The sequence below is a fragment of the Tenacibaculum dicentrarchi genome (genome assembly GCF_964036635.1).
GTDB classification, from domain to species: Bacteria; Bacteroidota; Bacteroidia; order Flavobacteriales; family Flavobacteriaceae; genus Polaribacter; species Polaribacter dicentrarchi.
In genome coordinates this window covers 1,465,343-1,523,013 of sequence record NZ_OZ038524.1, presented here as the reverse complement: position 1 = coordinate 1,523,013, position 57,671 = coordinate 1,465,343, and the positions used below count along the sequence as shown (strand labels likewise).

30 protein-coding genes (2 of these 30 running past the window's edge) are annotated in these 57,671 nt (G+C 29.8%); 21 read left to right on the top strand and 9 right to left on the bottom strand.

The window, feature by feature from the left end; genetic code table 11:
- Positions 1 to 361: the beginning of a hypothetical protein gene (locus ABNT14_RS06590; RefSeq protein WP_101901484.1), read on the bottom strand. It extends 893 nt beyond the left edge of the window; only the first 361 of its 1,254 coding nucleotides appear in the window; the start codon lies at positions 359 to 361; the stop codon falls past the left edge of the window.
- Positions 362 to 530: 169 nt separating this feature from the next.
- Entirely contained in the window at positions 531 to 1,763 is a 1,233-nt protein-coding gene (locus ABNT14_RS06585; RefSeq protein ID WP_101901485.1) for an alginate export family protein, read from the bottom strand.
- Between the two features lie 208 nt (positions 1,764 to 1,971).
- On the opposite strand from ABNT14_RS06585, the gene ABNT14_RS06580 reads away from it, so the two are divergent.
- The 6 genes from ABNT14_RS06580 (at position 1,972) to ABNT14_RS06555 (ending at position 8,765) form a co-directional block, all read left to right on the top strand.
- Positions 1,972 to 2,385 carry a response regulator gene (locus ABNT14_RS06580; protein WP_101901487.1) on the top strand — a complete coding sequence of 138 codons (414 nt, stop codon included), beginning with the start codon at positions 1,972 to 1,974 and terminating at the stop codon, positions 2,383 to 2,385.
- Between the two features lie 6 nt (positions 2,386 to 2,391).
- Entirely contained in the window at positions 2,392 to 2,931 is a 540-nt protein-coding gene (locus ABNT14_RS06575; protein ID WP_101901489.1) for a heme NO-binding domain-containing protein, read from the top strand.
- The gene (locus tag ABNT14_RS06570; RefSeq protein ID WP_101901491.1) at positions 2,931 to 5,021 is read left to right on the top strand and encodes a PAS domain-containing sensor histidine kinase; all 2,091 of its coding nucleotides are present in this window, start codon (positions 2,931 to 2,933) and stop codon (positions 5,019 to 5,021) included. The genes ABNT14_RS06575 and ABNT14_RS06570 overlap by 1 nt, the downstream gene beginning before the upstream one ends.
- Positions 5,022 to 5,023: 2 nt before the next feature.
- Positions 5,024 to 5,341, top strand: coding sequence for a histidine kinase (locus ABNT14_RS06565; RefSeq protein WP_101901712.1), 318 nt, complete (start codon positions 5,024 to 5,026; stop codon positions 5,339 to 5,341).
- A gap of 4 nt (positions 5,342 to 5,345) precedes the next feature.
- On the top strand, positions 5,346 to 6,050 hold the full coding sequence (locus ABNT14_RS06560; RefSeq protein ID WP_101901493.1) for a LytR/AlgR family response regulator transcription factor: 705 nt from the start codon (positions 5,346 to 5,348) through the stop codon (positions 6,048 to 6,050).
- 117 nt (positions 6,051 to 6,167) lie between these two features.
- A complete protein-coding gene (locus ABNT14_RS06555; protein WP_101901495.1) occupies positions 6,168 to 8,765 on the top strand; it encodes a DUF6923 family protein in 2,598 nt (865 codons plus the stop codon).
- Positions 8,766 to 8,819: 54 nt separating this feature from the next.
- Here the strand turns inward: ABNT14_RS06555 and ABNT14_RS06550 are convergent, their stop codons facing one another.
- On the bottom strand, positions 8,820 to 10,901 hold the full coding sequence (locus tag ABNT14_RS06550; protein ID WP_101901497.1) for a tetratricopeptide repeat protein: 2,082 nt from the start codon (positions 10,899 to 10,901) through the stop codon (positions 8,820 to 8,822).
- 141 nt (positions 10,902 to 11,042) lie between these two features.
- Between ABNT14_RS06550 and ABNT14_RS06545 the strand changes: the two genes are divergently transcribed.
- From ABNT14_RS06545 to ABNT14_RS06535, 3 genes are all read left to right on the top strand, one after another.
- The gene (locus ABNT14_RS06545; RefSeq protein ID WP_101901498.1) at positions 11,043 to 11,321 is read left to right on the top strand and encodes a hypothetical protein; all 279 of its coding nucleotides are present in this window, start codon (positions 11,043 to 11,045) and stop codon (positions 11,319 to 11,321) included.
- Positions 11,322 to 11,331: 10 nt separating this feature from the next.
- Positions 11,332 to 12,570 carry a sugar isomerase gene (locus tag ABNT14_RS06540; RefSeq protein WP_101901500.1) on the top strand — a complete coding sequence of 413 codons (1,239 nt, stop codon included), beginning with the start codon at positions 11,332 to 11,334 and terminating at the stop codon, positions 12,568 to 12,570.
- A 124-nt stretch (positions 12,571 to 12,694) separates the two neighbouring features.
- Positions 12,695 to 13,903 (top strand): glycosyltransferase, encoded by a 1,209-nt coding sequence (locus ABNT14_RS06535; RefSeq protein ID WP_101901502.1) that lies wholly within the window; start codon positions 12,695 to 12,697, stop codon positions 13,901 to 13,903.
- 1 nt (position 13,904) lies between these two features.
- Here the strand turns inward: ABNT14_RS06535 and ABNT14_RS06530 are convergent, their stop codons facing one another.
- Genes ABNT14_RS06530 through ABNT14_RS06520 form a run of 3 tightly spaced genes read right to left on the bottom strand, consistent with a single transcriptional unit; the run spans position 13,905 to position 19,728 of the window.
- A complete protein-coding gene (locus ABNT14_RS06530) occupies positions 13,905 to 15,422 on the bottom strand; it encodes a glycoside hydrolase family 2 TIM barrel-domain containing protein (RefSeq protein ID WP_101901714.1) in 1,518 nt (505 codons plus the stop codon).
- Between the two features lie 20 nt (positions 15,423 to 15,442).
- Positions 15,443 to 16,633 (bottom strand): hypothetical protein, encoded by a 1,191-nt coding sequence (locus tag ABNT14_RS06525; RefSeq protein ID WP_101901503.1) that lies wholly within the window; start codon positions 16,631 to 16,633, stop codon positions 15,443 to 15,445.
- Entirely contained in the window at positions 16,633 to 19,728 is a 3,096-nt protein-coding gene (locus ABNT14_RS06520) for a hypothetical protein (protein ID WP_101901505.1), read from the bottom strand. Before ABNT14_RS06520 ends, ABNT14_RS06525 begins: the two co-directional genes overlap by 1 nt.
- Positions 19,729 to 19,907: 179 nt before the next feature.
- Here ABNT14_RS06520 and ABNT14_RS06515 point away from each other — a divergent pair, with 179 nt between their 5' ends.
- Genes ABNT14_RS06515 through manA form a run of 3 tightly spaced genes read left to right on the top strand, consistent with a single transcriptional unit; the run spans position 19,908 to position 22,720 of the window.
- Positions 19,908 to 21,047: a response regulator gene (locus ABNT14_RS06515; protein ID WP_101901507.1), complete on the top strand. Its 1,140-nt coding sequence runs from the start codon at positions 19,908 to 19,910 to the stop codon at positions 21,045 to 21,047.
- Between the two features lie 30 nt (positions 21,048 to 21,077).
- Entirely contained in the window at positions 21,078 to 21,488 is a 411-nt protein-coding gene (locus ABNT14_RS06510; protein WP_101901509.1) for a hypothetical protein, read from the top strand.
- Between the two features lie 11 nt (positions 21,489 to 21,499).
- On the top strand, positions 21,500 to 22,720 hold the full coding sequence (gene manA / locus ABNT14_RS06505; protein ID WP_101901510.1) for a mannose-6-phosphate isomerase, class I: 1,221 nt from the start codon (positions 21,500 to 21,502) through the stop codon (positions 22,718 to 22,720).
- 5 nt (positions 22,721 to 22,725) lie between these two features.
- Here manA and coaD read toward each other — a convergent pair whose 3' ends face one another.
- The gene (gene coaD, locus ABNT14_RS06500; protein WP_101901512.1) at positions 22,726 to 23,178 is read right to left on the bottom strand and encodes a pantetheine-phosphate adenylyltransferase; all 453 of its coding nucleotides are present in this window, start codon (positions 23,176 to 23,178) and stop codon (positions 22,726 to 22,728) included.
- Between the two features lie 4 nt (positions 23,179 to 23,182).
- Positions 23,183 to 24,160, bottom strand: coding sequence for a D-alanine--D-alanine ligase (locus tag ABNT14_RS06495; protein WP_101901514.1), 978 nt, complete (start codon positions 24,158 to 24,160; stop codon positions 23,183 to 23,185).
- Between the two features lie 182 nt (positions 24,161 to 24,342).
- On the opposite strand from ABNT14_RS06495, the gene ABNT14_RS06490 reads away from it, so the two are divergent.
- Positions 24,343 to 24,924: a PASTA domain-containing protein gene (locus tag ABNT14_RS06490; protein WP_101901516.1), complete on the top strand. Its 582-nt coding sequence runs from the start codon at positions 24,343 to 24,345 to the stop codon at positions 24,922 to 24,924.
- A gap of 16 nt (positions 24,925 to 24,940) precedes the next feature.
- Positions 24,941 to 25,987, top strand: a complete 1,047-nt coding sequence (locus tag ABNT14_RS06485; protein WP_101901518.1) for an RluA family pseudouridine synthase — start codon at positions 24,941 to 24,943, stop codon at positions 25,985 to 25,987.
- A gap of 185 nt (positions 25,988 to 26,172) precedes the next feature.
- On the opposite strand, the gene cmk is transcribed toward ABNT14_RS06485, so the two are convergent.
- Positions 26,173 to 26,865 carry a (d)CMP kinase gene (cmk, locus tag ABNT14_RS06480; protein WP_101901520.1) on the bottom strand — a complete coding sequence of 231 codons (693 nt, stop codon included), beginning with the start codon at positions 26,863 to 26,865 and terminating at the stop codon, positions 26,173 to 26,175.
- 203 nt (positions 26,866 to 27,068) lie between these two features.
- On the opposite strand from cmk, the gene ABNT14_RS06475 reads away from it, so the two are divergent.
- The 7 genes from ABNT14_RS06475 to ABNT14_RS06445 form a co-directional block, all read left to right on the top strand.
- On the top strand, positions 27,069 to 29,246 hold the full coding sequence (locus ABNT14_RS06475) for a gliding motility-associated C-terminal domain-containing protein (protein WP_101901521.1): 2,178 nt from the start codon (positions 27,069 to 27,071) through the stop codon (positions 29,244 to 29,246).
- Positions 29,247 to 29,256: 10 nt separating this feature from the next.
- Complete coding sequence (locus ABNT14_RS06470; protein ID WP_101901523.1) at positions 29,257 to 31,113, top strand: PorP/SprF family type IX secretion system membrane protein; 1,857 nt, start codon at positions 29,257 to 29,259, stop codon at positions 31,111 to 31,113.
- A gap of 45 nt (positions 31,114 to 31,158) precedes the next feature.
- Positions 31,159 to 53,676: a T9SS type B sorting domain-containing protein gene (locus ABNT14_RS06465; protein ID WP_145993548.1), complete on the top strand. Its 22,518-nt coding sequence runs from the start codon at positions 31,159 to 31,161 to the stop codon at positions 53,674 to 53,676.
- 3 nt (positions 53,677 to 53,679) lie between these two features.
- Positions 53,680 to 54,627: a PorP/SprF family type IX secretion system membrane protein gene (locus ABNT14_RS06460; RefSeq protein ID WP_101901527.1), complete on the top strand. Its 948-nt coding sequence runs from the start codon at positions 53,680 to 53,682 to the stop codon at positions 54,625 to 54,627.
- Positions 54,628 to 54,692: 65 nt separating this feature from the next.
- Positions 54,693 to 55,676, top strand: a complete 984-nt coding sequence (gene rluF, locus ABNT14_RS06455; RefSeq protein ID WP_101901529.1) for a 23S rRNA pseudouridine(2604) synthase RluF — start codon at positions 54,693 to 54,695, stop codon at positions 55,674 to 55,676.
- Positions 55,677 to 55,769: 93 nt separating this feature from the next.
- The gene (gene tgt, locus ABNT14_RS06450; RefSeq protein ID WP_101901531.1) at positions 55,770 to 56,900 is read left to right on the top strand and encodes a tRNA guanosine(34) transglycosylase Tgt; all 1,131 of its coding nucleotides are present in this window, start codon (positions 55,770 to 55,772) and stop codon (positions 56,898 to 56,900) included.
- An 11-nt stretch (positions 56,901 to 56,911) separates the two neighbouring features.
- Positions 56,912 to 57,671, top strand: the 5' portion of a protein-coding gene (locus ABNT14_RS06445; RefSeq protein ID WP_101901533.1) for an LptF/LptG family permease. The gene runs 326 nt beyond the window's last position; 760 of the gene's 1,086 nt are visible here — the first part of the coding sequence; the start codon lies at positions 56,912 to 56,914; its stop codon lies beyond the right edge, outside the window.

Sequence of the window (57,671 nt, the reverse complement as noted above, 5' to 3'; positions counted from 1 at the left end):
AAGCTATTAAAAACAGGGTGGAAAATACAATCGAAAAAAATGCGTAGCCTGTAAATGGAAAGCTAATCAGCATGCCAATAATGGTTATTTGGGTTGCCCAAAATAATTGCTTGTAACTAGTGTGAAGTGTTTTTTTATCTAAATACAATTTAAAAATAAGCGTAGTTAAAGCAGTATAAACCCAACCTAGCAAAGCAACATGTGAATGTGCATGTACCATAAAACGATAATTTATTGGTAGGTCAATTACTGCAAAAACACGAAGTAAAACACCTAAAAAAGCAATTAAAATAAAATATCCTATGGCTACTTTACTGTGTTTTTGTAATAAATTAAAAGAAGTGTTTAACGAAGTTTTCATACAGATAAAAGTACGTAAAAAGTACGTAAAAATAGTTGAAAAATCATTTGAAAATAGAAGAGAATAAAAGGAGAATATTGTAAAATGAAGAATATCCGAAGAAAAAACAACGCATTTATTCGTTAAAATAAATACGTTGCTAAGTGTATTGAAAAAGGTTGTTTTTATATTATTTAGAGGTGAATAAAGTTGGTTTAATAGTAACCATTAACCAAGCCCAGTTATTAGTATTGTTGTCAGATGTTCCTTTTAAAACTTCCATTCCTTCTGAAGCAAACATTTGAGAATATCCTGCTTTAAAACCGATTTGTTTTGTGAATTTATATCCATAAACAAGGTCAATTTCTGTACCTAATTGCTTAGAAACATTTGCATTAATATCTGCTGCTGCTGAAAAATTATGAATAAATGCCGTTAAGCCTGATTTTTCATTTAATTTGAAATTAGCTTTAGCATAAATATCTAATAAACCAACATTATTTGCGTGGTTTCCTACGTAGAAATAATCCATAAATCCATTAAATTTATGATTTGTTCCATATAAAGGTGTAAAAGCATTGTTATCACCAGCATTAGAATCGTAATCATTACCACTTTGTAATTCAATTCCTAGCCCTAATTTTGTTTTGGTTGAAACTTTATAATTACCTTCTAAACCTACTAAATAAGCACTTAAATCTCTGTTCATTTTATCAGTACCAAATTGATAATATAAATTAGCAGCTACTTGTAAATTATTTTGTTTGCTTTTTAAATGCGTACCAACAGTTTGGCTATATTTTAATCCATTATTAGTATTTGAACCGTTATTTAAAAACAAGAAACTTGCTGATAAATTACTCCAATCTTTATGTAACCAAGCATATTGCATTGCTTTATAGGTTTTTGGAGTTGTTAAATTTGTTCCTGTTAAGTTTTCTTTTGATTGATTAAAAGCCAAACCTAAATCTAACTTAATTCCGTCTCTTTTATATTTAAAGATAGCTACATCATGGCTACGAGCTTGTTGTGCCCAACCTACGTTACCAAAAATTCTACTATCGTCATAAATAATTTCTTGACGACCTAATTTTAATGAGTAATTAGGGTCTAACAAGACTTCTGCCCAAGCTTGATGTAAGCTTAATCCGTTGGCATCGGTAGTGTTTAATTGAGGTACATCTCCCCAAACTCTAATATCTTGTACGCTTACATAAAAATTTAATTTTTCAATAGATTGTGAAAAATTTAAACGTGTTCTCTGCGAAGTAAATAAACCAGCATTTTGGTTATCTTTAATTAAAGTTTTAACACCATGTCGGTATTCTGAACGTGTACGAAGTTCAGCATCTACTTTTAACTGTCCGTAAGATATTGTTGTAATAAGAATTAATAATGTACTAAAAAGTTTACTTGTTTTCATAATTGTTTATTTCTACAGCAAAGTACAGTAGAAAATAGTTTATTAAAAATGATAAAAGTCATAGTATGTAAATAGTGTTTGTTAGTAAGAATTACAGTTTATCGACACTTATTGTTTACATAACGATATATTAAGTAAATTAAACTTGTTTAATATGAAATGTAAATCACTATTCTATAATTTAGAACTAAATTTTATTAAATATTAGATGAAAAAGATAATGAACGTTTTACTGATTGAAGATAATATTATTGAAATAATGAAAATGAAACGTACTGTTTCATTTTTAGAATTAGAACATAATATTACAGAAGCAAAAGATGCAGAAATAGCACTTAAAATTTTAGAAAAAAAAAGTGATTTACCTGATTTAATTTTACTAGATTTAAACATGCCAAAAATTAGTGGCATTGAATTTTTATCAATGATAAAAAATGACGCAGATTTAAAACATATACCAACGGTTATTTTAACAACTTCGGATAACCAAAAAGATTTAGAAGAGTGTTATAAAATAGGGGTTTCTGGATATATTTTAAAACCCTTAAAATATGAAGATTATGTCGCTAAAATTGATGTTGTTTTATCTTATTGGAGTATAAATGAATTGAAAAAGTATTAAAAAAATATGAAAGGAATCGTTTTTACAGAATTTTTAGATTTAGTAGAAGAAAAATTTGGGTTAGAGGTTGTCGATAAAATTATATCACAATCAACTTTAGCATCCCAAGGAATATATACAGCAATAGGAACGTATAGTTTTTCTGAAATGTTACAGTTATTACAACATTTAAGTAAACATAGTGGAATTTCTATAGATGATTTATTATTGATATACGCAGAACATTTTTTTAGCGTTATTGAAAATAGTTATCCAGGACTTTTAGCAACATACAAAGAACCTATCGAAATGTTGGCTTCTATTGAAAACCATATTCACGTAGAGGTACAAAAAATATATCCTGATGCCGAATTACCAACCTTTATTGTAGAAGAAAGAACAAAAAACTCCTTAGTTATGATTTATAAATCAAGTAGGGCAATGCACCATTTTGGACTAGGATTAATGAATAAAACATTTGAACATTTTAATACAAGTGCAACAATTTTTTTAGAAAAAATAAAAGAAGATGGTACGGAAGTTAAATTTATTATTCATAAAAATTAATGAGTAATCATCGAATAAATATATTAGAACGAGCTTTAAAAAGACAGAAAGAAGCAAGGAAAATAGCCGAAAAAATATTAGAAGATAAATCAAGAGAATTATATCTAATAACCGAAGAATTAAAAGCTACAAACATAAAACTAGAAGAGTCATTAACACAAAAATCATCGCAATTAAAAGGTGTTTTTGATAATATTAATGATTCTTATTTAATAATGAATTTATCGGGAGATGTTCTTAAAATGAACGATACCGCAATTGCTCTTTTTGGTTACGATATTTCGAAAGAAAAATTAAATGTAAAAAAATTAATATACCCTGAAGATGCTAACTATGCTTTTGAATCGTTTTATAAATTGTACCATACAGGTTCTTTTTCAAATTATATAGCTAGAGTTTTAACAAAAAAAAATGAAATTAAATGGGTTCAAATAAACGCAAGTTTAATTTACGATAAAAATAATAAAAAAATTGCAGCCCAAGGAATTATTAGAGATATAACAGCAACAAAACGAAGAGCAAAATTTATAGCCGAACAAAAAAAAGAATTAGATGTTATTGTTGAAAATTCTTCATTAGGAATTGCTCTGATACAGCAAGATAGTTTTCTGAAAACCAACAAAATGTTTCAAGAACTTTTAGGATATTCAGTCGATGAATTTTCTGAATTAACAATTAAAGACATTTTTTTTGAAGGAGATTATGCTTTTTCTAAAGAATATTTAGATAAAATGAATAGTGGTGTTATTGATAATTTTGTGTTAGATAAAAAATACAAAAGAAAAAATGGCTCTGTTTTATGGGTAAAAGCAAATGTAAATGCTGTAAGAGATTCGTTTGGAACTCTAAAATACCAAGTAGTACTTGTTGAAGATGTTACCTTAAAAAGAGAAAGAACATTGATTATTGATATGATTAATGACTTAGCTAAATCGATTTTAGGAAAAGATAATATATATGAAATAGCCTGGGAAGTAACTCAAAAAATAGCAACTTATTTAGATACGGAAGATTGTGTTATTTTTTTAGTAAATCATAAAAAGAATACGCTAGAACAGGTTGCCTCACATCATTTGAAGCTTGATAAGAAAAATATCAAAAAAAATAGCTTAGAAATAGGTAAAGGAATTGCTGGGAATGTTGCCAAAACAGGTAAAGCAGAAATAATAAAAGACACCTCTAAAGATACTAGATATGTTATAGAGGGTGAACGTCGGTTTTCTGAAATATCAGTACCTATAATAAGTGAGGGGAAAGTAATCGGTGTTATCGATTCAGAACACACAGATAAAAATCATTACACCAAAGAGCATTTACATGTTTTAGAAAATATAGCTAGTTTAGTATCTATGCAATTAAAAAGTGCTATAAATAGAAGACAGCGTGAGAAAGCAGAAATAGAAAACTTAAAACTTTTAAGTCAGTTAGAAAAAAGTAATAATGAGTTAAACGAGTACGCACATATTGTTTCTCACGATTTAAAATCGCCATTAAGAAGTATTGAAGCCTTAGTCTCGTGGATAAAAATAGACAACAAAGGAAGTTTTGATACCGCTACTTTAGCAAATTTTAAATTAATTGAAACTACTTTACAAACCATGGAAAATTTGATTTCTAATATTTTAGAGTATTCAAGTGCAGGTACAGAAATAACTGAAAAAAAACAGGTAGATTTAAATTTGATTATAGATACTTTAAGAAATTTGTTATTTATTCCAAGTCATATTATGATTAAAGTACCACGAAAACTACCTGTAGTTAATGGTGATGTGACTAAATTTCAGCAACTTTTTCAGAATTTAATTAGTAACGCTGTTAAATTTAACGATAAAGAAAAAGGATTGATTGAAATAGAATTTATAGAACAAACCTCATTTTATCAATTTTCGGTAAAAGATAATGGTATCGGAATTGATAAAAAATACCATGATAAAATTTTTAAAATTTTTCAATCTCTAAATAAAAGAGAAGATTCTACAGGTATTGGGTTATCTATTGTTAAAAAAATTATACAATTATATGAAGGAACTATTTGGTTAGAAAGCGAATCAGATGTAGGAACTACATTTTATTTTACAATTAAAAAATGATTATGGAAACACCTAATTTAGAGTATATTGACAAATTATCAAGAGGAGATGAATCTATTCGGAAAATACTTATAGATGTAATAAAAGAAGAGTTTCCTACTGAGAAAATAGCCTATTATAGTAGTCTAAAAAATAAAGAGTACAAAAAAATTGAACAGAATGTACATAAAATCAAACATAAAATTAGTATTTTAGGTCTTGAAAAAAGTTATAAAATAGCTAACGAATTTGAACATAATCTAAGAGAGCTTAAATTAGATAAAGTGGAAGATTTTGAGAAAATTTTAATAGTTATTTCAAATTATGTGAAAACTATTTAAAATTATGAATTGTATAATTGTTGATGATGAAAAAATGGCAAGAGTAGTACTTAATACACTCTGTAATCAAATAAAAAATTTAAATGTCGTAAGTGAATTTTCAAATGCTATTCAGGCTATAAAATTTTTAAATTCTAATGAAGTTGACCTTATTTTTTCAGATATTCATATGCCTGATTTTAATGGTTTAGATTTTATAAAAACGCTTAAAAATCCGCCAAAAATAATTCTAACATCTTCCGATCCTAATTTTGCTATTGAAGCTTTTGAATACGACTTTATTGTTGATTATTTATTAAAACCTATTGAGTTGTCTAGGTTTGAAAAAGCAATTATTAAAGCTCAAAATTATCAACTAAAAACCGATTCAAAGGAGGTGAAATCAGCCGTAGGTTACAGCAATGATTTTTATATTAATATTGATAGACGACTTATTAAAATTGATTTACCAAGTATTTATTTGGTAGAAGCAAAAGGTGATTATATCAATATAAAAACAGATACTAAAAATTATTTAGTGCATTCTACATTAAAAAAAATAGAAGAAAAACTTCCTGATTCGTTATTTTTAAAAATACATCGTTCTTACATTATAAACCTCAAAAAAATTATTGATATTGAAGATAATAGCGTATTAATAAAAAGAGATGTAATTCCTGTTAGTAGATCAAAAAGACCAGAATTAATGAAGCGCTTAAATTTATTGTAAAAAGAGAACTTATCTAACGAAAATTACATTTCAACTACGCTAAGTTTGATTACAGCTAGTTTTTTGAAAGGAATAAAAAGAGGTTTGTATTTTAGGTTTGAACACATACCTACTATTATGACAAAAAAAAATACTTTTTCAAAAAAAATACTAGCCATCTTTTTTGTGTTATATAGTTTTACTATTGCTGCGCAAAATATACCTTTTAATTGTACTTATGACGCTTATTTATTTCAATATAATGATGTTTATTCTATTGATTTAGCATCAGGGAATTCTTATTTAGTTGCAACGGATGTTACTCCAGGAAGTATAAATGCAGCAGCTTATAATCCTACGGATGGATATATTTGGGGGTCATTAAGCACACCATCAAAAACAATTGTACGAATTGGAAAAAATTTTTCAACCACTACTTTTTATGTCGATGAATTACCTAGCAGTGGAAGATATATTGGGGATATAAATACCAATGGTGTTTATTATCTTAAAGGCGGAGGTTCAACTTATTATAAAATAGATGTTGATCCTAACTCACCAACATATACGGAGCATTTAGCTACCGCAAATTTATCTCAAAATATAAGCATTCATGATTGGGCTTTTAATGCTGTTGACGGCAATTTATATGCTGTGGAAAAAAACACCAATATTTTATATAGAATAGACCCTAGTAATGGAATTGTAAATTCATTAGGCGAAGTTCCAATTTTATCAGGATTAAATTATACCTATGGTGCTGTATATTTTGATGCTTCAGGACGATTTTATGTGTCCGCAAATCAAACAGGGACTATATATGTTATTCAAAGTGTGCAAGATTTAACAGGTATAAATACTATAGATTCTAATTTATTTGCATTCGGTCCTTCAAGCGCAAGTAATGATGGTGCACGTTGCCCAACAGCGCCTGTGTTACAAGAAATTTGTGACAATGGAATAGATGATGATGGAGATGGTTTGATTGACTGTCAAGATCCTTCTTGTTCAGGATATGGAGAATGCGACGTTATTTTACCACCAACATCAGGAGGAAATGCAGGAGGTTTAGAAAGTAATAATAGATTATCAGAACAAATAAATAAACGAAATTATAATCGTACTAAAGGAAATTATAAATTTGATAAAAAAAAGGCTGCAAGAGTTATAAAATCTAAAAATTATAGAAAAAGAACAAGTGCTGTTTTTAATTTAAATAATTTTATTCCTTTAAATATTATTAATGAAGATGAAGTTATAGAATCTTCACCTACCGATTTAATTTCAATTACAAACGCTACAGAAATTTATGCGGTAGATTATATGAAAAGTGGTGTTTCAGTAGCTTCAGTTTTAGCATTGAAAACAGAAAATGGTGTATATGAACATACAAAATATATTTGTGATCGTTTACTAGGCGCTGAATTAATTTCGGTATCTACCATAGATATTAATGGTCAGCAATTTATTAAATCATTGATTAGAAATACCGATAATACAGTTGAGTTTGTATTAAGTCTTTCGGCTAAAACAGTAAATAATAATGCTAATTTTGAAATAGAAAGTCATTGGAATTTAGATAAATATCAAAGTGATGTTCCTTTTTATAATTTTCAAATATGGTCTAATTCTTTAGATGATTTATATATTTTAGCTAAAGAAGTTATTGATTTATTGGCTATCGAAAAACCTATTTTATCATATAAAATATCGCCACCACCAACTGTATTTGTTCGAAAAGGGAAATATATTAATGGGTCGTTAGATTTAGAAATTATAAATACTAACGCAAGTGAAAATATTGATTTTGATGCAGGCTTTAGAATCACAGAAACAAGTGATTTAAATAAAACAAATAAGAGAATATTTTTAGAAAAAAATTATATAACAAATACACAAATAGCAACAGGAAATTTATTTGATATCGGTTTTAGAATTGGAGATGGAGTTAATACACCAGATGATATTTTTATGTCTGACGGACCTTGGGGAATTGATGATTCTCAACCAAATACAAAAGTGATTGATTATACTGTTTCAGCAAATACTCTTGATTTTGAAAATACCGATTTCCCAATAGAACGAAATGTCGCTTTAGAAGTAACAACAGACACTTATTTTGCAGTACACAGAGCTTTAACACCACGTTTTAAACCTGTAAATTTAGCTAATTATAATAGTTTTAATTTAACAGCAAAGGGGACAGGAAATGTTGAGGTTACATTTATAAAACAAAGTATTGCTAGTTGGGAAGAACAATTTAAAGCAACAATTTCTGTAACAGAAAATTTTGAAGATTATGTGATATATTTTTCAGATTTTAAATCAACTAATGGAACAGAACTTATTCTAAATGATATAACAACTATCGTATTTACTATGTTATCTGAACAAGGAACAATGGTTACAAAAAAAATTAATTTAGAAAATATCCGATTTTCGACAAGTAATAAAATTGTAATACCTGAATCAATTACAGAAGGAAATTCTTTGAAAGCTGTTCCAAATCCGTTGGAAAAAATATCTGAAATTTATTTTAATACCAATCAGATAGCAACCGTACGGCTAGTTATTTACAATCAATTAGGAAGAGTAGTAAAAGAAATTCCTTACACAACAATAGTTGGTGAAAATAAGATAACACTTAAAAAAGAACGCTTAAGTACTGGTTTGTATTTTTGTAAAATTATAGGGGCGTCAGAAGATCATAAAGTTGTAAAGTTAATAATCAATTAAAAAATTAATAATAAATGCTATTTTTTTAAGTGAAAGAGTAAAAGAATTTTTCTTTTACTCTTTTTTTTTAAATACAGGTTTTTTTAAGAGATACCATTTAAAGCGTAAACCAATTTCGGTAAAAGTAAAATCTGAAGCACCTGTAGCTGTTGTTGCAGATGCTATATTACTTTGAGTTCCATATAGATTTAATAAACTGCGTTCTGAAAATTTGTATCCTAATTTAGCTTGAATTCTATAAGTGCTTTGTTTTTTATTATTTTCAATAAACTGAAATCCTGTTGCAGCAGTTAGTTCATAAAACCATTCTTTCTTTTTAGCTATATTTTCATCTTTTATAATATTGATAAAAATCTCACCAGCACTAAACTTACTAGGACTAAAATAAATAGTAGGAACTTGATTTTTAAAAGATATATTCTGATAATTGATACCAGCCTTTAAAGATGGTTTTTTAAATATATTATAATAAAGTGACGTGAATAATAAATTTCGTGTATTTTCATCACTTTGAGAGGTGTAGTAAAGCTGTGTGTACCAACCGAGTTTAAAATTGGTATTTAAACTATAGTTTATTAAAAAATTATTCTGAACAATTTCTTTATCTAATAAATCGGCATTAAAGTTTTGAATTTCTCTTTTATAGCCTAATTCTAAATTTTGAAGTTTAAAAGGTTTTATTTTTAAAGATAAATCAGCTAATAATTGACTGAATTTATTTGTATCAGTATCAGAAGCACTAACTCCTAAAGTTCCTTTAAAGGTTACATTATTTAATAATTGATAAGATATTCCTGCTGAAAAATTATTAGAAATACCACTAACTTTAGTTACAGTATTACTTGTTGTTCTATAGCTGTAATTACCAAATAATTTAAGTTTTGTTGAAAATGGAAATTCTGAATTAGCAGAGTATAAATAAGCTTCATTATTACCATTATCAAATGAATATGCTGCTTTAACTTCTATAAAAGGAGTAAATGATTTATCTAAATTTTTGATAAAATTAGTCGCATCTTTTTGTTTTTTATAAAATTTTAAAGTGTTTTTAGCACTTTTATAGGCATTTATAAAGTATCCTGAAGCTTTTAGTGCGTTTGCTTTACCTAAGTTACCATCAAAAGAAGTACTATCTTTTTTTAATATCAAATTATAATCAGCAATACTTTTTTTAAAATCACTTTTATAAATATTTAAAGTCGCTCTTAATGAAATTATCCAATTTTCAGGATTTTTATTATTGATTAATAATTTGTTGATTTCTTTTTCTGCTAAAGAGTATTTATTATTCCATATTAAAGCTTGTATAAAACGTTCTTTAGTTTGATTTGTTATAGTAGTTTCTGTCTTGTTATCTAAAAGATTAATAGCTTTTTTACTAACCATTAAAGCTTGTTTGTCATTACTATCAAGATGATTTGCTAATGAAATTCCATTTAAAGAGGTTAATTTATTAGTTGAATCTTCACCAATAATAATATATGTTTTTTTAGCTTTATCTATTTGATTTGAAATTAGATAAAGATTAGCTAAGTTTAATAAAGTTTCTTTATCTTTTTTAAAATCGATAAAATTTTCTTTTAATATTTTTTCAGCATCAGTGTAATTTTTAGAATTTACTTTACTGTTTGCCAAACCTAATCGCATATATTTTTTAGAAACTAATGCATTTTTATTTTTAGGTAATACCAATAATGCCTTGTCTACATATTTAATCGCTTTATTAAATTTTTTTAAATTAGATAATGTATTTGCATATCCTAAAAGGGCAGAAAAACTTTTGTCATTCTCTGATATTAAATTTTGATAATAATTTTCAGCTTTATTATAATTTTTATTCCAAAGAAGTGATTCGGCATAATTTAATTTTACTTCAAAATCTGAAGGAAAATCATTTAAAAGATTAATAAATAATTCAACAGCTTTATCAGTACTACCGTTTAATCCTAAAGCTCTACCATAGCAAAGTCTTGCTGTTTTATTGGTAGGGTGTGATTCTAAAATATTTTTAAAAAAGGATTCTGCTTGTTTATATTTACCTGTTTCTAAGAAGGTAAAACCTTCTTTCATATTTTGTGAAAAAAGAGTATTACTTATAATAAAGAGTACTAAAAAAGTGAGATTTTTAATTTTCATATAGTTTTTTTCTTATTTGCAAGTTAAGGAATCAATTTCATCATTGGACTAAATAAAATGGCTTTTCATCGATAATAGATGATTTTTTATCAGTTTTAATAAGATATTAGTGTAAGTATTAATCATCAAAAAAAAATAATTATGGCTTTACAAATTACAGGAAGAAACGGGAAGTTTTATTTAAAAGGGAAGTTAAATAACTCAACTTCTCAGTTTTTTGTTACTTATTTTGAACATTTTATAACTAAAAATAAAAAAGTAATAATAAAGATAGATAAAGTAAATGAAATTACTAAAGATGGTTTAAAAGCAATAAATACTTTAATTTCGGTAGCTTTAAAAAAGGGTAAAATATTTTCAGTTATAGGTTATGGTGCTAAAGAAATTTATGACCATTTTGATAAAATAAATGTTGCTTAAAATATAAAATATGGTTCAAATTTTAAAACAGGTAAAAAGTAAAATTTCACCAGAACAATTGTTCATGATTAGTGTTTTACTTGTAAATGGAGGTAATTATTTATATAATTTAGCTTTAGGAAGATTTTTAGGACCGGCTAAATTTGCTGATGCAGCTATTATGATTACCTTTTTATTAGTTCTTTCATTTATAGCAATGACTTTTCAATTAGTAACAGCTAAGTTTTCGGTACTTTTTGAAGATGTTGTTTTTAAAAATTTTATATCAAAAATATATAAAAACTCAGCTATTATAGGAGTAGTTTTAGGAATTTTAATTATGCTATTTGCATCAGAATTACAATTTTTTTTTAAAACAACTTCTTCTAGTATGTTTGTTGTATTTGGAATTGGAGTTCCTATTTATTTTTTGATGAGCGTAAATAGAGGTGTTTTTCAAGGTAAAAAACAGTTGAAAAAATTATCTGTTACTTATCAATTAGAAATGATAAGTCGTTTATTAATTACTTTCGGATTATTATATTTTTTAAATATTGAATCTTCAATATTAATTGCTTTAGGTATTTTATGTTCATTTATGTTTGGATTAATTCCATTTGAATTTAAAAATATTTCTTTTTCTAAAATAGTATCATTAGAAAATACTGAATCTAAAATGGTTCGTAATTTTTTTATAATTACAGCATTTTACGAATTAACTCAAATAATAATAAATAATAGTGATATTTTATTAGTAAAACATTACTTCGAGTCTTATGATGCTGGTTTGTATGCTTCATTAGCCTTAATAGGTAGAGTCGTTTATTTTATAGCATGGATGTTTGTAATGTTATTATTACCAACAGTTGTTCAGTTAAAAAAAGAAGGGAAATCTACAGCGCCAATTCTACTAAAATACGTAGGTTATATTTTTATAATAGCTACTACTATTGTTACTTCATGTTATTTTTTTCCTGAACAAATTATAGCCATTTTATTTGGAGATGAATATATGGCAATAACGCCTTTATTATGGAAATATGCTATAGCAACAGGTATTTTTGCAATATCAAATATTTTTGCATATTACTATTTGTCTTTAGATAAATACATTCCAGTTGTTATTTCTGGGCTTTTTGGAATGTTACAAATAGGTTTAATTATTCTATTTCATGAAAATTTAGAACAGGTTGTACACGTACAAATTTTAGCAATGGTTTTATTATTATTAATGCAATTATCTTTTTTCTTTCTGAAAGATAAAAAATAGTGTTTAAAAATAATAATAACTAAGCTTTTATACCTTTTAACTACATATAATTGCATTTCAGCTACATTAATAGTTGTAAACTCTTTTTTATTACGAAATTTAATATAATCAAAAAGAAAATACTATGAAACTAGCTATTGTAACTGCATACCCGCCAAGTAAAGTAACTTTAAATGAATATGCTTATCATTTAGTAAAAAGCTTTAGACAAAATAAAAAAGTAACTGAATTAATTTTATTAACGGATATAACTCCAGTAGAAAAAGACATTAATTTTACTGAAGATGGTTGTAAAATTACAGTAAAAGAATGTTGGAAGTTTAATAGTTATACAAATGTTATAAAAGTAACAAAAGCTATAAATGTAATAAAACCAGATGCGATATTGTTTAATTTACAATTTATGAAGTTTGGTGATAAAAAAGTTGCTGCAGCTTTAGGGTTAATGTTACCTTTAGTTTGTAAGATAAAAAAAATACCAACTATTGTATTATTACATAATATTTTAGAACAAACAGATTTAGAAAGTGCAGGTTTTACTTCAAATAAAATATTACAAAAAATTTATAATTTTATAGGACAGACATTAACTAAATTAATTTTAAAAGCTGATATTGTAGCTGTTACTATGCATAAATATGTAACTACTTTACAAGATAAATATAAAGTTAGCAATGTAAAAATGATTCCTCATGGAACATTTGAAATCCCTAATAAACCATCACATATATTGCCAAAAGGAGCTTTGAAAATAATGACTTTCGGTAAATTTGGTACTTATAAAAAAGTTGAAAAAATGATTGAAGCTGTTGAAAAAGTTAGAACTTCAACAGGTTTAAATTTAGAAATAGTAATTGCAGGAACAGACAATCCGAATGTACCAGGTTATTTAGCATCTGTAAAAGAAAAATACAAAAATGTAGCTCAAATAACATTTACAGGCTATGTTGAAGAAGTGGAAGTAGCTCCTTTATTTAACGAAAGTGCTGTTGTGGTATTTCCTTATACATCTACAACAGGTAGTTCAGGTGTTTTACATCAAGCGGGTAGTTATGGTAAAGCAGTTGTAATGCCTAATTTAGGAGATTTAGCAACTTTGGTTGAAGATGAAGGATACAGAGGTGAGTTTTTTGAGCCAGAAAATGTAGCTAGTTTAGCCAATGCAATTGAGCTAATCGTAACTAATGAATCTCATAGAGTAGCTTTAGGAGAGGCTAATTACAAAGCAGCTACGGCATTTCCAATGGAAAGAATTACAGCAATGTATTTAAATCAGTTTGAAGCGATTATAATGGTTAAAAAATTAGCAAAAAAAGTATTAGTTGAATCATAAATTATTTAGAGGAAATATAGCTAAAAGCAGGTTTTTTACGACCTTTTTTATCAATAAAACCAAATTCTTTTTGAGGATTTATTCGCCAAGGAAGTTTACCAACAACTTCCTTTGGTACTTTACGAAAATCATATAAAGTCCACGACATAAAAGGAATATTGTTTTTTGTAAGTAGTTGTTGCATTATTTTATAATAATTAGCTTGTTTTTTTACTGAATTACCAAAAGGTTTCCAAATACCATTGTAAGAAGAAACTCCAAATTCACCTAAAACAATAGGTTTTTTAGGTATTTTATTCTTTAATGATTTATAGTTTTTTTCAAAATTATTAATGTCTTCATAATAATGAAAAGAAACAAAATCTACTTTATCTTTTAAAATAGGAGCACTTTCAATATTTGACCAACCAATGGTTATTGGATGTTTTTTATCAATAGATTTTACTAAAATAATCATATGATTTAACCAAGCAATAACATTTTTTTTTCCTCTTGATATAAAATCTAAATTAGGTTCATTTTTGATATCCCAAGCAATAATAGCTTCATGGTCTTTAAATTTTGATACAATAATTTCTGCATGTCTATGGTTTAAAGTCCAGTCTAAAACATTGTAGTTTCCGTAAAAATCAAATAAAGTAACAATAACATTTATATTATTTTTTTCAGCAGTATCTAAAACTTGCTTTAATTTATTTAGTTTACTAATTTTTACATTTGCTTTACCAAAATCTTCATATTGAATAAAAATTCGGATAGTATTTAAGTTTGCTTTTTTGATGATTTTAAAGTCATTTTCTATAATTTTCATATCAAAATTATCACCAAACATATCCCAAGGTGTATCTTGTGGATAATAATTAATTCCTTTTATATCTAATGAATCGATAGGAATATTTTTGATAGTCTTATCAAAAATGGCAGATTTTTCTTTAACTAAATGTCTAATTCTCCAAAAACCATCTTCTAATAATAATACCATTTTATAATCTGATACTTCGGTAGTTTCTAAAACAACTTTTTTATTTTTAAGTATTTTTTTATACTCAACAACATTTTTATCTTCTAAAACAATTGATTGTCCGTCTTCACTAAAAAATATAAGATTAGGATTGTGTTTTAAAGTTGTACTTTCAATAGTAATTTTTTCCTTTTTATTATGTTCTATAAAGTTGAATAAATTTTTGCGAGCATTTTTTGTATAATAATCATTAATTCCACTTTTTAGGTTTGTTTTATTTGCTACATGTTTTACATACCAAGCATCTATATAATCATTTTCGATATTATTTAAGGTTTGTTCATCAATCTCTCTACCTTGGTTGCCATCTTCTTTCCAAATTATTTTAGGCAAATATTGATCTACTTTTTTAACTTCAACATGTAACATTTTACTTCTATCTGCACCTGTGTTAAAATGAGTATATAATGAGCTTATTAAAAAGATAACAATTGACATAATAAGAACATATGACGAAATTAAAATACCTCTCATTATGTTTTTATTAGTGTTATCCATTTTTAAAATATTTTTGGTGTTTACCATAGTTTTTTAGCTTCAAAAGTTTTGGTTACTGCGGCAGTGGTAATTTTTATAGTATAGTCTCCATTTTTATAGATGTTTGAATTTAGCTTAAAATATACAAATCCATCATTAGATTTTTTTATAATATTGTTTAAGAATTTATCATCTTTATAAATTGCTAATTTTACTTTTAATCCGTCAGGAATCATCTGCTTCATAAAACTTTTTAAAGGTCCAACTTTAACAGTTCTATTATTATCAGAAAAATTTACATCAAATTTATCTATAATTTTTTTATAATTAATTTTTAAGATATCACTTTCTGAAATACCATTAATATAAGCTTTCACTTTCCAATTATCTTCAAATTCAGGATGAATCATTTTAGCATAAGCAATACCATTTATAGTAGTTCCAGATGTTTTTAACATATTCCCTTTTTTATTAGTGATAAAAAAATCAACAAAACTACCATCACTAATAATATTGTTATTTTTATCTTTTATAATAGAAGTGTAAAAAGTTGTTATTTGGTTTCCATCTGCATATTTATGATTTCTTTTAAAAAACAGTTTAAAATTAGTACCTATAGCAGGCATTATATTTACATCGTATTCTTTAGAGTTTAAATTTAAAGATTCTGATGTAATTATCATTCGTCCGCTTTTTAAAGGTGAGTTTATATTTTTAAAAGCGATTAAATTATTAGTTAAAACCTTTGTTTTTCTTTCTGATTTTAAAAATTGATATTTTACTTTTACTGTCGTACCTTTTTTTAAAGGATTATCTAAATCATCCGTAGGTATTACAACTAACATGGTGTAGTCTGTTCCGCCTGCTTCAATACTTGGAGGACCTAAATAAGTTTCTAAAGAAACAGGTTGCTGTTTTGGTACTATTTTAAATTGTCCTGAAATATTATTTTTTATAATTTTCCAATTTAAAATACCAGATTTATTACTTAGGTAAGGAGGGATTTTAAAATTTATTTTATTATTAATTACTTCAGAATTAAGCAAAGTACTTCCATAGCTATTAGTACAGTACATTTGATACTTTTTTGCACTATTAGCATTAAATTTTAAAAGAATAGTATCTCCTGCTGTAAATTGTTTTTCTTTTGATAATAATGTTATGTTTTGTGCATTAGTAATATGCGTTACAATGCACAAGAAAAGTAAAAAAAGGTTCTTTCTAAAATTCATTATTTAGGATTTCCGATGTAATTATTCATTTCAATTTTGATAAAAGAATACAGCGGATGTTTTATTTTTTGAAATTGATTATTTGCATGATTTTCTATTCTGTTAGGTATTATTTTATCTGAAATATCTTCATTTTTTAATCCGTTAACGTAACAATCTGTCATATCATCATTAATAATAATAACTTCATTATTTTTTAAAATATTGTATTCAAAATACTGTTTTCGTTGTTGTCTTATTCCGTTTTCTAAAAATAAATGGTCTACCCAAACGAGTACTTTATCTTTGTTGTAATAAGTGATTAATAGTTGAGGAATTGTAATTTCTTGTAAACCACTATTAAATAAAGTTCCTTGTATTTTTTTACTATCGATATTGATATCACTTAAAACTACATTTTTATAGAGGTCTGAATTAGAAACATTTCCTGCTGCTTGTAAGTTGAATTTAGTAGGTTGTTCTTCAAATTCAACAGGTGTAAATTCATCAGGATTAAATGTTTTAGGAATAGAGTCTTTTGTTTTAGACCATGCTATTCCTTCAAAATTAATTCTAAACGAACTAACTTCTTTAGGCATTAATTTATGTTTTATATGATATTTAGCATTGTAAGTAGCTAATTTTTTATTTTCATCATTATATAATGTTCCTTTTAAAACAACATCTGCGGGTACATTATCTATATTTTGTACTTCACCGATAAGTGCATAATGTGTTTTAAATTTAACTAATTTAGCTGAAATAATTTCTAAAACAGGTTGTTTTAAAACATCTTCATGATGCGTTTGTTCTGTAGTTATTTTTCGTCTTCCTTGATTAAAATAGCCTGTTACATTATTTGAGTACAATTGATCTGGTGGTAAATCAGAATCCATATTTTCGGGTAAAATAAACCATTTTCCTTTTCGATTAACTAATGTTTTAAAATCTGTTTTACTAATTTTTTCAAGAGGAGTAATCCAGTTTGTATGTACTTTTAAAATAGCTAAACTATCTGTTTTTTTAGTGGTTATAGTTTTTAAAGCATCTAATTTGGCATAAGAACCTAATAAACCATCAGAAACAGAAATTTCTAACATAAATTGTGCAATAGATAAACCGCTTTTAGGATCTATTAATTGATAACTTTTTTCATATTCTTTAAAATCAACGGCATCATAATACGCTTTTATAGCATTTTCAGGAGTTCTTTGCGAATCATTTTTTATATAAAATAAATAAGAACTATAAAATAAAATTCCACATAATATAATAGCCCAAATATGTATTGTCTTTAAAAGACCTTTAGAAAATATAGTATATTTATTTTTAAATTTACTATTTAAATATGGAGGTAATGCTCTTACTTGAGTTTTTAAACTACGTATAAAAATAGATTGAATATTTAAAATAAAGGCAATAATAGCTGTTAAAAAAGGAATAATACCCCACATTACTTTTTGCCAAGTAGCAACATCTTCTTTTGGTAAAATAGAAGAAAGCGGAGGTACATTTAATTTTTCCCAAACCATAATTCCGTTTTCTAATTGTGGTAAGCGTTGCCATCCACAGAAATAGAGTATAGGGTCGTAAAATTTATCATTAGAAAAAATATACTTTAAATTGTATTTTTCAGGAGTTGTTAAAAACTGTTGTAAAGACCCAATTCCTGCAACACCCTTAAATTTAGAATTTTCTAAACGCTCTATTGGTCTTGTTGTTAGTTCTGGTAAACGTCTTGCAGAATGATAATTTCCATCAACAGTCATTGCTTTTGTTTGTGCCGATAACCACGCCATTTGATCGCCAAAACCTAAGGTTAAATATCTCCATAAATCATGTTGATCTTGATTAAGAAAGTTAACAATAGGTAACATTTTAATTTTTTGTGGTTGCGATGGTCTAAAATATCCTAAACTCATCGTAAAAATAGTCATCAATAAAAATAAAGAAGCTAATAATCCTCCTATTAAACGATGATATACTGCACCAAATTTACGTTGAATTAGTATTTTTAAATCTCCTTCTATAAAGCGATAAGCAAATTCACCAAATAGTGGTAAAGACATAATCGAAGCCCATAAAGTAAATCTATCTAAAGTTAAAATATTAAAAGCATTTTGTCCTAAAATCATTTTAGGGACTGGGGTTGTTCCTCCTGTACCTAAAACAACTAACATTGTAAAAGAAATTCCGAAGAATAAATATCTTTTTTGAAAAAATCTGTAAAAAAAATAAGGTAAAAGGAATAATAAAACGCCCCAAGGAATCATAAAAAAAACAAGACCTGAAGATGTTATTTCTAAAAAATCATCTCTAGAACCGTGGGGAATAGGAACTTGTGTAATAGGGTTTTTTTTAGAGTTAATCCAATAAGGTAAGAGGCAGAAAATAATTATAATCAAAGAAAAAAAACCAAAACTAATATTTCGTTTAAATTGTTTACCAAAATTTTTTATAAATAGTTTAAAAGTGACATCTTTATAAGAAGTAACTTGTTCACGAGAAATATCTAAAATAACCATTCCAATTAAAGGAAAGATAAAAAAAATCATTCCAAAAATAGGTGTAACATGATGAGAAGTAACTGTAACAGAAATTAAAGAAAGTGCTGTAAATAAATATTTATATTTACCTGTTTTTAGCCAAGAATATACTTCGGGTAAAGCGTGCATTAAAATAGCAATACCAATAATACTTGGTAATTGCCCAAAAATATGAAGTGTTTCTACAAAAGAAGACGAAAAAACAGCTAAAAGAGCAGCATAACCAGCTACTGTTCTATTAGAAGTCATTAATAATGAAAAACGATAAACTCCTGTAATAAATAATAGAATTGCAATAATAGCGACACTAAAAAGACCAAATTTTAAACCACCAATTAAAGATAAAGCCCCAATAGATTGATGTACTAAAGGTGGATAACTCATTACTGTAAAACCAGTATACCATTTAAAATTCCAAGGTTCAAACCAATTATTTGCGTAATGGTCTGCAAAAAATAAGTGTATTAAAGCGTCATAAGTAGTTTCTAAAGTAAAAAAAATAGTACTTCCATGAAATGCAATACCTAATAGTATTGCAGATATTAAATATTTATTAGAAGTCTCTTTCATAAAAACGTAATCTTCTTTTTTCTAATGTAAATATAAATATTTATATAATACTGTTTTTTTTAATTTAACAGACATAAACTTCCATTCGTCTAAATAAAAGCTACTTTATAACGATAGGTAATCTTTTAATCAGGTTATTAGTCCTATTTTTATTAGCGTGTAATTGAAATATTCAAATTATGAAAATATTAGCTATAGATGATCAAAAATTAGTTTTAATACCGCTAGAAATTAGATTAAAAGAATTAGGTTATCAAGTTGTTACTGAAATAAACGGAATTAAAGGAATGGATTTATTTAGTTCTTTTCAACCAGATTTAGTAATTGTAGATCTTAATATGCCAGGAATTTCAGGCATGGAAATAGTAAAACATATTAGAATAACTAAAAATTCAGATACACCAATTATGATTTTATCAGGTAATACCGATGATAATATGATAACACAAGGTTTCGATTTAGGTATTAATGATTACATGAAAAAACCACTGAGTTTAGTAGAGGTATGCGCTAGGGTAAAAAGATTGATTGGTATTCCGAAGACTATAAATAAAACCATAAATTATAAAGGAGTAATTATACAACAAAGATGTGTTGGAGTTGTAATTCCTTGCTATAACGAAGAAAAAAGGCTTTTAAGCCAGGATTTCACGGCTTTTATTGATAAAAATTCAGGATATCATTTGTGTTTTGTAAATGATGGAAGTACTGATAAAACATTAATTGTTTTAAATGATTTAAGAAAAGGAAGAGAGGATTTTATTACAATACATAATTGTGTAGAAAATGGTGGAAAAGCAGAAGCTGTTAGACAGGGAATGTTATATATGTCAAAACAAAAAGATTTAGATTATATAGGTTTTTTAGATGCTGACTTATCTACGGATTTAACTGATTTTGATGAATTAGTTTCTACTATTGAAAATTCAAATTATAAAATTGTGAGTGGCTCTAGAATAAATAGGATGGGGGCAAATATTACAAAAGAATCCGCTCGTAAAATAATAAGTTTAACTATAAATTTTATCATCAGAAAAATTCTTTCTATGGATTTTAAAGATACCCAATGTGGTGCCAAAATTTTTAAGAAAGATGTTATCGAAATTTCTTTTGGTAAAAAATTTATAACAAAATGGATTTTTGATGTTGAAATATTTAAAAGAATTACACATCATTTTGGTTTAGATGAAGCAAAAAATATATTGTGTGAAAAACCCCTAAAAAGATGGATTCATGCAGATGGATCTAAATTATCAATGAAAGATTCTGTGAAAATTATAGGGCAATTAGGGCAAATAGCTTGGGCTTATAGAAAATAATAAATCAATAGAATAGTTATTAACTAAAATATGAAAAAAGGATTAATTATAATTTTTGGAAAAAAAGATGCTAATGTTTTGAGTAATTTTTGTTTAAGATTTTTTTTGAATCAAAAAATAAAAATATTACTAATTAATAATGGTAATCATAGAATATTTTTTGATTTTTTAAATATCTTGAAAAAAACATCGAAATGCGATATTTCAATTTTAACTTTAAGAAGTGAAAAAAAAGCATTATTAGCAATAAAAGCAGGGGTTAGGTTTTTATCAACCATAAAAAATATTGGTTTAATTATACATACAAATCCAACGGATATGTTAAATGGAAATTGGATTAATAAAAAATTAGATTTATCAAATATAGAATTACCTCACAAAAAAAATGAAAGAATATTACTAAGACAGGTGTATTCTATGAATGAAATAATTAATTATTAAAATATAATATTATGATTTTAGAACAAACTATAAAAAAAATTTTTTTAATCGAAGGAAAAATACAACATTATGATTGGGGTGGGAAGAAATTTATCTCAAATTTAATTAAAAGAAAAAAAAATATTGCTAATTATGCCGAATATTGGTTAGGAGCACATTTAAAAGCACCATCAATTATTAAAACAAAGGCAGGTAATATTTCTTTAGATTTCTTTTTAAGACAAAAGCCAATTGAGTTTTTAGGGGTAAGAGTAGCTAAAACTTATGGAAAATTACCTTACTTATTTAAAGTGTTAGATGTTGATAAAATGTTATCAATACAAGTACACCCAACAAAAAAAGCAGCAGAAATAGGATTTAAACGTGAAAATAAAAAAGGAATTTTATTAACTGCAAGAAATAGAAATTATAAAGATAAAAATCATAAGCCAGAAGTAATGGTTGCTTTAAGTGACTTTTGGCTATTACATGGCTTTTTAAAAAGTGAAAAAATAATAGAAAATCTTGAAAAAACAAGTGAATTACATTTTTTATTATCAACTTTTAAAACGCATAATTATTTTGAATTATACAAAAAAGTGATGCAGTTTTCTCAACAAGAAGTCAATGAAATTTTAAAGCCTTTAGCGAATAGAATTTTACCAGATTTTTTAAATAATAAAATACAAAAATCATCACCAGAATATTGGGTAGCAAAAGCATTGGAAAATAAAAGTTTAGACAATATTGATAGAGGAATTTTTTCTTTCTATTTTTTTAATATTGTAAACTTATCAAAAGGAGAAGCTATTTTTCAAGATGCAGGAGTTCCTCACGCATATTTAGAAGGAAAAAATATTGAATTAATGGCAAATTCAGACAATGTTTTAAGAGGTGGACTAACATCTAAACATATTGATGTTGAAGAGCTTTTGAAAAATACAAAATTTGAAGAAACAATTCCTAAAATATTATATGGTATTAAAAGTCCGCTTAATGATGAATTAGTATACCAAACAAAAGCAAAAGACTTTAGACTAAGTAAAATTCAATCTAATGAAGCGATAAGATACAATTCAACATCAAAATCGATAGAAATTTTAATTATTTTAAAAGGGAACGCTACTGTTATAAGACATAAAAATCGCATTAATATCGAAAAAGGACAAGCGATTTTAATAAAAGCAAATACTCGTTATAGAATTGTTTCTTCAAAAGGTGTTGAAATTTATAAAGCTAGTGTTCCTGATTAGGTTAGTTAAATTCTAACTGCATCAGGAACTAATCCAGTATAATCACCATCATTTCTAATAACATCACGTACAATTGATGATGAAATATAGCTTTTACCTGATGATGTTAATAAAAATACTGTTTCTATTTCTGAAAGTTTTCTATTTGTATGAGCGATGGCTTTTTCAAATTCAAAATCGGCAGGATTTCGCAAACCTCTTAAAATAAATTGAGCATTTTCTTCTTGACAAAATTTTACTGTTAATCCGCTATAAATAACGACCTTAATTTTAGGTTGATTTTTAAAAGTTTCTTCAATAAAATGTTTTCGTTCTTCTAATGAAAACATATATTTTTTATCAGCATTTACGCCAATTGCAATAACAACTTCATCAAATAAAGTAACGCCACGCTCAATAATATCTAGATGCCCAAGTGTAATAGGGTCAAAAGACCCTGGAAAAATAGCTTTTTTCATGTTTTTAATTATTTATTGCCATTTCAATAGCGTTTCCAAATAGTTCGGTTAAATTAATACCTGCGCAATTTGCTTGTTGTGGTAAAATACTGGCTTGAGTTAAGCCAGGAACGGTGTTTATTTCTAAGAAATAAGGTTCATCATTTATAAAAATATATTCAGAACGGGTAAAACCTTTCATATTTAAAATATCATAGACTCGTTTTGAAATTTCCGAAACACGTTTTTCTTGTTTTTCAGTGATACGTGCAGGTGTAATTTCTGTTGATTTACCTTCGTATTTTGCCTGATAATCAAAAAAATCATTTTCTGATACAATTTCCGTAATCGGTAAAACGGTGGTTTTTCCTTTATATTGAAAAACCCCCACAGAAACTTCTGCACCGTCTAAAAAACTTTCAATTAATATTTCGGAATCTTCTTTGTAGGCAACTTCTAGAGCAGGAAGTAAGGCTTCTTTACTGTGTACTTTTGAAATACCAAAGCTAGAACCTGCATTATTGGGTTTTACAAAACATGGTAAGCCAACTTTTTCAATGATTTTATCAATATTAACAACATCACCTTTGTTCAAATACACCGAAATTGCTGTTGAAATTCCGTAGTTTTTTAAAACACTTAAAGTATCTCGTTTGTTAAAAGTTAATGCCATTTGATAAAAAGACGCTGAGGTATGCTTAATTCCGATTAAATCAAAATATGCTAAAATAGCTCCATTTTCGCCAGGTGCGCCATGAATAGCATTAAAAACAACGTCAAAAGTGATTTTTTTACCATTTACATCTGCAGAAAAATCATTCTTGTTAATAAGGTGTTCTTCATTTTTTTTATCGACTAAAACCCATTTATCTTTTAAAATATGAATTTTATATGCGGTATATTTTTCTGTATCGAGGTGCGTGTAAACTACTGTTCCGCTTTTTAAGGATATTGCTGCTTCCGAAGAATATCCTCCCATAATAATCGCTATATTTTTTTTCACGTTACTATTTTTAAAATTATTTTTTATGAAAATTTAGAGGTAATAATATAAACAAACTTACTAAAAAAAATCTTTAAGAGTTCGTGAGTTAAAAATACTAATATTTTTACTGTAAATTTGCAACCTTATCAAAATAATAGTAAAATATATTGCTAAAAAAAGATTAACAAATAAATAAAAATATGAGTGGTTTTTCAGAAAAATTTAAAAATTTATTTCAATTTGTAAAAAGTAAAGCATTTTTTATGCAAATAGGAATTGCAGTAGCTTCGTTATTTATAACTGTTTTTGTGTTACAATGGTGGTTAGGGTTTACAACAAATCACGATCAAAAAATACAAGTTCCTAATTTACATAAAATGTCATTAGTAGAGGTTGAAAAAAAATTAAAGGAACTTAATTTAGATTTTATTATTATTGACAGTGCTACTTATAATCCTGAATATCCAAAAAAATCAGTGATAGAACAAAACCCAGCGGTAAACGATTTTGTAAAAGAAAAACGTAAAATTTATTTAACATTAAATCCGTCTAAATATAGAGATATTGAAGTCCCAAATTTAAATGGTCGAACAAAAAGACAGGCAACAACACATTTACAATCGCAAGGCTTTATTGTTGGTAAAGAAATTACATGGGTAGAAGATATTGGTAAAGATGTTGTAAGAGGCTTAAAATACAACGGGAAAGAAATTACAGCAGGAGTAAAACTGCCTAAAAAAACAACAATCAACCTAATTTTAGGTGATGGTAATGGTAACTAATTTATATAATTGATTAATGCAGGAAGACACGAATTTAGAAATAGAAAATAACGAATTACACGAACATCACAGGTTTGTAGCAACCGAAGGGCAAGAGCCATTAAGAGTCGATAAATTTTTAATGAATTTCATTGAAAACTCAACCAGAAGTAAAATTCAGCAAGCTGCAAAAGCAGGGAATGTGTTGGTAAACGAGGTGGCGGTAAAGCCAAATCATAAAGTAAAACCAAGAGATATTGTTCGTGTTGTTTTAGCATATCCGCCAGCGGAAAATTTATTAGTAGCCGAAGATTTACCTATTGATATTGTTTATGAAGATGATGATGTAATTGTGGTAAATAAAGCTCCAGGAATGGTGGTACATCCAGGGCATGGAAATTACTCAGGAACTTTAGTAAACGGATTAATTCATCATGTTGAAAACTTGCCAACCAATTCAAATGAGCGTCCTGGTTTAGTACATCGTATTGATAAAGATACCAGCGGATTGTTAGTGGTTGCAAAAAATGAGTTTGCAATGACACATTTATCAAAACAATTTTTTGATAGAACTACCGAACGTTTATATTACGCCTTAGTTTGGGGTGATGTAAAAGAAGATACCGGAACTATTGAAGGAAATATCGGGCGTAGTTTTAAAAATCGTTTGCAAATGGATGTTTTTACTGATGGCGAACATGGTAAACATGCGGTAACACATTATAAAGTTTTAGAGCGTTTAACCTACGTTACATTAGTACAATGTAAATTAGAAACAGGAAGAACGCATCAAATTAGAGCACATTTTAAACATATCGGTCATACCTTATTTAACGATGAGCGTTATGGTGGTGATGCCGTTTTAAAAGGAACAACTTTTACAAAATATAAGCAATTTGTAAAAAACTGTTTTAAAACATTGCCAAGACAAGCTTTACATGCTAAAACATTAGGGTTTACGCATCCTGTAAGTGGTGAGTTTATGCAATTTAATACAGAAATACCTGCTGATATTGAAGCCTGTTTAGTAAAATGGCGTACCTATTCTGAAAATTCTAAATTAGAAGAATTAGACGAAGAATAATTTTTTTAGAAATAATTTATATAAAAAAACCAGCTTTTATCGGCTGGTTTTTTGCGTTATTGTTTTAAATAGTAAAATATTTAGTAGCAATTTCCCGCTTTCCGCACTCGCTTTTTTTTGAAGAAAAATCAAAAAAAGAGCTCAAACAAAGCTTCAATCGGGGCTAGGCATTTGTGCTAGTTTTTTTATGAAGACAATCTCATTTTTACTAAGCTCATAATTCTATCAAATTGGTCTTCTAATCCCATATTAGAATTGTCAAATTCTATGGCATCATCGGTTAAAATTAAGGGCGAATCTTTTCGGGTAGAATCAATACGGTCACGCTCTTGAACATTGTGTAAAATTTCTGGATAATTTACATTGTCGCCACGGTCTAATAATTCTTTATAACGACGTGTTGCTCGTTTATCGGCAGAGGCGGTCATAAATAATTTTAATTCGGCATCAGGAAAAACAACCGAACCAATATCTCTACCATCCATTACAATACCTTTATTTTTACCCATTTCTTGTTGTTCGCTAACTAATTTTTTACGAACCTCTGAAATGGTTGCAATTTTACTAACAAGTCTTGATACTTCAATGCTTCTAATTTGAGTTTCAATATTACTATTATTTAAGTACATTTCAGCAAACCCTGCTTTTTCATTAAAAATAAATTTAAGTGAAATATTCTGTAAATCAGCAATTAAATCAGCAGAATTAAAATGCGTGTCTGAAATATAATTATGTTGCATTGCGTACAAGGTAACCGCTCTGTACATAGCGCCTGTATCAACATAAATATAGCCTAATTTTGTTGCTAATTGTTTGGCAATCGTACTTTTTCCTGTCGATGAAAAGCCGTCAATGGCTATGGTAATTTTTTGTGTCATAAAATAATCAAAATAGAGGCACGAATATACAATAGATTTTAGGATTTTCTTAAGGGTTTTTATTAAAAAAGCCTACACAAAATAGTTGTTGTTTTATTTGATTATATATGTTTTTTTACATATATTAGATATAGATTTCGTATTTACTATTTTTTTTCTGTAAAAAAGTTTACATTTGTTCTCCCCTTAAGTAATATTTTAAAATGAAAATAATTAAAAGCACCTACATACTTTTAGGGATATTTCTCTTTTTTATGAGTACTTCCATTGTATCTCAAACATTGTTGAAGCCTAAAATACAATTTACATCAGCGTGTGATGATACTACAAATACAAGTAACGATTATACGGTTACATTTAGTTACAAAACATCGGCATTCGCTGCCGACAATACATTTACTATTGAATTGTCTGACCCAAATGGTACTTGGAATAGCCCTGTAAACTTAGCAACAATCGCTACGGAAAACGATACCTTTACTTTTTCGAGAACTTTTCAATTACCAAAAACTTTTGTTAAAAATTATAAAATAAGATTAGTAGCAACTTCGCCTGTAATGACAAGCCCCGATTCTGAGTCTTTTTATAGATTATTTAATGACAGGGTTTTAAATAATTACGAAGATGTAGTGCTTTGTGATGGCGCTACTACTAAATTAATATTAGATACCGATCAACAAGGGGCATACACTTGGTATAGAGATGGCAGTATAATTACAACAACAACGGATCCTTTTTTAGAAGTTTCGGCTTCGGGTAAGTATCAGGTTAAAATAGATTATGGTGCTTGTGGTTTTGGAAAGTCAACATTAATAGAAGTGGTTACTTTTAGTGAAACAGATGCACAAATTAATAGCCCTGATGTTGTTGAAATTTGTGGTGATGAATCGCATACTTTTCAAGCGAATGTTACGGACACTTCTTATACTTATACTTGGTTTTTAGATAATCAAGTCGTTCAATCGTCAAATAGTTCAACATATACAACGCCCACTGTAGGGCAGTTAGGGGTTTATTCTTTAGAAATTGATACAGGTGTTTGTGTAACTACCTCAAATAATGTAAGCTTAAATCAAAAAAATGCGCCTAGTTTTACCATTACAGAAAATACCCCTTTAGCATCGGTATTATTACCTGGAGAAGCTAAAGATATATCGATTACAGTAAATAATGCCGCTAATTTTGAGGTTGAATGGTATAAAGATGATAAAAGATTATTTGGTGTAGATGGAACGTCTTTAAATGTGAATCAGCCAGGTACTTATATTGCAAATGTTGTAGAAACAGCTACAGGATTATGTTCTTCAGGCTTGTCATCACAGCCAATACGCTTGTTGAGTGTAAAAAGATTTGAACCTGTTATGATTACAGATGACAATTATGAAAGTTGTAACGCCACAGGTGTTGATTTAAAACTACAACAAGTAAATGTTATTGCTCAAAATGATAACGAGTATGTTTTAACATCGGAGCAATTAGAACTATTAAATTATCAATGGATTTTAGACGGTGTAAATATTGTTAATGCTACAGACAACAAATTAACACGTAGTTCATATACGCAAAACGGAATTTATACGTTAGGGATTAGCGCAGGACATTTAAATAATGTATCTTCTAGCGAATTAGATATTAAACTAATCGCTAAGCCAGCAGTAGTAACATCAGAACCGTCTTCAAACTCATTATGCCCAGGAGGTATTATTACCTACACAATAAAAGATGTAGTTGATGGTTATACGTATCAATGGTTTAAAAATGATGATCAAACAGCTTTAGGAACTGATGTAGCCGAGTTTGTAGTAAATGAAATAGGTACTTATACCTTAAAAATGACAGGCTTTGGTTGTGAAAAAATAATAGAAACACTAGAAGTTGTTTTGTTTGATGCAGAGGCTATTGTTGTAACACCATCAGAAAAGGTGGTGCTTAAAGAGGGGGAAAGCACTGGAATAACAGCATCAGGGGCAGAGTCATATATGTGGTATGAAGGTGAAAATACCGATGGAACCCTTTTATCAACAAGTGAAACCTTAGAGGTAACATCTTTAGGTTTTTATACTGTAGTAGCCACTGCAGGAGCTTGTGGAATAGAAAAAACAATTGAAGTGATAGCTCAAGATGAACAGGTAATTGTACCAAATATCGTAACCCCTAATGCCGATGGAGTTAATGATACTTGGAGTATTTCAAATAAATATGCCTTTCAACCAAAGGTAAGTGTACAATTATATAATGCTAATGGAAAAGAAATATTTAAAACAAATGATTATCAAAATGATTGGCCTTTTGAAAGTTTAGGCAATCAACGAGTTTTTTATTATAAAATAATAAAAGAAAATATATTGATTAAAGCAGGAACAATATCTGTGTTAGATTAAATGTTTAAAGATGATTAAAAGAATTACATTATATATTATAACGCTATTTTTTACAGTACTTTCTATAGAAGCACAGGTGTCAAGTAGTGCACAGCAGTACAATAGTTTTACTTCACGTAATTTTATGAAGTTTAATCGTTTTTTAACAGTGCCAACTTTTTCATCATTACGAGAAAATAAAACTACAATAACAGCTATTGTACGTAATAGTAATATTGATTTTGAAGACAACCCGAGGTTACACGTGGTTTCGTACGCAGGAAAAATGCGTGAAAACATAGGTGCAGGCTTTGCTATTTATCAGCAAGAAGTTGCAGGTATGAAAGATTTTGGTGCTATCGCGAATTACGCTCAGCGATTGCAATTAAGTCAAAGCCTAGATTTAACCTTCGGTTTTAATTTTTTATATAGTAGAAGTAGTTTAGATTGGGCTAGGGTATTGGTGAAGAATAAAGAGGATTCTTTTTTAAGTAATTTTCAAGATATTCCTATTGTAATGCTGCAACCTGCGGTAACCTTATCGTTTGGTAAGTTTGATGTAGGAGTGTTTTTTGAAAATTTAATTGATTTTAATTTGAAAAATAGCGAATTAGCAACTACTTTTGGCGAAAAAACAATATCAGCTCATGCAATGTATTCTCACGAGTTTACCTACGCTTCAGGTATTTTTGAAGGTACAGATTTGAGAACATTAATAATCGCTAGAAAAGAAGGTACAGAAGGCTTTAGTGGTGCAGGTACTATAATATTAGATTTGCCTAAAGCAGGTTGGATTAAAGCAGGTTACGATAAAACTTATGGTATGTCTGCTGGTTTAGGTGTTAATATTTCTGATAAACTAGCTATAGGATTTAGTTATGAAAAAAATAAATTTTCGGCAACGAATGAAGTTGGTTTGGTTTATACTTTAGGGCAAAAAAGATATACTCGAGAAATATCGAAGAGAAGAACGGGTAAAGTAAATATTACTTTGCCAAAAAGAAAACCTAAGAAAAAACCTGTATATAAAGATGAAGAGCATCATGATTTATCTGATGAACTTCAGCAAGCACAAGACTCTATTAATAATTTAAATAAAAAAGTAGATGAGGTGCTTCGAATTTTAAAAAATCAACCAGCATTAATAAAAGAGGTAATAAAAGAGCCAAAAACATTTATTCCTAAGGAGATTAAAGGCGATGAAAAAGACACTTCTTTAAAGAGAAGATCAAAAGCACCTTGGCGTGAAAGCACTATTACGAAATCTGACGGAGGCGGAGGCGGAACGATGTATTATGTAGTTTCAGATAGGTACAGAAATAAAGAAAATGTAGAGGTTCTAATAGAAAAATGGAACAGATTAGATATAGAGGCTAAATATATTTACGACCCTACCGATAAATGGTATTACGTATATATTGACAGATATGCAAAAGAGTCGGATGCTGAAGATAAAGTGTACGATTTTAACGATAAAACCCGTCTGTTTGAAAATAACGACAAAAACGATCAATCATCAATAAAGATGAAAAAAGGAGGTAAAGATCCTGTTTATGTGGTTAAATTAACTATTGGTGAAAAAGGTGATTCATATAAAGAGCCTAAAAAACAACCGCCAGCAAGGGTAAGAACGATGTCAAACTCACAAGGAATTGAGCCAGGGTATTATTTACAGGTTTATGTAAATTCAAAAAAACCATTAGCAGACAGAAATGTAGATGAGCTAAGAAATGACGATATTGAAGCAGGGTATTTTATAAATCCAACCACAGGTTATATGCACGTGTATATAGCAAAGACAGATAATAGAGAAGAAATTATCCGTTTATATAATAGCAATTTAGATGGCGCGTTTTACGATCGTAAAACGATAGTACATATAAAATAATAAATTTTTAAAGAATTTTCCCAAATAATAAATTTTATCAATATGATGAAAAAAATACTTTTACTAGCTAGTTTATTCTTTACACTAATTTCATTCTCGCAAAAAATAGATGCTTCATTAGAGCGTTTAAGAGAAGGTGAGAGTGTAATGATGGAAAGAACAATGCCTTTATCATTAGGGCAACGTGCCGCAGCAGGTTTTACGCAAAGTGATATTGATAAAAGCTCAGCAGGTATGGATTTAACTTTGCGAGGTAATATGACTTTTATAGGGAATAATAACCTTAGTGTTGATGTTAAAAAAACTAGAGATTTTAGAGAGTTAAATAAAGCATTTGATTTATATCGCTATCCTTATATTTTGAATAATGGTAGTGTTTATACAGGAAATGAGATGCCAAATGACTCATATGATTTAGATTTGTATATATATCAAAATGGTAATATAAGACAAGATTTAGGTAATGGTTCTGCTTACATGGATTATGTTGATGTTGATGGTTCTGTTGATGAGAATGGAGATGGAAAAGATGATACTTTTTCATCAAGCACATCTACTTTAAGTTTACCTAATTGTTCACGTGTAGCTTATGCAGGGTTGTATTGGGCAGGTGTATATCCAAGAGAACATTGGCTTACAACAACGAATCCCTTAAGGTCGGATGATTATGATAAGATAAAATTCAAATATCCTTCATCAACTACGTATAAAAATATAACAGCTGATGAAACTATTTACAATAACAATGAGCCTTATATCTGTTTTAAAGATATAACGACTGAAGTACAAGCAGAAGTAAACCCTAACGGAGTCTATACAGCAGCAAATATTAGAGCTACTAGAGGAGTCGATCATTATAGAGGTTTAGGAGGTGCTTCTGGTTGGGTAATGATTGTAGTTTATGAAAATGATAATGAGTCAAGTAAGAAGTTTTCAGTTTTTGATGGATTTGCAGATATACATGGAGAAACAAAAGATGCTAGTGGTAATGTAATAACTCCAGCAAATGAAGCGGAAATAACTTTTTTGAATTTTAAAACCATACCAAAAGGACCTGTTAATGTAGAGTTAATAATGGCTGCCTTAGAAGGGGATAAAGCAATTCCAGGGGATAATTATCAAATTAAAAATGCAGCAAACAATTATGTAAATGTATTTAACACTATTAGTCCTCAAGATAATTTTTTTAATGGGTCTATTAGTGTTTTTGATACTTATTTAGCTGGCAGAAACCCAGCGAGTACCAATACCCTTGGTTTTGATATAGATCATATTAAAATAAATAACCCAAATAATAGTATTATAGGTAATAATGAAACATCTTTAGATGTTAAGTTTACTACAGGAGGAGATGTTTATTGGCCATTTTTAAATGCGATGTCTGTTGAGGTTGTAGAGCCTGAAATTAAATTAGTGAAAACAGCCGTAGATGCTACAAATACACCTATTACATCAGAAGTAGCCTTAGGAGGTGAGGTGTATTATAATATTACCTTTCAAAATATTGGTACTGATAATGCCAAAAACACGGTAATTGTTGACGAATTAAAAACAACTGTAGATTTTGAAGATGTTTTAGGCAATATTGAAGTTTCTGATTCTCGTATAAGTTATACCTACGAAGCATCAACAGTTTTAAACGGTGGCGGTGGAAAATTAACCTTTACCGTACCCGATGATTTAGTTAAAATAAATGGTGCAGAATATACTATCAAAATAAAAGTAAATGCAACTTCTGATTGTAGTAAATTAAGAGATGCTTGTTCGAATAAAGTAAAAAATCAGGCATTTGCTACTTATGAAAGAGATGAATCAAAATTAGATGCTTCAAACCCAGGTTATGTTCCGGGGTATAATACCTTAACAACAGCAAGTTATGCCGGTTTAGAACCTACGTGTAATTTAGGAGTTCAAGGAACAACAAATTTTGTAATAGATACAAGTAACTGTAAAGGTTCTATACAATTACTTTGTGGTGGCGATGTTGAACTAAGTGCAGGAGCAGGTTTTGACTCGTATGAGTGGATAAATATTGCAAAACCAGCAATAGTATTAGCTACAACTCAAAATTATAAAGCAACAAAAGCAGGAACTTATCAGGTAACTTCAATAGCACCAAACGGCTGTACAGATAAAACAGAAATTATAAATATAGTTGGTTCTAATTTAGCGACAAATCCTTTAAAACCTTTTGTAAATCAGGTGTTACCTATTTGTAATGGTTTTGAATTATCTGAAATATATTTATGTGGAACAGCTGATTTTAGAGAAATAATTTTACCTTTTGGGGCAAGTTTAGCAACGGAAGTAAAATGGTCTAAATTAGATGAAACAAAACCATGTGATGCAACAAAACCAACAGAGTTACCATCAACAAGTAATTGTGCTAATATTGGAACAAATTGTTCTTGGGATGAAATAGGTACTAAAACAGGTAGAGAATTATCAAAGAAATTCGATAAAAAAGGACAATATAAATTAGAAGTTTTATACGATGGACAATGTCCTGCAACGTATTATTTTAATGTGTTTTCAGGAGCTTTAAATCCTAAGTTTGATAAAAAAAATATTGTTTGTGGAGCTAATGGAAGTGTTATCGTAAATGGTGTGCCAAGTGGTTACGAATATAAATTGACTGCACCTAGTGGAAATACAATACCTGTTAATGGTTTTCAAAATAGCAATGAATTTAAAAATTTATCTGAAGTTGGTAATTATGATATAACAATTAAATTAAAAGGATCAACACTTGCATCTTGTAGTTTTAATTATATAGTAAAAATAGATGAACAAGCACTAGATTTAACAGTTGCCCCTGAATTTACTACAAGCTGTGATGGAAAAGCAAGAATAATAGCACAAGTAAACGGTACTTTACCAGGCGATTATATTTATACATTATTAAATAATGTTGGTGGAGTTATTGAAACTAAGGCAGCAACTCCTGACAGAAGTGTAATTTTTGAGGTAACAAATGCAGGATTGTATAGTGTAAAGGTAGCAACTACTACGACTACTTGTACAGAGACAAAAACAACCAGAGTTATTAAACCAACTCCGCTTACATTAACCGCAGTAGCAACTAAAAATATTACCTGTACTGCAGGTTCATCTGATGGAATAATAACTTTAGCAGGAGCTAATGGCGTACCAAATACTACAGGCGACAAATACTCATACGCATTATTATCAATAAATGGAGTCGCTGTTAGCCCAAAAACCTATTTTACAGATACAACATATAATGTGGTAAATGGTAAAGAGGGTGATTATATTTTTGAGGTTACCGATAGTAAAAACTGTACAGCAACGGCAACCGCTACAATTAGCGTAGAAGCGCCTTTGCAATTTTCACATACAGAAACCCAAGTAAATTGTAATAAGAAAGGAACTATAACAGTTGATGTTACTAATAATACAACAGGTTATAAATTAGAATATAGTATTGATAATGCTAATTGGCAGCTATTAAATACTTTTGATACCTTAGATGCTACAACAGCATCAACATTATATACCGTTTATATTAGAGCAACCAAAGGAACATATCAATGTAATTACCAAATACAAAATATTGCTATTACAGAAACTGGAGGTTTATCGGCAGGTGGTGCAGTTGCTACAGGTTTAGAATGTAGTACTGCAAATACTCAAAATAATCCAATAGGAACAATTACGTTTACTGCGCCAACAGGAGGAAAAGCACCTTTTACGTATTTTTATAAACTTGCTTCCGATACTAGTTTTACAACAGTAACCACTGGAAATACAGCCTCAGTTCCTGTTGCAGGAACATACAATACAAAGGTAGAAGATAAAAATGGTTGTTCTTTAGCTTTAGATACCGTTACTATTGATGTTTTACCAACAGAGCCAACTATAAAACATGAAATATTAATTTGTGGTAATACAGCAACAGTTATCATAACACCAAAGGATGCTTCTTATACCTATAGTATAGATGGTATAAATTTTCAAGCTAGTAATGTATTTAAAAATGTAGCTCAAGATTGGTATAAATTTAGCATAAAATATGGTAAATCTTGTACTGTAAAAACCCCGTATGTATCTCTTTATGGGCAACCATTTTCAGGGCGTTTTATCAGTAAAACAGACAGTGATTGTTCTGGTTCTGATAATGGAACAGTAACTATTGATGCAAATAATTTTCAAGGAGGAAGCTATGAGTATTCTACTGATGGTGGAACTACTTGGGAAGAAACAGGAGATAATCCATATCGAATTGTAGGGCTAGCAAAAGGAGATTACGATTTAAAAATTAGAGAAACAATAGGAACAGCACCTAATCAACTTACTTGTGAAATTGATTTAGGTAAACATACCATAGGCGAGCCGACTAAACTAGAATTAATAAATACAGGTATTACAACGCCTGCAACTTGTGTAACAGGGGCAACAATTACTGTAGAAGCAACAGGAGGAACACCTCCTTATAAATTTAGTATTGATAAAGGTGTTACTTGGCAAAATGCAAATGCAAGCAACCAATATATATATACTGATGTAGCAGTAAGCGCTACAAAATACCAGGTAATGTTATTGGATAGTAAAAAATGTGATGAATGTGGTTGTACCGATAATCCTTTTGAAAATGGAAGTTTTGAAGACCGTTATTTTACAGGCTATTATCCTTATATAGCAGATGAATCTAATTTTACAGGATGGGAAACTACCGCAGCCGATAATGAAATGGAACTTTGGTACAAAAATAATTTTGAAAATGTTCCTTCTTATCAGGGTGATAATTTTGTTGAATTAAACGCTAATTCACCAGGTTCTTTATATCAAGAGTTTTGTACAAAACCAGGTGATGTAATTAATTGGTCTGTAGCTCATAGAGGTAGGTTAGGGCGTGATGTAGCTACTGTAAAAATAGGGAAGAGCCTTGCGACTGCAGTGATTAAAGAAACAATGTCTGACGGTAAAACTTGGAAAGAATATTCAGGAACTTATATTGTGCCAGCGGGTCAAACAACAACGGTAATTTCTTTTGATGCTGTAAGTACAGCAACAGGTCATAAAAGTACTGGTAACTTTATTGATGCCGTAAAAATAGAAATTGTAAGAGCTACTTGTGTTCTTAAAGATATTGAGGTAACAGCTGCAGTAGCAGCAACACATACGGCAACAGTTATAGATAGCTGTACCGACCCTAAAATTGAAATTACAACAACAGGAACAGCGCCATATCAATTTACTATTGATAATGGAACTACTTGGCAAACGTCAAATAATGCAACGTTTGTATTTGATACTACCAACGGATTAGCATTGCCAACTACTACGGCTAAAGATTATCAGGTAAAAACAAAAAATGGAGGCGGTTGTGAATCGCCAGTAAGTACGCTTACTGTTTATCCGAAGTTAACAGCTACAGTAACACCAACACCTGAAACGTGTAAAAAAGGATTTTTTACAATTACAGATGTAAAAGGAGGTAGCAATACAAATTATGTATATGCTGTTGTTCTAAAAGACGCAACACCAACAAATACCGATTTTAAACCAATAACGAATCCATCGACTAAAAGTGGTGATTTATCGGCAGGAAACTATGATATTTATATAAGAGATAATGGAGGGAATGTTGGTTTTTGTGAGTATAGAGAAACCAAAAGATTTTATAAAAGCATTCGTCTTCTTGTTGGTACAAAAAGACCACCAAGACAACCAAACTGTTTTGGTGAAAAAGGAACTATTTATTTTTCAGTAGGAGGTAACGGTCTAGCGCCATTTACTTATACTTTAAATGGATTAAATCCTAAAGTAATCGATGATTATGTTTCCTATGCAATAGATAATTTAGACCCAGGGAAGTATGTAATTGAGGTTACTGATGCTAGTGGTTGTACTGCTAAATTTACTCAAGAAATTTTTAAAGCTCCTGAGAAACTAGAAAAAGATGCAGATGCAACACCTATACATTTTACATGTAAAGCAGTAACAGCAAAAGGTGGAATTAATTTTATGAACCCTACGGGAGGAACAAAACCTTATACTTTTTATTATAAAGTAAAAGATCCTTCTGTTGTAAATTATAGTGTAGTTACAGGAAATATAGCAACAGGTTTACTTGAAGGAACTTATGTAACGAAAGTAGTAGATGCAAATAAATGTGAAATAAATTTAAATGATGTTACAATAAAACCTTTACCAACAGCACCAACATTAATAGAATCGGTAGCTTATAATTGTGATGGAAAAGGAACGATTACAGTAAGGCCTTTTGATGTTAGTTATACATATAGCCTAGACGGAGCAACACCACAAACAGGAGCTAATCCAAATGTATTTACTAATTTACAAGTAGGAGATCATACGGTTTCTGTAAATTATGGAAGCGATTGTACTACGGATGTTATTGTTGAGGTGAAAGATAATCAGAAATTTACGGCGGTGGCTAGTTTTGTTGAAAACCCAAAATGTAAAGACGGAACAGACGGAAAAATTAAAGTTGTCGCTTCTTTTGGCTCGGTGGCTGTAAATTCTTTTGAATATTCTACAGATGGAACAACTTGGATTCCTGTAGCTTCAAATGAAGTTATAATTGATACATTTGGTGCAGGAAATCATATAATAGAAGTTCGTCAAAATTTAGGAGGTTGTGAAGTTGATTCAAATGCAATAAAATTAACAGCGCCAGCATCAGAAGTAATTGTAGATTTATCAACAAAAACATTAACTAAAGAAATTACGTGTAATCCAAATACAGGAGCAACTATAACGCCAACAGCAAGTGGAGGAAATGGAGCGCCTTATACTTTTGAATTATTTGATAATGCAGGAACATCTAAAGGTGATACATTTACAAATTTATCAGTAGGAAAATACACCATAATTGCAACAGATAAATTAGGATGTAAATCAGATTCTTTTAAAATAGAAATTAAAGCACCAAAAACAGTAACTTTTACCGCAACACCATCTGTTTGTCATACAGGAAGTGATGCCTCAATTGAACTTACAGATATTAAAGGAAACGATGCTAATTTTACTTTTAGTGTAGCTAAAGGAACATCAATAATAAAAACAGGAAGTGTAACAGGAACTGTACATACAATTTCTGGTTTATCCGCAGGAACTTATAAAGTAACTGTTACTGATGGTTTTGGTTGTTCAAAAACAGAAGATGTTATAATTAATGAGAACTTAACAATTTTAGCAACAACAACACAGCAAACTTGTAATCCTGGAGATTTAACAATTACAGCATCAGGAGGAAAAGATACAAATTACGTTTATGCGGTTGTAACTAGTGGAACAGGAGTTCCAGCAGATGCAGCTTTTAAATCACCAGCACCTACAACAATTACCGCAGGAACTTGGGATATTTATGTAAGAGATAATGGAGGAACAGGAACTTTAGGTACGGATTATTGTCAAGCAATATTTACAACCAATAAAGTAACTAAAATACCAAATCTAACAATAGATACTGTAACGGCTATACAACCAAAATGTAGCAAGGACAAAGGAATAATAAATGTAACAGTTTCAGGAGGAAAAGCAGCTTATACCGTAACTTTAACAGGTTCAGCAGCAACAACACCAGCACAAACAAAAACAGGAAGTGTATTAAGTTATAAGTTTGAAAATTTAGTTGCGGATACTTATACTATTAAAGTTGTAGATGCAAATACTTGTACATCAGAAAAAAAGGAAAAAATTATTGTGCCATCAGCATTAAAAGATGGAAAAGCTGAAGGAACAGATATTTCTTGTCCAAAATCTTCGTCTCAGAATGTAAAAGGAGTAATTACATTTACAAATCCTACTGGTGGAACACCAGACCCAGTAACAGGAAATTATACTTTTTATTATAAACTTAAAACTGATACAAATTATACCATAGTTATAGGTAATTCGGTTTCAGGGTTATCAGAAGGAACTTATAAAACAAAAGTTTTAGATATAAATGGTTGTGAGAAAGAATTAGAAGATATTACTATAGCCTATCCAACACAACCAGATTTTAAATATGAATATATAGCGAATTGTGATGGAACATTTAATGTAACAATATTACCTAAAGATTCTTCATATACTTATATTTTAGAAAATGTTAGCGGTTCTACTTATAAAATAGAACAACTAGGGAATAATGTATTTACTAATGTAAGTATGAATTATCCTAATATATTATATTATGAAGTTAAATATGGAAATGATTGTGTTTTTGGTGAATATAGAAGAGTGTTAAAGAACAGTATTTTTAATGCTGAAGTATCAACATTTGAAAACCCGAAATGTAATAACGAAAATACAGGAAGTATAACTGTAAAAACGTATTATACAACGAATCAAGGAACACCAAATACAATTAATAAATTTCAATATTCTATAGATGGAACAACTTGGAAAGATGCAAATACAAATCCGTTTAAAATTGATGGATTTAGTGCAGGAACTCATACTATAAAAGTTCGACCAAGTGCAACATCGCCATCAACTTGTGATGTTAGTTTAACAGCTTCGGAATTAATAAATCCAAGTAAAGTAGAAGTTACAAAAGCACCACATACACAAATTACTTGTACTTCAACAACAAGTACGATAACACCAACAGCAAGTGGTGGAAATGGTGGAGCTTATACTTATACTGTTGAATCTTTGGATAATTCAGGAAATTCATTAAGTCCTAAAGTTATAAGCTCAACTCTTACAGGTTTATCCGCAGGAAAATATAATGTTGTAGCAAAAGATAAATTAGGATGTGAATCGATAGCTTTTCCTATAACTATTGCTGATAAAAAAGATGTTGAATTTACAGCAACACCATCAGCTTGTCATACAGGAAATGATGCGTCAATTACACTAGATGTTACCAAAGGAAACGGAACTTATAATTTTGCTTTAACAGGAACAAGAAATATAACAGGAAATATAACAGGAAAATCACATACAATTCCTAATTTATCCGCAGGAACTTACACCGTAACTGTAACAGATGGTTTTGGTTGTGAATTGGAAGTAAAAGATATTATAATTAATGCAAAAATTACAGCAACACTAAGAAAAACACAAGCAAACTGTAATGATGGAAGCTTGATAATAGAAAACGTAGCAGGAGCAAGCGGAACAGATTATGTGTATGCCGTTGTATCTGAAGGAAGTCCTGTACCTACTACTTTTATAGCAATAACAAATCCACTAACAACAGTTAGTTTATCCGAAGGAAAATATGATATTTATGTAAGAGATAATAACGGAAATGCAGGTTATTGTGAATTTAAAAGACAAAGAACAATAACTAAAATTGCAGATTTAACAGCAACAGCAAAAACGCCAATACAACCAAATTGTTTTGGTGAAACTGGTAGTCTTGTTTTTGAAATATCAGGAGGAAAAGCAAATTACACTTATGTTTTAAATGATGGAACAAAAGATATAACTCCAGCAGCAACATCGATTACTGTAGTAGGAAACACACATACAATTGCTGATTTAGTTGATGGAACTTATAAAATTACTGTTACAGATGCAAATAATTGTACTTCTGAAATTACAAATCAAACAATTGAAGCTCCAGATAAATTAGAAAAAGATGGAGATTCAACACCGATACATTTTACTTGTAAAACAGTAAAAGGAGGAATTGATTTTGTAAACCCTAAAGGAGGAACAGGCGTTTATACTTTTTCTTATAAATTAGATGGAACACCTGTTACAGCTTTTACACCAGTTGTAGGAAATCAGCAGTTAGATTTAGATGCAGGAACTTATAATATTAAAGTAAAAGATGCTAATAATTGTGAAATATCTTTAAACGATGTTACAATTAATCCATTACCAACAGCACCAACATTAACAAAATCGGTAGCTTATAATTGTGAAGGGAAAGGAACGATTACAGTAACAGCAACTCCATCGGCAGTATTGCCAATAATATATACATATAGCCTAGACGGAGCAACGCCACAAACAGGAGCTAATCCAAATGTTTTTGCTGATTTAGATGCAGGTTCTTATACGGTATCTGTAGGGTATGGAAGTGATTGTTTTACAGATATTGATGTAATTGTAGCAAATGATAAAAAATTCGATGCAAAAGTAACCAATACGGTAAACCCGACATGTTTTGGAGCATCTGATGGTAGTATTACTATTGAAGCTGTAAATGCAACATTGCCGTATGAATATTCTACGGATAATGGAGGAACTTGGAAAAGTGCAGCTACAAATATTGTTACTGAATCAGCTTTAGCAGACGGAACGTATGATGTTAAAGTAAGACAAAATAATACAGCACCACTTTGTGAAGTTATTGTATCAACAGAAAAATTAGATAATCCTGATAAAGTAAAAGTTACCGCAACAGTAGAACAAGAAATTACGTGTAGTGCAACAGGAACAGAAGTTGGAGCAACTATAAAAGCCATAGGAACAAAAGGAACTTCTCCTTATACTTATGAATTATTTGATAATACAAATACTTCTTTAGGAAATACATTAACAGGAATTACAGTAGGAACTTATACAGTTGTTGCTACGGATAAAAACGGAACAGGTTGTAAGTCAGATCCTGTTACGGTTGTTGTTAATCAGAAGGAAGACATCGAATTTAAATTAACGCCAGAATATTGTTATGACGGAACTAACGGAACTATCGTTGTTGAAATAACAGCTGGAAATGGTAATTATCAAATTAAAACAAATACGGGTACTTGGCAAAATTTAACGCCAACATCAACTACGGCAACAACTGAAACATACACACTTACAGGTTTATCGCCAAAAGAACATACAATTACAGTAAGAGATAAATCGAATTGTGAAGTAAGTGATAAAGTAACTATTTACCCTGAATTATCGGCTACGCATACAGCTACAAATATTAGTTGTAAAGATGGTAAAATTGTAATTATACCAAACGGCGGTGATGCGGATTATAAATATACAATAACACCATCGGCAGGTACTTCAATTTTAGGAGATGAAATAACAATAACACAGCCAGAAACTTATACGGTTACCGTTCAAGATAAAAATGGCGGTGCAAATGCGTGTCCAGTTGTTTTATCAAACATTAAAATAGATAAAATAACGCCTGTTAAAATTACAACAACAGAAAATCAACCACAATGTAATGGAAATAAAGGAAGTATTGATGGTAAAATTACTGCAAACACTGGGCAAGCTCCTTTTACAATTACATTAAAAGATAATTTAAATACTGTAATAGAAACTTTAACCAATCACACGTTACCAGAATTTAGCTTTAATAATATTCCTGCGGGAACAGGTTACAAAGTAGAAATTACAGATAATCTTACTTGTACAGATATTAAAACATTTGATTTAATAGAATTACCATCAATAGTTCTTAATATTGAACCTGTCTTACCAGATAATTGTACTACAGATATAGCAAATACAGGTTTTGACTTTAATTTTGGAAGTTTAACTTTAGCTGATTACGCTCCTTATACTTTACAATACACTTTAGATGGAGATAACGGTACAGGTTGGACAAATATGAATACGCTTACGTCTTCATTAAGTGTAGCGCCACATCCAACACCTGGAGATAATTTATATAGTATAAGAAATTTAGCCCCAGGTTCACAACATACACCAGCAATTAGAATTTTAAATGCAGATGGTACTGTACGAGGTTGTCAATTAAACAACGGTCTTTTTGTGATGCCCTATAGTGTAAATGGTGTAAAAATAGCCATTACAGTAATTGCAGGTGATTGTACAACAGGATATACAGTTACTGTTGAGGCAATTCAAGGAGTTGGTCCTTTTGAGTTCTCTTTAACGCCAGACCCTATTAATCCATCAACAGTTCCAGGTTTTTTAACTTGGTATGATGCTGAAGACCCTACTTTATCAGCAACTAATACAAATGACCCTGGTTCTAATTATAGAAGAAAAATATTTACAAATATAATTCCTGAAGTCGAGTATGATTTTTATGTAAGAGATAAAAGTACTAGTTGTATTGCTGAAGCAAAAGATCAGGCAATGACTCCTGCATCAGATTTTGATGTTGCTATAACACCAATAGTTACAAGTCAATCATGTTCTGGAATTAATAATGGTGAATTATCATTTAAAATAGAAGATACTGATGGCGTTTTAAATGGTAAAGAATTAAATTGGCAATTATATGATGGTCTTAATGATATTCCTTTAGCAGGAATAAATGGTACAATATCAAATACACAAGGATATCCTTTTACATTAAATTCAACAATAGTACCAGAGCCTTTATTACAAGGGTTGTCATCTGGTTTATATTTTATTGTTATTGAAGATGCAAATAATGGTACAGTTCCTAATGTTTGTAAATGGGGAAGTAAAGATGTCCAAATATTTAAAGGAACTCCTTTTGTTGGTAACTTAAATAAACTAAAAGATATTACCTGTGCTTCACCTGGTCAAATCAGAATTGATGGCGTAACAGGAGGTTTTGGAGATTATACTTATACGGTTACAGCAATTACAAATTCAACACAAGCAACACCAATAACAATTCCAACAGGAATAAATACTTTTGATGTACTGTATGCAGATGTAACAGATAAATCTTTAGATGTTGAGGTAACAATAACAGTTACTGATAAAAATCAATGTTCTTTTGAATTACCTAAAGCAACTTTAACAGTAAGCCAAAGCCCAACAATTAACCCTGTAACGGTAAATAGTTGTGGAGCTGTAAATACTATTGATATTAATACAACAGGAGGTTCTGGAGATTATCAATATTCATTAGATGGAACTAATTTTCAAGTACCAATAAGCACAGCGAATCATACAATGAATGTTTCTGATGGTTTAAATCAAATATTAACAGTAAAAGATGCAAACGGTTGTATTGCTACTGCTAATTTTAATGTTTATCCTGACATTACTTTTGATATTGATAACATAACAGTACCAGATTGTAATACTAGCAATAATTCAGCGGATAATGCAACAGCAACTATAACTGTAAATACAGGTTCAGGTTCAGGAAATTATCAATATAGTTTAGATGGTGTTTTACCAGCTGTAGATATTATAGGAACTACGGTTACTTTTCCTACAACTTTAACACCAGGGAGTCATACTATTAAAATTATTGACAAACTGAATCTTACTTGTACATTAGAGAAAACATTTACAGTATCAGAACCGATAAAACCTAGTTTTACGCATACGTTTACCGATAGTAAATGTGCTACGGATAATTCAGGAACAATAACATTAACAAGTACTGAAACTTTAACATATACTATAAATCCAGCAGTAGCAGGAAGTTTTGATAATATAACAAATACATTTACAGGTTTACCACCAAATACCTATGCTGTAACAGCAACAGGAACTAACGGTTGTACAACTGAAATTAAAGATATAATAATAACAGAATTTAAAGCAATAACAGTACCTACACCAACGGTAGCAAATGGAGGTATAACAGAGTTTGCGTGTACAACAGGAAACACAAGAAACAGTGCAATTGTAAAAGTTGATAAAACAGCCATAACAGAAGGAAGTGGAACTTATACAAAAGCAGAATTTGTATTTACGCCAAACGGTGGAGGAGCAGTAGTAACACCAACCGCTTCATCAAATTTTGAATTTACTACGGATAATGTTTTAGGTGGAACAGTTGATATTACTGTTTATGATGACCAAGGGTGTAAAGGAACAACATCAGCAACAATAGCTGCTTTTACACCGATTGCAGATTTATTAGCAATACCAAAAACAGCAATCACTTGTTCAACAAATGAAAGTATTGAAGTAACATTTACAGGAATTGCAACGGAAATTAAAGTCGTAGATGCTAATGGAATTAATTATGATTCAACGCCAGCAACAGCATCAGCATCAGGAACAGTATTTACAAATTTACCAGTAGGAAAATACACGATAACTATTAAAAATGATAAAGGTTGTGAATTAACAACTTATCATACAGTAAAAGAAATTCCTGCTTATACTATTCTTCTTTCAGATAAAATAGATACATCTTGTATAAATTCAAGTACAGGAAGTATTAAAATTGATGTTGATAATTATACAGGAAATTATGATTATACAATAACAGAAACTATATTAGGAACTGTAAAAACAGGAACAGGAATTACAGCAGGAACACCAAAAGAAATTCCAGGTTTAAAAGCAGGAGATTATACGGTTAATGTAACAATTGGAGCAGGTACAAATCCTCAAAATTGTACTGTTAACCCAATAGATTTTGAAATTAAAGATGCTCCAGCAGGTGCGTTAAGTGTAAAAGCAGAAGAAACATCAGCAGTACAATGTATAGATGATGCAAATGCAACAATTACTGTAACCGAAACAAAAGGTGGTTGGGGTGATTATGAATATCAATTGGAAAAAGAAAATGAAATAACTAAGATTTATAGTATTGTAAAAGATTTCACAACAAATACAACGAATAATGTATTTACAGGTTTATCTCATGGAACTTATAAAGTTAGCGTAAGAGATACTTTAGGTTGTATTGTTCCTTCTAATGATATAATAATTGCAAACCCAACGCAAGTAGAATTTACAGTAACTAAAGATGATACGGTTTGTGATGCTTCAGGTGGAGAAATTAAAGTAGAAGCATCAGGCGGAAAAGCGCCTTATACTTATACTTTAACAAATACAACTTCAGGAGTTGTAAAAACAGTAACTATAACCGATAAAGAATACACATTTACAGGTTTATCAAAAGCAAATTATACGGTAAGCGTAAAAGATGGGAATTTATGTGATGGAACTGTAAAAACAGTAGGAAATGATACCGTAGAAATCTTTGATGATATTGTATTTAATGAGCCAACACTTGTTACAGAATTAAAATGTAAAACGAATGGTATTGATAATACAGACGCATCTTACGAAATAAATGTAAGTGGCGGAAGTGGAAGTTTTACGTATTCAGTTATTGATAAAAATGACACAACAAACATCATTACAGTTATAACAGCAACAACTCCACCAACTTTTAAAACAAGTGTAGCAGGAGATTATACCATAACAATTAAAGATACAGGAGTAACAGGTACTTGTTCAGAAATAGTAAGAAACTTTACTATTGAAGAATCTGTTAAGCCATATTTTGAAGCAGAAGCAACAACAACGGGTATTTGTAACGGAAGTTCAACAGGTGTAATTACTATAATTTCAGAATTACAAAATGGAATTAATGATTTAGATTATACGATAAATGCAACTCCAGTAATAAACTTTGATAAAGCAACAAAAACTTTCAAAGGTTTAAAAGCAGGAAAATATATTGTTACAGGAACAGGAACTAACGGTTGTACATTTGTTCATGCTGAAATAGAAATAACAGAAACAGCTAAAGTTACAATTGGAGCAAATGCAATAAGTGATGTTGCGTATAGTTGTACAAATCCAACGGCAACGATAACTGTTGATAAAGATAGTATATCAGGCGGAAATCTAAATAAAAATTATAATGTAGCATTTGTGTTTACGCCAACAAGCGGAACAGGAAAAACTCAACCCGCTTCATCAAACTTTACGTTTACTACGGATAACACTTCAGGAGGAAAAGTTAAAATTATCGTTTCTGATGACCAAGGTTGTTCATCTGCGGAAGAAGAAGTAACAATTCCAGCTTTTGCACCGATTTTAGATTTATCAGCAACACCATCAACTAAAATAACTTGTTCAGCAAATGAAAGTATTAAAGTAAGTTTTACAGGAACGATAAAAGATATTACAGTTGTAGATGATAATGGAACAACTTATAATTCAACTCCAGTAAATTCATTAACATCACCAATAGAATTTACAGATTTACCAACAGGAAATTATACAATATCAGTAACCGATGCAGTAACAGGTTGTGATGCAACAACATTCCATACGGTAGAAGCTGCACCAGTTTATAATGCAGTAATTACAAACCCTGTAAATGTATCTTGTAAAGGAGGTAGAGGAACTGCAATTTTAAATATTCAAGAAACAGGATTAGCATTACCTTATACAGGTGCTTATGATTATGAAGTATTGGATGAATCAAAAAATTCATTTAATCCTCCAATAAAAGTAACAGGAGTTAATGGAGAGCAAACAATTTCAAATTTAAAAGCAGGGAATTACACCGTTAAAATTACGATGACGGATTCTCCAAATTGTTTGCCAATATATAAAGTCTTTGAAATTAAAGAACCAACAGATGATTTAAGTGTAACAGGAACACCAACAAAAGTAAGTTGTATTGGGCAAGAAGATGGAACAATTACTGCAACAGCAACAGGCGGTTGGAATAGTTCTTATGAATATCAATTGGAAGATAATTTGGGAACTGCTATTACAGTAAAAGATGCTTTAGGAGCTGATGTTATTTATGATTTTGCAAATAACGGAAGCAACAACATCTTTAAAAACTTACCTGCAGGAACTTATAAAGTTCAAGTAAAAGATGCTTTAGGTTGTGATGTTGAATCTGTTGATGAGGTAGAAGTAGAAAATCCAAAGAAAGTAGAATTTACAGTATCAAAAGATGATACTGCTTGTGATAATAAAATCGGTGGAGAAATTACAGTAACAGGTTCTGGCGGAACAGGAACTTATACCTATGTTTTAACAGATGATACAATTCCTGCAATAGTAAGAACACAAACAGGAGTTACAGCAGATTACACATTTACAAATTTACCAGCAGCAAATTATACGGTAACAGTAAAAGATACAAACCAGTGTAACGGAACTGTAAAAACATCAGGAAATGATACACTAGAAATTTTTGAAAATATTGATTTCCCAACACCAACCTCTACAGATTTATTAACATGTGTTAGTACAGATGAGGTAACGTTTAATATCGTTGCAAGCGGAGGAAGTGGAACTTTTACCTATGGAATTGTTAAAAATGAAGTATCTGGAGATATTGAAGAGCTAGCAACAACAACTTTTACGAGTCCAAAAATATTTAAAACAAACGAAGCAGGAACATATACTGTAACTATTACAGATACAGGAGCAATAGGTAATTGTTTAAATCCAATAACAAGAACGTTTACTGTTAATGAACCTGCACAGCCAGATTTTAATCTAAAAGCAACAACAAATAATATTTGTTTTGGTAGTTCTGATGGCGTAATTACGGTTAATGAAGTTTTTATAGCAGAAGTGAATCCTGTAACTTATACAATAAGTTTAAATGGCGGAACGTTAACTTCTGCTCAAGAAACTTTTAATACAGCAAAAAGAACTTTCACAGGTTTACCAAAAGGAACTTATACAATAACAGCAAAAGGAGATAACGAATGTCCGACATCTAAAGATGTAAAAATTGAGCAATTAGATAAAGTTACAATTGGAGTAAATGCAATACAGAACGTTACTTATAATTGTGATGTAGCAAACCCAAAGGCAACGATAACTGTTGATAAAAATCAAATTTCAGGCGGAAACGGAGATGTAAATAAAAATTACAATGTAGAATTTATATTTACGCCAACAGGCGGAACAGCAGAAGCACCAATTTTAGATTCTACATTTACTACAGATAATGTTTTAGGAGGAACAGTTAAAATTAAAGTTACAGATGACCAAGGTTGTGATTCAGATATAAAAACAGTTACTATCCCTGCTTTTGCACCGATACTACCAAGCGATATTCAAATATCACATACACCAACTTGTGAAGTTGATAAGCAAAGTGTTACTGTTAAATTAGATAATTTAGACGCTTCAATAGCTCCTGTTATTTTTATTGAAATAACAAAGCTTGATGGAAGTATTTTGTCTAAAAAATTACCAAGACCACAAGATGGTAGTGGAGTAGTTTTTGATAAATTACCTTTAGGAGATTATGAAGTTTCAATTACACATCCAATAACAAACTGTATAATAACGAAAACCTATACAATTAAAGAACCAGTTTATAATGTTCTTTATTCTGATGTTGAAAACACAACTTGTGTAGGTTCGGCAACAGGAAGCGTGGTTATAGATGTTCAAAAAGGAAACGCATTTACATCAGCATTTTATATAGGAAAGTATGATTATGAAGTTTTCAACTCGATTGGAAATTCATTAACACCTGTAAAATCAGGAAATGTACAACCAGCAACAGGAACAACAAACCCGCTTACAATTTCAGGTTTAAAAGCGGGAAGTTACGTTGTGAAAATTACAGATATTGATAATGCTACAGCGTGTAGTTTTACATCCGCAGTATTTAAAATTGAAGATGCTCCAGCAGGAGAATTAAAAGTAACAGCAGAAATTTCATCAGAAATAACTTGTAATAACGATAACAATGCAACAATTACTGCAACAGCAACAGGCGGTTGGGGAAGTAATTATGAATATCAATTAGAAATAAAAAATACGACAACAAATATTTATGAAGTTGTAAAAGATGCCTCATCAGTTGATATTAATTTTGCAAATAATAAAGGCAATAACATCTTTAAAAACTTACCTGAGGGAACTTATAAAGTTCAGGTAAAAGATGTTTTAGGATGTGACAACGTATATTCTAAAGAGCAAATTATAGTAAACCCAAAACCAGTTACTTTTAAAACAGAAATGATTGCAAATATTTGTTCAGATACAAAACCAGCAATTAAAGTAACCGCACAAGGAGGTTCAGGGGAATATATTTATACATTAAAAGATAGTGCAGGAATCGAAGAAAGTATTAAAACAACTTCTTTAACACATACTTTTGAAAATTTATCTGTAAATAATAACGAAGATTATACGGTAAGCGTAAATGATGTAAAAGGATGTGTCGGAACTCCTGAAATAGTAAATGCAGATGTCGTAACAGTTTATCCTGAACTTGAGTTTTATTTAACGCCGGGTAAATTAACCTGTCAACCTGATGGAACAACTACTGAAAATGCAGAGTATATCATAAATGTAACAGGCGGAAGTGGTGATTTCGATTATTCAGTTGTTGATAAAAATGATGCGACTAACATAGTTGCAGTTATAAAAACAACGCCCCCAACTTTTAGCATCGCAGATGCAGGAACGTATATTCTGAAAATTACAGACAATAAAGCAGAAAGTACCTGTAATTCAATTACAAAAGATTTTATAGTTTATGATAAATTAGTACCAGATTTTGAACCAAAAATACTTGTAAATAATATTTGTAACGGAAGTTCTGATGGTGTTATTTATATTCCAAACGGAGCTAATCCTTTAACATATACGATAACATCGGATCCTACTAATGCAATTGCATATAGTGGAACTTTCAATCCAACAACAAATAAATTTGAAGGATTATCGGCAGGAAATTATACTATTACAGGAAAAGGAACAAACGGCTGTATAAAAAATAAAGATGTAACGATTGTTGAAAAATCAGAAATTACTATTGATATCAATAAAATATCGGTAACGCAATTTGCTTGTACAACAGGAACTAACCAAACAAATATGGCAACGGTAACTGTTACAGATGCAATTAATGGCGGAACAGTTCCTGGAGGAGTTCAAAATATTAACAGAATCGTATTTGTGTATGATAACGGAACACCTTTAGATGCTACGGATGATATTGAACAAGATGAAAATGATTTGACCTTTAATATTGTTAATAATAATAACGATATTAAAGCAGGAACTGTTACAATTACGGTTTACGATGCACAAAATTGTTCATCAGCAACAACAACAGTTCCTATTGATGCTTTTCAAAAAATAGGAGATGCAGAAATTAAAATAATTCAAAAATTAGATTGTACCAATAAAGAAACAATTACTGTAAAAGCAAACCCTAATATCGCAAACTTAACTTATACGATAAAAGGAACGAACACAACTTATACTGATACAAAAACAACAGGTATTGCAACATTTACAGGTTTAGATCCTGATGTTTATACCATAACAATTACAAACCCAGCAACAGATTGTATATTCACAACAAGTCATACTGTAAAAGATAAACCAACATTTAATATCAAAATTGGCGATACTCGAAGAACTTGTTTTGATGCAGCAGCAGATGCAGCAACAGCAACAGTAACTTTAGATATTGAAACTATTATTGCAGATGCTGATTATACAGGCGCTTATACTTATGAAGTTGTAGATGTAAATGGAACAACAGGAAATGTTTATTCTACAGGAAACGGAACAGGCGGAGTTCAAAATATGATTTCAGGCTTAACTGCAGGAACTTATAAAGTAAAAGTAACGATGACCGATGCTCCTGGATGTGATGTTTTATCTAAAGATTTTACCATAAACGAACCACCAACGCAACCTGAATTAAACTTAGACAGTAGTATTGTAACGTTTATCAGTTGTAATTCTGGCAAAGGAGGTATTATTTTAAAAGCCGATGGCGGTTGGGGTAATTATGAATATCAATTAGAAGAAGCAACAGCAGGTATAGTAAAACCTTTTAGTAAAAATAATAAATTTGAGAAATTAGAAGAAGGAAACTATACTGCAACGGTAAGAGATATTAATAACTGTGAAGCAACTCGTAGTTTTGTATTAGTGAAAGGAGTACAATTAACTGTGAAAACTGAAGTTAAAAATAATGTTTGTGAAGGTGAAAAAAATGCGAGTATTGAAGTAAACGTAACTGGTGGCGGGCAAACGCAAGATACTTCAATAAGAATTTACAGTTATATTTTAAAATATCCGACTGAATTAGGTGGATTAGAATTAGAGCAAACCTCAAATATTTTTACAGGCTTACAAGCAGGAAATTATCAAATAAGAGTGATTGATAATAAATACGGTTGTGCTACAGGACCTTTAGAAAATGTTAAGGTTGAAATTAAAGATCCTAATAAAGTAACAATATCATCTGTAAATATTACAGAAGATATTACTTGTGATATTCCAACAGCAAGCGTTGAGGTTACAGCAGGTGGTGGAAAAGCACCTTACGAATTTAGTACCGATGGAATTAATTATACAGCATCAGCAAGTACTACTTATACTTTTACAGGGCTTAACCCAGGGGTAAATACATTTTATGTAAAAGATACTGAGCAGTGTGTAACAACAACAACCGCTACAATTGCTGAATATGTGCCTTTAAAAGCAACTTTAAATGTAGATTTAGGTTTTATTACTTGTAAAGATGATAGCAACGGAGTGTTATCGGCAACAGTAACAGGTGGTTTTGGAAATTATGAATATCAGTTATTAGCAGGAAATGGTGTAGCAATTACAGGAGTTTGGCAAACCTCAAATACTTTTTCAGGCTTAACACCAGCAACCTATAAAATTAAGGTAAGAAGTACCAATAGGTTTGGTGAAGTTTGTGAAATGGAAACCACAAATAAGCACAAAATAGAAGAACCAAAAATTTTAATTCCTGATGTAAAGGTTACACAGCATGTAACCTGTAATGGTGGAAGTACAGGTATTATTACAGCATCGGCAACAGGTGGAACTAAACACTATGAATATAATATTGTTTCAGATCCCGCAAGTTTTGAATATCCTGCAAATAAATTTGTTCAAGATGGCGTATTTACAAACTTAAAAGCAGGTACATATTATGTAACTGTAAAAGATGTTAGAGGTTGTACACAAGCAGCTATAGAGGTAACTGTTAAACAACCAAATAATATAGATATAACCGCAGTAGCGATAACTCAACAAGTTTGTATTAATGATGCAACACCAACAATAACAGTTAATGTTACAGGAGGAACACAGCCATATTACATCAGTATAAACAATGATGAATTGCTAGTTCCATATTTTCTAAATCAAATTACCTTAGGAGCAAATGAAGGAATTAAAGCAGGAAAAAAGTATTCGATTAGCGTTCGAGGAAAAGATAAAGGTTGTTCAGTAGCAAGGTTAGGTACACAAACAACAACAGAAGCTATTGATTTACAAGTAACCGTCGATTTTGAATATGTTTGTGAATCAGGAAACATTGTTAAAGCAATGGTTGCTGATAAATATAAAGACGATGTAATTTTTACTTTAGATAACGGTATAAATGCTCCTTTAACCAATACAACAGGTGAGTTTATAGATGTAACATCAGGCGATAGTTATAAAGTAACGGCAACGCATACTGCTTCTACTTGTACAGAAACTTCTACGGATGAATTTGATATTCAAGACATTCAAGCATTAGCAATGACTATTGACGATTCTAAGAAAAATAAATTAATAGCCAATGTTAATTTTGGTTTACCGCCATATAACTTTACTCTTGACGGAGTAGATTATGGACAAGACAATGAGTTTACCATTTTACAAACCAAAGAATATGAAATTAAAGTAACCGATGCTAGAGGTTGTGAGGTAATGCTACTTGTAACAGGAAAATATGTAAGTATAAGCGTATTGAATTTATTTACCCCTGATGGTGACGGAATTAACGATTTCTGGTATCCTTTAGAAGTAGAAAATTATCACAATATAAAAGTGTATATCTATGACAGATATGCTCGTAAAATTCAAAACTACCAAGGATTAACTCAAGGATGGGACGGAACTTACCAAGGGAAACCATTACCAGCAGGAGATTATTGGTACACCATTTATTACAATGAATTATCAGGTGAAGAGAAAAAATTAATGGGGCACTTTACTTTATACAGATAAAAAATGAGAAAAATATTCATAACAATAAGTATTCTAATTTGTAGCGTAAAATTAGTGGCTCAGGAAATTAACTTACCACAATATGTAAGCCATATGGCAGATAATCCTTTTTTGATATCGCCAAGTTATGCTGGTATTGGCTCGGAATTTAAGGTTCGATTAAATGGTGTAAGTCAGTGGATTGGGGTTAAAGAATCTCCTGATACACAATCGTTAATTATAGATGCTCGTTTGGCAGAGCGTTTTGGAGGTGGGCTAACTGTTTTTAATGATAAAAATGGGTTTACAAGTCAAAAAGGAATTAAATTATCATTGGCAAGTCACTTAACGCTAAGTCAATTTCACGATAGTTTTTTATCCTTCGGATTGACCTATAATTTTGTACAGTTTGGGATTGATACTTCTCAAAATAATTCAGGACAAATAGTATCTAATAAATCGGAAACAAATTCTAATTTTGATGTAGGACTGTTGTACCGTTACGAACGTTTTAGTATTAGTGTAAACGCAAATAATATTTTAGATAAAAAAATAGAGAATTTATTAACAAGTGAGCCAGAAGATTTAGGGCGTTACACTGTTTATACTTCTTATGTTTTAGCTAGAATTAGCAATAAAATAGAAATAGAGCCGTCTATATTTGTAGAATATTATGAATCTGACAAAAGATCAAGAACAGATTTGAATGTAAAAGTGAGAAAAGGTATTTATGATGGTTATGTTTGGGCAGGTTTAAGTTATACCTCATTAAATGATCAACTATTTAAACCACATGCTCTTGCACCTTTAGTAGGGTTAAAAAAGAATAATTTATATATGTCGTACGGTTTTAGTATCGATTTAAATAAAACACAGAATTTTAATTATGGAAGTCATATGATAACACTTGGTTTTGATTACGATAGACGTCCAAGTTTAGCAAGATGTACCCAAAAAATGATTATTTTTTAAAAAAATAAAATAATAATTGAACATCCTCAAGCTAAAACTTGAGGATTTTCTTTTTCTTTGCAATAATGGAAAATCAAAAAAAAAACAATAAAGTTTCAGTAAATCTTAATAAATTTATAAGTAGTACAGGGATTTGTTCTCGTAGAGATGCTGAAAAATTTATTAACGCAGGTAGAGTTACAATCAATAAAAATGTAGCACAATTAGGTAATAGAGTTTCTAAAGGAGATGATGTTCGGGTTGATGGTCGACGTTTAATAGTTAAAGAAACAACACTTTATATCGCTTTAAATAAACCCGTAGGCATTGTTTGTACTACCGATAGTCGAGAAAAAGATAATATAGTAAAGTTTGTAGGGCATCCTGACAGGTTATTTCCAATTGGTCGTTTAGACAAACCATCGGAAGGGTTAATTTTTTTAACCAACGATGGCGATATCGTTAATAAAATACTAAGAGCAGGAAACAATCATGAAAAGGAATATATTGTGACTGTTGATAAAAAAATTACAGATGAATTTATTGCTAAAATGAGTAACGGAATACCGATGTTAGGAACGGTAACTCAAAAATGTAAGGTTGAAAAAATAACAGATTTTATATTTCAAATTACCTTAACCCAAGGATTAAATCGTCAAATCCGTAGAATGTGTGAATATTTAGAGTACGAGGTAACTAAATTAAAGCGTAATCGTATTATGAATGTTTCTTTAGGAAATTTAAAATCTGGAGATTGGCGTGAGTTAACCGAAAAGGAAATGAACGAAATTAATCAAATGATTTCTAGTTCATCAAAAACTGAAGAAGCTTCTGATTTTAAGAGGAATAAGTTGAAACAAAGCAAGCGGGCAAGGGAAGAAAATCAAGTAGGTCAAGCAAATAAATCAGGTCAAAAAGGACAGGTAAAACAAGCGAAAAAAGCAAAACAAACAGATAATAAAGAGCAAGTTAATAAAAAAAGTGCTGCTTTTAGAAAAAAATCGCCAAAAACCATACGAACTGCAAAAGCACATGCAAGGGCTAAATCAGCAGCAAGAAGACGTAAATAAAGCCTGTTTTATAAATAAAAAATAATAGCTAAAAAAAACCTAAAAAGACCTTACACGTTTATTTTTTAGTAAATAAACGTATATTTGCCGCCTATGCAATTCGACTTAAAAATAACAGACCCAAAAAGTAAAGCCCGCGCAGGAGTTATTACTACCGATCACGGAACAATTGAAACACCAATTTTTATGCCAGTAGGAACTGTTGGTACAGTAAAAGGTGTACATCAATCTGAATTAAAAGATGAAATAAACCCCGATATAATTTTAGGGAATACGTACCATTTATATTTACGCCCAAAATTAAAAACTTTAGAAGCCGCAGGTGGTTTGCATAAGTTTATGAATTGGGATCGAAATATTCTAACTGATAGTGGTGGATATCAAGTATATTCATTATCTGGAAGAAGAAAAATAAATGAAGAAGGTGTAAAGTTCAAAAGCCATATTGATGGTTCAATGCACTTTTTTACACCTGAAAATGTTATGGAAACTCAGCGTACTATTGGTGCTGATATAATCATGGCTTTTGATGAATGTACACCATATCCTTGCGATTATAACTACGCAAAACGTTCAATGCACATGACACACCGTTGGTTAACACGTTGTGTAAATCATCTAGAAAAACTACCTTTTAAATACGGGTATAAACAAGCATTTTTCCCGATTGTTCAAGGAAGTACCTATAAAGATTTAAGAAAACAATCTGCAGAATATATCGCATCCGTAGGAGCAGAAGGAAATGCCATTGGAGGATTATCAGTAGGCGAACCAGCCGAAGAGTTATACGCAATGACCGAAGTTGTAACTGCTATTTTACCTGAAGATAAGCCTCGTTATTTAATGGGAGTTGGTACGCCAATTAATATTTTAGAAAATATCGCACTAGGTATTGATATGTTTGACTGTGTGATGCCAACACGTAACGCTCGTAATGGAATGTTATTTACTGCACATGGGTCTATCAATATTAAAAATAAAAAATGGGAAAATGATTTTTCTCCTATTGATGATATGGGAATTACCTATGTAGATACTATGTATTCTAAAGCGTATTTACGTCACTTATTTGCGGCAAAAGAAATGCTAGGAAAGCAAATTGCGTCTATTCATAATTTAGGGTTTTATCTATGGTTAACAAGAGAAGCTAGAAAGCATATTATTGCTGGTGATTTTGTACAATGGAAAGATAAAATGATCAAACAAATGGATAACCGTTTATAAAATATTTTTTTTTGAAGATACTTGATTGGTACATATTAAAGCGTTTTTTGGCAACATTTCTATTCACCTTATTAATATTAATACCTATTGCGGTAGCTATTGATATTGCCGAGAAAATAGACAAGTTTTTACGAGAAGAAACCTTAACATTTTTTGAGGTTGTAAATGAATATTATGTAAATTTTATTATTTACTATGCCAATACATTTATGCCCTTGGCATTATTTATTGCGGTAATATTATTTACCTCAAAACTAGCAAACAACACCGAAATTGTCGCTATAAATGGATCACAAGTATCTTTTACCCGATTTTTATATCCTTATTTTATAGGAGCAACAATTGTGTGTTCGGTGGCTTTATTGATGAATCATTTTTTTGTGCCATCGAGTAGTAAAACTAGAAAGAAGTTTGAAAGAACCTATTTAAAAAAACGAAAATATTCCGATCATACTATTAGAGAGTTTAGCTTACAGTTAAACGATAGTACGTATATTTATCTTCAAAGTTTTGATTTAAAAAGAAATACAGGTTATAACTTTACCACTGAAATTTACGATGGTATTAAATTAAAACAGCAACTGTCGGCTGATAATATTAATTGGAGTGAAAAAGACAGTACTTTTAAACTTTATAACTGGAAGTTAAGAAAAATATTTAAAGATCGTGATAGTATTTTTTCAGGAAACAATGTAGATACCACCTTTACTTTTACACCTAAAGACTTTAACTATAAAAATGTAATGGCTCAAGAAATGCGAACGCCAGAAC

Coding starts and splice junctions, on each gene's coding strand:
- ABNT14_RS06575 (WP_101901489.1), top strand. CDS start 2,392: ATGAAAGGAATCGTTTTTACAGAATTTTTAGATTTAGTAGAAGAAAAA.
- ABNT14_RS06510 (WP_101901509.1), top strand. CDS start 21,078: ATGAAAAAAGGATTAATTATAATTTTTGGAAAAAAAGATGCTAATGTT.
- manA (WP_101901510.1), top strand. CDS start 21,500: ATGATTTTAGAACAAACTATAAAAAAAATTTTTTTAATCGAAGGAAAA.
- ABNT14_RS06580 (WP_101901487.1), top strand. CDS start 1,972: ATGAAAAAGATAATGAACGTTTTACTGATTGAAGATAATATTATTGAA.
- ABNT14_RS06490 (WP_101901516.1), top strand. CDS start 24,343: ATGAGTGGTTTTTCAGAAAAATTTAAAAATTTATTTCAATTTGTAAAA.
- ABNT14_RS06540 (WP_101901500.1), top strand. CDS start 11,332: ATGGTTCAAATTTTAAAACAGGTAAAAAGTAAAATTTCACCAGAACAA.
- tgt (WP_101901531.1), top strand. CDS start 55,770: ATGCAATTCGACTTAAAAATAACAGACCCAAAAAGTAAAGCCCGCGCA.
- ABNT14_RS06570 (WP_101901491.1), top strand. CDS start 2,931: ATGAGTAATCATCGAATAAATATATTAGAACGAGCTTTAAAAAGACAG.
- ABNT14_RS06485 (WP_101901518.1), top strand. CDS start 24,941: ATGCAGGAAGACACGAATTTAGAAATAGAAAATAACGAATTACACGAA.
- rluF (WP_101901529.1), top strand. CDS start 54,693: ATGGAAAATCAAAAAAAAAACAATAAAGTTTCAGTAAATCTTAATAAA.
- ABNT14_RS06515 (WP_101901507.1), top strand. CDS start 19,908: ATGAAAATATTAGCTATAGATGATCAAAAATTAGTTTTAATACCGCTA.
- ABNT14_RS06530 (WP_101901714.1), bottom strand. CDS start 15,422: ATGGATAACACTAATAAAAACATAATGAGAGGTATTTTAATTTCGTCA.
- ABNT14_RS06550 (WP_101901497.1), bottom strand. CDS start 10,901: ATGAAAATTAAAAATCTCACTTTTTTAGTACTCTTTATTATAAGTAAT.
- ABNT14_RS06535 (WP_101901502.1), top strand. CDS start 12,695: ATGAAACTAGCTATTGTAACTGCATACCCGCCAAGTAAAGTAACTTTA.
- ABNT14_RS06560 (WP_101901493.1), top strand. CDS start 5,346: ATGAATTGTATAATTGTTGATGATGAAAAAATGGCAAGAGTAGTACTT.
- ABNT14_RS06520 (WP_101901505.1), bottom strand. CDS start 19,728: ATGAAAGAGACTTCTAATAAATATTTAATATCTGCAATACTATTAGGT.
- ABNT14_RS06545 (WP_101901498.1), top strand. CDS start 11,043: ATGGCTTTACAAATTACAGGAAGAAACGGGAAGTTTTATTTAAAAGGG.
- ABNT14_RS06475 (WP_101901521.1), top strand. CDS start 27,069: ATGAAAATAATTAAAAGCACCTACATACTTTTAGGGATATTTCTCTTT.
- ABNT14_RS06470 (WP_101901523.1), top strand. CDS start 29,257: ATGATTAAAAGAATTACATTATATATTATAACGCTATTTTTTACAGTA.
- ABNT14_RS06555 (WP_101901495.1), top strand. CDS start 6,168: ATGACAAAAAAAAATACTTTTTCAAAAAAAATACTAGCCATCTTTTTT.
- coaD (WP_101901512.1), bottom strand. CDS start 23,178: ATGAAAAAAGCTATTTTTCCAGGGTCTTTTGACCCTATTACACTTGGG.
- cmk (WP_101901520.1), bottom strand. CDS start 26,865: ATGACACAAAAAATTACCATAGCCATTGACGGCTTTTCATCGACAGGA.
- ABNT14_RS06525 (WP_101901503.1), bottom strand. CDS start 16,633: ATGAATTTTAGAAAGAACCTTTTTTTACTTTTCTTGTGCATTGTAACG.
- ABNT14_RS06585 (WP_101901485.1), bottom strand. CDS start 1,763: ATGAAAACAAGTAAACTTTTTAGTACATTATTAATTCTTATTACAACA.
- ABNT14_RS06565 (WP_101901712.1), top strand. CDS start 5,024: ATGGAAACACCTAATTTAGAGTATATTGACAAATTATCAAGAGGAGAT.
- ABNT14_RS06465 (WP_145993548.1), top strand. CDS start 31,159: ATGAAAAAAATACTTTTACTAGCTAGTTTATTCTTTACACTAATTTCA.
- ABNT14_RS06460 (WP_101901527.1), top strand. CDS start 53,680: ATGAGAAAAATATTCATAACAATAAGTATTCTAATTTGTAGCGTAAAA.